General features: G+C 66.3%; 46 protein-coding genes and 2 pseudogenes. 27 read left to right on the top strand and 21 right to left on the bottom strand.

Going from position 1 to position 54,330, the window contains the following annotated elements:
- Positions 1-472 precede the first annotated feature (472 nt).
- The gene (locus AC0B44_RS20175; RefSeq protein WP_471904548.1) at positions 473-1,573 is read left to right on the top strand and encodes a hypothetical protein; all 1,101 of its coding nucleotides are present in this window, start codon (positions 473-475) and stop codon (positions 1,571-1,573) included.
- Positions 1,574-1,681: 108 nt separating this feature from the next.
- Here the strand turns inward: AC0B44_RS20175 and AC0B44_RS20170 are convergent, their stop codons facing one another.
- The gene (locus AC0B44_RS20170) at positions 1,682-2,290 is read right to left on the bottom strand and encodes a class F sortase (RefSeq protein ID WP_471904547.1); all 609 of its coding nucleotides are present in this window, start codon (positions 2,288-2,290) and stop codon (positions 1,682-1,684) included.
- A gap of 29 nt (positions 2,291-2,319) precedes the next feature.
- Between AC0B44_RS20170 and AC0B44_RS20165 the strand changes: the two genes are divergently transcribed.
- Positions 2,320-2,706: a hypothetical protein gene (locus AC0B44_RS20165; protein WP_471904546.1), complete on the top strand. Its 387-nt coding sequence runs from the start codon at positions 2,320-2,322 to the stop codon at positions 2,704-2,706.
- A gap of 415 nt (positions 2,707-3,121) precedes the next feature.
- The gene (locus tag AC0B44_RS20160) at positions 3,122-6,643 is read left to right on the top strand and encodes a trehalose-phosphatase (RefSeq protein WP_471904545.1); all 3,522 of its coding nucleotides are present in this window, start codon (positions 3,122-3,124) and stop codon (positions 6,641-6,643) included.
- Between the two features lie 27 nt (positions 6,644-6,670).
- Here the strand turns inward: AC0B44_RS20160 and AC0B44_RS20155 are convergent, their stop codons facing one another.
- The 4 genes and pseudogenes from AC0B44_RS20155 to AC0B44_RS20140 form a co-directional block, all read right to left on the bottom strand.
- A complete protein-coding gene (locus tag AC0B44_RS20155; RefSeq protein ID WP_471904544.1) occupies positions 6,671-8,149 on the bottom strand; it encodes a cation-translocating P-type ATPase in 1,479 nt (492 codons plus the stop codon).
- A 254-nt stretch (positions 8,150-8,403) separates the two neighbouring features.
- Positions 8,404-8,919: pseudogene (locus tag AC0B44_RS20150) on the bottom strand (P-type ATPase actuator domain-containing protein); the annotation flags it as partial.
- Positions 8,883-9,419 (bottom strand): cation-transporting P-type ATPase, encoded by a 537-nt coding sequence (locus AC0B44_RS20145; RefSeq protein WP_471904543.1) that lies wholly within the window; start codon positions 9,417-9,419, stop codon positions 8,883-8,885. The pseudogene AC0B44_RS20150 and the gene AC0B44_RS20145, both read right to left, overlap by 37 nt.
- A 153-nt stretch (positions 9,420-9,572) precedes the next feature.
- The gene (locus tag AC0B44_RS20140; protein WP_471904542.1) at positions 9,573-10,025 is read right to left on the bottom strand and encodes a hypothetical protein; all 453 of its coding nucleotides are present in this window, start codon (positions 10,023-10,025) and stop codon (positions 9,573-9,575) included.
- A 156-nt stretch (positions 10,026-10,181) separates the two neighbouring features.
- Here AC0B44_RS20140 and AC0B44_RS20135 point away from each other — a divergent pair, with 156 nt between their 5' ends.
- From AC0B44_RS20135 to AC0B44_RS20125, 3 genes are read left to right on the top strand one after another with little or no spacing between them, the layout of a single operon-like run.
- Positions 10,182-11,654 carry a TIGR02677 family protein gene (locus tag AC0B44_RS20135; RefSeq protein WP_471904551.1) on the top strand — a complete coding sequence of 491 codons (1,473 nt, stop codon included), beginning with the start codon at positions 10,182-10,184 and terminating at the stop codon, positions 11,652-11,654.
- Positions 11,651-13,033, top strand: a complete 1,383-nt coding sequence (locus tag AC0B44_RS20130; RefSeq protein WP_471904541.1) for a TIGR02678 family protein — start codon at positions 11,651-11,653, stop codon at positions 13,031-13,033. The genes AC0B44_RS20135 and AC0B44_RS20130 overlap by 4 nt, the downstream gene beginning before the upstream one ends.
- Positions 13,026-17,189, top strand: coding sequence for a TIGR02680 family protein (locus AC0B44_RS20125; RefSeq protein ID WP_471904540.1), 4,164 nt, complete (start codon positions 13,026-13,028; stop codon positions 17,187-17,189). Before AC0B44_RS20130 ends, AC0B44_RS20125 begins: the two co-directional genes overlap by 8 nt.
- A gap of 36 nt (positions 17,190-17,225) precedes the next feature.
- Here AC0B44_RS20125 and AC0B44_RS20120 read toward each other — a convergent pair whose 3' ends face one another.
- Together AC0B44_RS20120 and AC0B44_RS20115 are read right to left on the bottom strand one after the other, a co-directional pair.
- Positions 17,226-17,702 carry a nitroreductase/quinone reductase family protein gene (locus tag AC0B44_RS20120; RefSeq protein WP_471904539.1) on the bottom strand — a complete coding sequence of 159 codons (477 nt, stop codon included), beginning with the start codon at positions 17,700-17,702 and terminating at the stop codon, positions 17,226-17,228.
- Entirely contained in the window at positions 17,699-18,478 is a 780-nt protein-coding gene (locus tag AC0B44_RS20115; protein ID WP_471904538.1) for a glucose 1-dehydrogenase, read from the bottom strand. Before AC0B44_RS20115 ends, AC0B44_RS20120 begins: the two co-directional genes overlap by 4 nt.
- A gap of 141 nt (positions 18,479-18,619) precedes the next feature.
- On the opposite strand from AC0B44_RS20115, the gene AC0B44_RS20110 reads away from it, so the two are divergent.
- The 3 genes from AC0B44_RS20110 to AC0B44_RS20100 all read left to right on the top strand — a co-directional run bounded on the left by AC0B44_RS20110 (position 18,620) and on the right by AC0B44_RS20100 (position 23,445).
- Positions 18,620-19,267, top strand: a complete 648-nt coding sequence (locus AC0B44_RS20110) for a TetR/AcrR family transcriptional regulator (protein ID WP_471904537.1) — start codon at positions 18,620-18,622, stop codon at positions 19,265-19,267.
- A gap of 366 nt (positions 19,268-19,633) precedes the next feature.
- The gene (locus tag AC0B44_RS20105) at positions 19,634-20,167 is read left to right on the top strand and encodes a hypothetical protein (protein ID WP_471904536.1); all 534 of its coding nucleotides are present in this window, start codon (positions 19,634-19,636) and stop codon (positions 20,165-20,167) included.
- Positions 20,168-20,427: 260 nt separating this feature from the next.
- Entirely contained in the window at positions 20,428-23,445 is a 3,018-nt protein-coding gene (locus AC0B44_RS20100; RefSeq protein WP_471904535.1) for a Tn3 family transposase, read from the top strand.
- A gap of 512 nt (positions 23,446-23,957) precedes the next feature.
- Here AC0B44_RS20100 and AC0B44_RS20095 read toward each other — a convergent pair.
- The gene (locus AC0B44_RS20095; protein ID WP_229564910.1) at positions 23,958-24,602 is read right to left on the bottom strand and encodes a class I SAM-dependent methyltransferase; all 645 of its coding nucleotides are present in this window, start codon (positions 24,600-24,602) and stop codon (positions 23,958-23,960) included.
- A gap of 254 nt (positions 24,603-24,856) precedes the next feature.
- On the opposite strand from AC0B44_RS20095, the gene AC0B44_RS20090 reads away from it, so the two are divergent.
- The 3 genes from AC0B44_RS20090 (at position 24,857) to AC0B44_RS20080 (ending at position 30,271) form a co-directional block, all read left to right on the top strand.
- On the top strand, positions 24,857-25,864 hold the full coding sequence (locus AC0B44_RS20090) for a tyrosine-type recombinase/integrase (RefSeq protein WP_229564909.1): 1,008 nt from the start codon (positions 24,857-24,859) through the stop codon (positions 25,862-25,864).
- A 206-nt stretch (positions 25,865-26,070) separates the two neighbouring features.
- Positions 26,071-26,952, top strand: a complete 882-nt coding sequence (locus tag AC0B44_RS20085; protein ID WP_435278534.1) for a hypothetical protein — start codon at positions 26,071-26,073, stop codon at positions 26,950-26,952.
- Between the two features lie 304 nt (positions 26,953-27,256).
- Positions 27,257-30,271, top strand: coding sequence for a Tn3 family transposase (locus tag AC0B44_RS20080; RefSeq protein ID WP_471904534.1), 3,015 nt, complete (start codon positions 27,257-27,259; stop codon positions 30,269-30,271).
- Between the two features lie 427 nt (positions 30,272-30,698).
- Here the strand turns inward: AC0B44_RS20080 and AC0B44_RS20075 are convergent, their stop codons facing one another.
- The gene (locus tag AC0B44_RS20075; protein ID WP_219129087.1) at positions 30,699-31,070 is read right to left on the bottom strand and encodes a hypothetical protein; all 372 of its coding nucleotides are present in this window, start codon (positions 31,068-31,070) and stop codon (positions 30,699-30,701) included.
- On the opposite strand from AC0B44_RS20075, the gene AC0B44_RS20070 reads away from it, so the two are divergent.
- Complete coding sequence (locus tag AC0B44_RS20070; protein WP_471904533.1) at positions 31,063-32,787, top strand: LGFP repeat-containing protein; 1,725 nt, start codon at positions 31,063-31,065, stop codon at positions 32,785-32,787. The two genes, AC0B44_RS20075 and AC0B44_RS20070, sit on opposite strands and share 8 nt — an antisense overlap.
- 465 nt (positions 32,788-33,252) lie before the next feature.
- Complete coding sequence (locus tag AC0B44_RS20065; RefSeq protein ID WP_378527735.1) at positions 33,253-33,558, top strand: hypothetical protein; 306 nt, start codon at positions 33,253-33,255, stop codon at positions 33,556-33,558.
- A 725-nt stretch (positions 33,559-34,283) separates the two neighbouring features.
- Here the strand turns inward: AC0B44_RS20065 and AC0B44_RS20060 are convergent.
- Positions 34,284-34,925 carry a helix-turn-helix domain-containing protein gene (locus AC0B44_RS20060; protein WP_471904550.1) on the bottom strand — a complete coding sequence of 214 codons (642 nt, stop codon included), beginning with the start codon at positions 34,923-34,925 and terminating at the stop codon, positions 34,284-34,286.
- Positions 34,899-35,308, bottom strand: a pseudogene (locus AC0B44_RS20055) (recombinase family protein); the annotation flags it as partial. The gene AC0B44_RS20060 and the pseudogene AC0B44_RS20055, both read right to left, overlap by 27 nt.
- A gap of 236 nt (positions 35,309-35,544) precedes the next feature.
- Between AC0B44_RS20055 and AC0B44_RS20050 the strand changes: the two are divergent.
- Positions 35,545-36,048: a hypothetical protein gene (locus AC0B44_RS20050; protein ID WP_471904532.1), complete on the top strand. Its 504-nt coding sequence runs from the start codon at positions 35,545-35,547 to the stop codon at positions 36,046-36,048.
- Positions 36,049-36,209: 161 nt separating this feature from the next.
- Here AC0B44_RS20050 and AC0B44_RS20045 read toward each other — a convergent pair whose 3' ends face one another.
- On the bottom strand, positions 36,210-36,737 hold the full coding sequence (locus AC0B44_RS20045; protein ID WP_471904531.1) for a TetR/AcrR family transcriptional regulator: 528 nt from the start codon (positions 36,735-36,737) through the stop codon (positions 36,210-36,212).
- Here AC0B44_RS20045 and AC0B44_RS20040 point away from each other — a divergent pair, their 5' ends adjacent.
- The 4 genes from AC0B44_RS20040 (at position 36,738) to AC0B44_RS20025 (ending at position 39,438) form a co-directional block, all read left to right on the top strand.
- Positions 36,738-37,064: a hypothetical protein gene (locus AC0B44_RS20040; RefSeq protein WP_471904530.1), complete on the top strand. Its 327-nt coding sequence runs from the start codon at positions 36,738-36,740 to the stop codon at positions 37,062-37,064.
- Complete coding sequence (locus tag AC0B44_RS20035) at positions 37,065-37,814, top strand: flavin-containing monooxygenase (protein ID WP_471904529.1); 750 nt, start codon at positions 37,065-37,067, stop codon at positions 37,812-37,814.
- A gap of 58 nt (positions 37,815-37,872) precedes the next feature.
- Positions 37,873-38,736, top strand: a complete 864-nt coding sequence (locus tag AC0B44_RS20030; RefSeq protein ID WP_471904528.1) for a short-chain dehydrogenase/reductase — start codon at positions 37,873-37,875, stop codon at positions 38,734-38,736.
- Positions 38,737-39,114: 378 nt separating this feature from the next.
- Complete coding sequence (locus tag AC0B44_RS20025) at positions 39,115-39,438, top strand: hypothetical protein (protein ID WP_471904527.1); 324 nt, start codon at positions 39,115-39,117, stop codon at positions 39,436-39,438.
- 90 nt (positions 39,439-39,528) lie between these two features.
- On the opposite strand, the gene AC0B44_RS20020 is transcribed toward AC0B44_RS20025, so the two are convergent.
- Complete coding sequence (locus tag AC0B44_RS20020; RefSeq protein WP_471904526.1) at positions 39,529-39,855, bottom strand: AzlD domain-containing protein; 327 nt, start codon at positions 39,853-39,855, stop codon at positions 39,529-39,531.
- Positions 39,848-40,555, bottom strand: a complete 708-nt coding sequence (locus AC0B44_RS20015; protein WP_471904525.1) for an AzlC family ABC transporter permease — start codon at positions 40,553-40,555, stop codon at positions 39,848-39,850. The genes AC0B44_RS20020 and AC0B44_RS20015 overlap by 8 nt, the downstream gene beginning before the upstream one ends.
- Positions 40,556-40,947: 392 nt before the next feature.
- Between AC0B44_RS20015 and AC0B44_RS20010 the strand changes: the two genes are divergently transcribed.
- A complete protein-coding gene (locus tag AC0B44_RS20010; protein ID WP_471904524.1) occupies positions 40,948-41,286 on the top strand; it encodes a type II toxin-antitoxin system Phd/YefM family antitoxin in 339 nt (112 codons plus the stop codon).
- A gap of 371 nt (positions 41,287-41,657) precedes the next feature.
- Here the strand turns inward: AC0B44_RS20010 and AC0B44_RS20005 are convergent, their stop codons facing one another.
- Positions 41,658-41,891, bottom strand: a complete 234-nt coding sequence (locus tag AC0B44_RS20005) for a hypothetical protein (RefSeq protein ID WP_471904523.1) — start codon at positions 41,889-41,891, stop codon at positions 41,658-41,660.
- 101 nt (positions 41,892-41,992) lie between these two features.
- Entirely contained in the window at positions 41,993-42,553 is a 561-nt protein-coding gene (locus tag AC0B44_RS20000; protein WP_471904522.1) for a dihydrofolate reductase family protein, read from the bottom strand.
- A gap of 114 nt (positions 42,554-42,667) precedes the next feature.
- Here AC0B44_RS20000 and AC0B44_RS19995 point away from each other — a divergent pair, with 114 nt between their 5' ends.
- The 3 genes from AC0B44_RS19995 to AC0B44_RS19985 all read left to right on the top strand — a co-directional run bounded on the left by AC0B44_RS19995 (position 42,668) and on the right by AC0B44_RS19985 (position 44,563).
- Entirely contained in the window at positions 42,668-43,315 is a 648-nt protein-coding gene (locus AC0B44_RS19995; protein WP_471904521.1) for a dihydrofolate reductase family protein, read from the top strand.
- An 84-nt stretch (positions 43,316-43,399) separates the two neighbouring features.
- Positions 43,400-44,182 carry an SDR family NAD(P)-dependent oxidoreductase gene (locus AC0B44_RS19990; protein WP_471904520.1) on the top strand — a complete coding sequence of 261 codons (783 nt, stop codon included), beginning with the start codon at positions 43,400-43,402 and terminating at the stop codon, positions 44,180-44,182.
- A gap of 177 nt (positions 44,183-44,359) precedes the next feature.
- The gene (locus AC0B44_RS19985; protein ID WP_471904519.1) at positions 44,360-44,563 is read left to right on the top strand and encodes a zinc-ribbon domain-containing protein; all 204 of its coding nucleotides are present in this window, start codon (positions 44,360-44,362) and stop codon (positions 44,561-44,563) included.
- A gap of 16 nt (positions 44,564-44,579) precedes the next feature.
- Here the strand turns inward: AC0B44_RS19985 and AC0B44_RS19980 are convergent, their stop codons facing one another.
- The 4 genes from AC0B44_RS19980 to AC0B44_RS19965 all read right to left on the bottom strand — a co-directional run bounded on the left by AC0B44_RS19980 (position 44,580) and on the right by AC0B44_RS19965 (position 48,527).
- Positions 44,580-46,088, bottom strand: coding sequence for a protein adenylyltransferase SelO (locus tag AC0B44_RS19980; RefSeq protein ID WP_471904518.1), 1,509 nt, complete (start codon positions 46,086-46,088; stop codon positions 44,580-44,582).
- 69 nt (positions 46,089-46,157) lie between these two features.
- Entirely contained in the window at positions 46,158-46,598 is a 441-nt protein-coding gene (locus AC0B44_RS19975) for a nuclear transport factor 2 family protein (protein WP_471904517.1), read from the bottom strand.
- A gap of 549 nt (positions 46,599-47,147) precedes the next feature.
- Positions 47,148-48,329, bottom strand: a complete 1,182-nt coding sequence (locus AC0B44_RS19970; RefSeq protein ID WP_471904516.1) for an epoxide hydrolase family protein — start codon at positions 48,327-48,329, stop codon at positions 47,148-47,150.
- 36 nt (positions 48,330-48,365) lie between these two features.
- Positions 48,366-48,527 (bottom strand): hypothetical protein, encoded by a 162-nt coding sequence (locus AC0B44_RS19965; protein WP_471904515.1) that lies wholly within the window; start codon positions 48,525-48,527, stop codon positions 48,366-48,368.
- Between the two features lie 122 nt (positions 48,528-48,649).
- On the opposite strand from AC0B44_RS19965, the gene AC0B44_RS19960 reads away from it, so the two are divergent.
- Positions 48,650-49,699 carry a lipoyl protein ligase domain-containing protein gene (locus AC0B44_RS19960; RefSeq protein WP_471904514.1) on the top strand — a complete coding sequence of 350 codons (1,050 nt, stop codon included), beginning with the start codon at positions 48,650-48,652 and terminating at the stop codon, positions 49,697-49,699.
- Between the two features lie 984 nt (positions 49,700-50,683).
- Positions 50,684-51,529 (top strand): glycoside hydrolase family 19 protein, encoded by an 846-nt coding sequence (locus tag AC0B44_RS19955; RefSeq protein ID WP_471904513.1) that lies wholly within the window; start codon positions 50,684-50,686, stop codon positions 51,527-51,529.
- Positions 51,530-51,679: 150 nt separating this feature from the next.
- On the opposite strand, the gene AC0B44_RS19950 is transcribed toward AC0B44_RS19955, so the two are convergent.
- Positions 51,680-52,417, bottom strand: a complete 738-nt coding sequence (locus AC0B44_RS19950; RefSeq protein ID WP_471904549.1) for a VIT1/CCC1 transporter family protein — start codon at positions 52,415-52,417, stop codon at positions 51,680-51,682.
- A 181-nt stretch (positions 52,418-52,598) separates the two neighbouring features.
- On the opposite strand from AC0B44_RS19950, the gene AC0B44_RS19945 reads away from it, so the two are divergent.
- The gene (locus AC0B44_RS19945) at positions 52,599-53,453 is read left to right on the top strand and encodes an SDR family oxidoreductase (protein WP_471904512.1); all 855 of its coding nucleotides are present in this window, start codon (positions 52,599-52,601) and stop codon (positions 53,451-53,453) included.
- A gap of 9 nt (positions 53,454-53,462) precedes the next feature.
- A complete protein-coding gene (locus AC0B44_RS19940; RefSeq protein WP_471904511.1) occupies positions 53,463-54,017 on the top strand; it encodes a DUF488 domain-containing protein in 555 nt (184 codons plus the stop codon).
- The last annotated feature ends 313 nt before the right edge of the window (positions 54,018-54,330 follow it).

Below are 54,330 nucleotides of genomic sequence, written 5' to 3'. Positions count from 1 at the left end.
CACTACGCGATGGCCCACCCTCGGCGAGGGAGCGACACGCCGCGGACCTGGCCGGATGCGCTCAGCCGATTCCCACCACTCCCCGGGACTTACCCCGATCCAGACCGGGCGCCCTCCGTGCGGGGGCCCTGTTTTTCGTCCCCGTTTTTCGCCCCTCACCCCTCGGATTCGGGGGGCGCACAGTTTTTCGCACCCTCCGGCGACCAACTCACCATAAGAGGGAATTATGACGATCAGAGGAATCGGGACCGATCCTCGCTCAACGCGACTCCAGAGCCTCGAATCACGGAAACGTGTCGTAACGGTCGCTATTTCGTTGCACCGTCAACATGTCAAATGACCTGTTCACGTCATTCCGTTACGTTTCATTTCGTAATAAGTTTCGTATCTTGTACTGAAATGAAACATCCGATAGCGTTGTCTGCAACCCGAAACAAGGGCGTGGGACGCGATTTCGAGACGACGAGGACCCATGGACACCACCTCCCCTGATAGCACCCGACCCGACAGCGGCAGCGCTTCCGAATCTGCGGACTCGGCTTCCGACGGCGCGCCCGCCCGCGTCGGTCGACCGCGGAAGTACGCGTCGTCGGCCGACCGCGTACGCGCCCACCGCGCCCGCGAACGCGCAAAGAAAGCAGCGGCGCTCTCCCCCGACGCCGAGGCATCCACACCCGACGACGCGATTTCGACTCTGGCCACCACCACGACGGCACTACGGACCCTGACGGCCACGACCCTCGAGCAATACGCAACCCTCGCCACGCGCATCACCGATGCCGTCGACAAGCTCACCGACGCCGAGGCCGTCGAAGCGCAGATGACCCGGGCCGCGACCGAACTGGCCAAGGTGCGCGCCGACGCAGACGCGAAGATCGCGCGACTGCGGGAACAAATCGCGCAGGCCACCGAGGACCGCGACAACGCCGACGCAGCCGTCGCAGCCGTCGATGCCGAACTGTCCGACGCCCGGGCCGCCCACGCCGAACAGATCCGCCGGCTACAGCAGGCTCACGAAGAAGAGATCGCCCGCGTCGGCGACGACCACGCCGACACCCTGCAACACCTGCAGGGCCGCCTTGCCGACGCAGAGACCGAACACGAGCGCGTCGCCTCCGAACTCCGCGAGACCATCACCGAACTGAACAGCAGCCTCGCCACCTGGCGGCGGAATCTCGACGACGCCACCAACGAACGCGATCGTGTGGGAACGGAACTATCCGGAACCCGCGACGACCTCGCCCGAACACGCGCCGCACTCGAGCGAGAGTCCGCGACCGTTACTCGCCTCGAATCCGAACTCGGTACCGAACGCGACCGCAATGCCGAGCTTCGGGATCACCTCGAGCAGGCCCGGGTTGCGGCGGCTGCGTCCCGCGCTGCGGAAACCGCGTCCCGCGAACGCGGCGACGAATTGCGAGCGGAGATCGGTGAATTGCGGGCCGAGCTCAGCGGATGCCGGACCGAACTCGACGCCGTGCGCGCCGAACTCGGCCGTGCGCGAACGGCCGCAGAATCCGTACACGGCAGGGACGCCCGCGACGATGCAGCGCGTCCAGGTTCGGACGACTGACGGACGGTGCTCCGAACTCCGCACCGGCGGCACGGACAGTCATCCACACCGGCGGCACGGACAGTCATCCGTGCCGCCGGTGTGTGGAGAGTGTTCAGGGCCCGCCGACTATTCACCCGTGGGCACGGCGAACACGAATTCGTTGTCCGCGTAGCCCAGTGGTGGACCGACGAAGTCCCCTCCGCAGGTGACGAGCACCAGCGTCTCGGGACCGTCGAGCCGGTTGAGTTCGTCGAGCGGGAGTTGGCCGTCCTTGCCGGCACTGAGGAGACGGTCGACGCGATACTCCCGTGTGTTCCCGTCACCGGCCGACACGGCCAATTCGTCGCCCTCGCGCACGTCGGCGAAGCGCGCCGCGAACCCGTCCCCTTGATCTACGTCGTCGACGTGTCCGGTCACTACGATCGCACCGGTCCCCCCGCCGGGCATCGCAGAGTCCACCCACCATCCGAGGCGCGAAACATCTTGCGGCGGAAGCAATGTGCCGCCCTCGTCGGTGGCGATGGGGTCGGTCGGCGCGGTGGCGCCGTCGAGTGTCAGGGACACCGGTGCCGCCGGGTCGTCGGCGGTCGCCGCGACCGGTGGCGGCATGTCCTTCTTGCCCTCGGACACCGACCCCGGGAGGGAGCCGGTATCCGGATCGGAGGTGGTGGCGCAGCCGCCCAGAAACAGGAGGGCGGCTGCGCACACCACGGTGCTGGTCGTTCGTGCACGCATGTCAACGACCGACGATCGATCCGGCCGGGATGGAACTGACCGGCACCCGGGCTTCGGGATTGCGATGGACCGGCGGAGCTACCGGCGCATCCGGCACCGTGGCCTGCGGCGGCACGGGCACAGGGCTGTGCGGGTGCGTCGGCTGCGGTGTCGTCGACGGCGGTTTCGTGGGAGGTGGTGTGGACGACGGCGGTTTCGTGGGTGGTTTTGTTGTGGGAGGTGGCGTCGTCGATGGTGGTTTCGTTGTCGGTGGTTTGGTGGGCGGTGGCGGTGTGGTCGTCGGCGGTTTCGTTGTCGGCGGTGTCGTTGTCGGCGGTTTCGTGGGAGACGGCAGTGGTTTCGTCGGAGACGCCGGCGGCGTCGGCTGGGCCGTTGCCGTCATAGGTGCCGGCGCTGGAGAATTGTCCGGGGGCTGAGCGCCGGCGCCGCCGGCCACAGCCACGAGCAGCGTCGTTCCGAACAGCGCGGCGAGGATGGGAGATGCTTTTCGCATGTTGGGTGCCTCAATTCGATGACCGAAGAGATGAGTACCCCGACGTAGGTGATGTCGCGGCGGCACCGGCGTGCGTTAACACGTCCGGGCGCTGAGACCCATCCGACGCAACGCCGAAACCGCGCGGTGTCCTCTCTCGCCGCGCCGAACACTCCATTCCGCAGGACCGGTGGGTCTCGTCTTTTTCGAACTCGGGCCCGCGCCGCCGGGTTAGTGTCCGGGGTGGAGCTCGTCCACGCGGCCCGTCCGTCGGCCACACACGTGCACGCAGGCACCACCGGTTCTCCTGCACCGGCAGTGAACTGGGAAGGCTGTTCTCGTACCGTCCGGGAGGCGCTGTGCAGAACGACGAGGGTGACACCGCCGGCCGGCCGCTCATCGACCTGCGGCACCACACCGCGGTGGTGGTCGATCTTCGTGTAGTTCCGGGTTTCGCATCGGCCTCCGGTGCCGAGACTTCCGGAGCGTCCCGTCCCCACGAACCCGAGGGACGACCCGACTCGGTGATGACACTGCTGCACCGCCTGGACGGTGTCGATGTGGGCATGGCGGTCTTCTCACCCGGCGGAAACGCGAAGGACCCGCTGGCGAACGCAGGCCTCGGCGGGGCGCTCTCCGTCGCCGTGAACGAGAAGACACCCGAGGAGGCCGCGGCACGCCTTGGTGCGCGGTGTTCGTCGGCGGTGCTCGTCACGGCCGACGAAACCACGATGCAGGCGGCGCATCGCGCGGGATTCGCCCTGGTGATCGGCATCGACCGGGACGGACGCGGAGGAGATTCCATCGCTACCGACGCAGATGTGGTGGTCCGGGGCCTCGGCGAGATCGGACTGCGGGCAGATGATCGTCCGCTGTCGCAGATCCCCGACGCAGCAGAGTCCGAGGCGGAACTGGCGGCGTTCCTGCGGGTGCACGACCCGGTCCTGCTCCTCGACCTCGACAGCACCACTGCGGAGGCTGCGCCGACCGAGGGTATGCGGAACGCTCTGGCGAGGCTGGCAGGAACATGCACCGTCGTGGTGCTCAGCGCCCGTGAACTGCGAGACGTGCAGGACAGGGTCGGGATCCCCGGCCTGTGGTACGCCGCCCGACACGGATTCGAACTCGCCGGACCGGCGGGCGAGAAATACGAACCCCCCGCCGAACCCGCGGGTTCGGACCGAGCGCCCGGTAGTCCCGACGAAGGGGAAGCGCACCACGCTCCCGGACGGGACAAGGGCATGGCGTTGCGATGGGTGCTCGACCACATCGCCGGGGGGAAGTCCGTGCTGCCTGTGTACGTCGGAGGCGATCGCTCCGACGAGGACGCGTTCGATGCGCTGCCCCGCGGAGGTATCGGGGTCGTGGTCCGCCACCACGCGGGTGAGGATCGGCGGACAGCCGCCCGGCTCGCGGTGAACGGCACGGCCGGAGTGCAGGAGCTGTTGAGCCTGGTCGACGACATTCTCGGCCGCAACCCGTCGGATGCCTCCCGGGCCGGAGCCTGGACCCTGTTCTACGACCACTACGACCCCGACTCCGAAAAACTCCGGGAAGCGCTCTGCACCGTCGGGAACGGGCACTTTGCCACGCGCGGCTGTGCGCCCGAGGCGGTGGCGGGTCCGACCCACTATCCGGGCACATACATCGCCGGTCTGTTCAACCGGTTGCGGGACGACCGCCCGGACATGACGCTCGTGAACGAGAGTCTGGTGAACACCCCCAACTGGCTACCGTTGACGTTCCGGATCGACGACGGCCCGTGGTTCGACGTGGATGCGGTCGACCTCCTCGATTACCGCCAATACCTGGACCTGCGCCGCGCCGTTCTCACACGCCGGGTGACGTTCCGCGACGGTGCCGGGCGGACGACGACCGTGGTGCAGCGTCGATTCGTCGCGATGCATCTCGCGCATGTCGGTGCGCTCCAGACGACGGTGGTGGCGCACGACTGGTCGGGCGTCGTGGAGTTCAGGTCCTCAGTCGACGGTTCGGTCCGTAACTCGCTCGTCGATCGTTACCGGGACCTGGCCGATCAACATCTCGTGCCGGTGGGGGCGCGCGAGGTGGCACCCGGTTCGGTGGTGCTGAGGATGCGGACGAACCAGTCGCATGTCCCGTTGGCAACCGCAACGCGCACCACGGTCCGGTCGGACGGCGAGCAGCGCGACAGCACGTATCAGATGTTCGAGAGTGACGGCAGTATCGGCCATTTCATCACTGTCCACGTCGACGAGGGCCGAACCGTCACGGTGGAGAAGACGGCGACCGTGTTCACCGGCCGCGACCCTGCGGTCTCCGATCCTGCCGACTCGGCCACCCGGTTGTTGTCGGGCTTGGGAATGTTCGACGAGATCCTGGCCGGTCATGTGGCCGCGTGGGACAACTTGTGGGACCGGATGCACATCACTCTTGCCGATCGGCAGGATGCGTCGCGAATCCTGCGCCTGCACATGCTGCATCTCCTTCAGACCCTGTCGCGGAACACCGCCGATCTCGATGCGGGTGTCCCGGCCCGGGGTCTGCACGGCGAGGCCTATCGCGGGCACATCTTCTGGGACGAGTTGTTCGTCTTTCCGGTGCTCAATCTGAGAAACCCGTCGTTGACCCGCTCCCTGCTGCGGTACCGGTACCGCAGGCTTCCGGAGGCGCGCCGCGCGGCCGCTGCCGCCGGGTACGTCGGCGCGATGTTCCCGTGGCAGTCCGGGAGCGACGGCCGGGAGGAGAGCCAGCAATGGCATCTCAATCCGCGGTCTGGACGGTGGCTTCCGGACCCGAGCCATCGGCAGCACCACATCGGTATTGCGGTGGCGTTCAACGTGTGGCAGTACTACCAGGTCACCGGTGACCTCGCGTTCCTCGGTGAGTACGGCGCCGAGATGCTGGTCGAGATCGCCCGGTTCTTCGCGAGTCTCGCGTCGTACGACGGGGTTCGGTCCCGGTACGTCATCCGTGGAGTCGTGGGACCGGACGAGTTCCACTCCGGGTATCCCGACGCGCCGTACGACGGCGTCGACAACAACGCCTACACCAATGTCATGGCGATGTGGGTCATTCTTCGTGCGATGGAAGCGCTTACCGCTCTCTCCGATCCGGACCGGACCGGTCTGATGCACGGTCTCCACCTCGACGCGGACGAACTCGCCCGATGGACCGATGTCACCCGGCGGATGTTCGTTCCCTTCCACGACGGGGTGCTGAGCCAGTTCGAGGGATACGCCGACCTGGCCGAACTCGACTGGGACGGTTATCGCGAGCGGTACGGCAACATTCAGCGACTGGACCGGATCCTCGAGGCGGAGGGCGACGACGTCAACCGGTACCGGGCCTCGAAACAGGCCGACGTGGTGATGCTGTTCTACGTGCTCTCGGCGGACGAACTACGAGATCTCCTCGGACGCGCGGGATATCGGTTCGAACCGGCTGCGATCCCCCGCACCATCGATTACTACCTCGCGCGCACGTCCCACGGCTCGACCCTCAGCGCCGTGGTGCACTCGTGGGTCCTCGCGCGCGGCCATCGCGACGAGGCCGTGGAGTACTTCGAGAGAGTTCTCGTCTCGGATGTCACCGATATTCAGGGTGGCACCACCCGCGAGGGCATCCATCTTGCGGCGATGGCGGGAAGCATCGATCTGTTGCAGCGGTGCTTCACCGGACTCGAGACACGAGGTGACCACCTCATCTTGAACCCGCAGTGGCCGGAAAGCCTCGGTGCGCTGGAGTTCCCGATGCGCTACCGCGGACACAACCTCCAGGTGTCGGTCCAGGGCCGGAAGGTAGAGGTCACCGCCGGGCCCGGAGACCACCGCCCGATCGAGGTGATGTGCCGCGACCGGACAGCCACTTTGCAGCCCGGGTGCACCGTTGCGCTGAGCTAACGGGGCGCGAACCCTGCGCAGGGCCGCTCATCGGGCATGGCGGCGGGCTCTTCTGCGCAGGAGTTCGTCGCATCCCCACACCACGACCGGAAGCGGCAGCAACAGCAGCAGCTGCCACCACTCGGGCATCGCAGTACCGAACACTTCCCGGAGTACCGGCACCGTCACGATCACTGCCGCGAAGAGCACCTCGAATACGATGCCCCACAGCAACAACGGGTTGGTGAACAACCCGATGTCGGCGAGCGATGCACGCTGCGTGCGGGCCGCCGTGGCGGTGCCTATCTGGCACGCGACGATCGCAAGGAACGTCATGGTGGTCGCCTGCTGCCAGGTGTGATGCAGCGGACCGGAGCCGACGTCGGCTCCGAACGACCATCCTCCCGCCAGGAGCGTGCCGAGGAACAGTGCCACCACCAGAACGGTGGAGATACCGCCGAGCACCAGCCAGGCCCGGATCAGCATGGACCGATCGATCACCGAGTGCGTCCTCGCCCTGGGTGCGCGCTCCATGATTCCCGGTTCGGCGCGTTCGCGTCCCAGTGCCAAGGCGGGCAGGGTTTCGGTCCCGAGGTCGATCGCCAGGATCTGCATCACCGTCAACGGGAGGGGAATCGCGCCGCCGCTCAGCGCATACAGCAGGAACGGCACGATCTCCGGTGTCGTGTGCGCGAAGATGTAGACGATGAATTTGCGGACGTTGTCGTAGACCCGGCGGCCGGCTTCCACAGCCTTGACGATGGTCGCGAAGTTGTCGTCGGTGCGAACCATGGTGGCTGCTTCTCGCGCCACATCGGTGCCCGACTTGCCCATCGCTATCCCGATGTCGGCGCGGCGCAGCGCCGGCGCGTCATTTACGCCGTCACCCGTCATGGCCACGATGGCTCCGGCGCCCTGCAAGGTGTCGGTGACCCGCAACTTCGTCTCCGGCGAACTCCGCGCGAAGATCAGCTCGCCGGGAGTCTCGAGCACCGCGTCCAACTCGGAATCGGACATGCGGTCGACTTCCTCACCGCTCAGCACGGTCAGCCCGTTCCTCCCGATGCCGACACTCTCGGCGATCCCTCGGGCGGTGAGCGCGTGATCGCCGGTGACCACGATCAGGCGGATGCCCGCGGTGTGGCAGCGCGCGACCGCGTCGGGCACCTCGTCTCGGGGCGGATCGATCATGGCCGCGACGCCGAGCAACACGAGGTCTCGTTCGGCATCATCGCGCGTCGGCGGTTCGGCGGCGGCCGCGAGGGGCCGCTCTGCCAGAGCGAGGACGCGCCGTCCCTGCCGTGCCCACGAGTCGACGATTCCGTCCACTTCGCGACGATCGGCGTCCGTGAGTTCGCGGTCGCCGGCCGCTCCGACGGCGATCCGCGAACAACGCGCGAGCACCACTTCCGGTGCGCCTTTGGTGTGGACCCAGGTCCCGCTCGCCCCCGTATCCAGGGTGGACATGCGTCGCAGCAGCGAGTCGAACGGGAACAGGGCAAGGCGGCCCGCGTGCTCGGCCGGCACCTCGATTCCCATCGCGGCGGCGGCCCGGAGCAATGCCAGTTCGGTCTGATCGCCGGTGCCCCCGGCGGTCCGTCGTCCGATGTGTCCCCGCGGGGAAGCACCGCGTTGCTGCAGTACACCGCTGCCCGGGCGAGCCGAGCCGGTGGCGCGTCGCGGGCCGGAGCCCTGATCGACGCGTCGAAGTCGAGGACCCCGTCGGCGGTCCACATCTCCACCACGCTCATCTGGTTGAGCGTGAGGGTGCCGGTCTTGTCGGTGCAGATCACGCTGGTCGATCCGAGTGTTTCCACCGCGGAGATGCGTTTGACCAGCGCGCCGCGGCGCGCGAGAATCCGCACCCCGACTGCCAGCGCGAGGGTGATCGTGGGCAGCAATCCCTCTGGGACGTTCGCGACCAGCAACCCGATCGCGAAGTTGAGGGCGTCGGTGAGCGGCAGGCCCGCGAGCAGCATGCCGAGCGGAATGAAGGCCGCACCCATCCCGATTGCCACGAGTGCGATGAACTGAGCGACCCGCTTGACCTGCTTTTCGAGGGGACTCTCGTCGTGTCCGACGCGTTGCGACAGAGCGGCGATACGCCCGAGTTCGGTTCGCATGCCGGTCGCGAACACCACTGCGGTGGCTTCACCCGCGGTGCAGGAGGTTCCGCTGAACACCATGTCACGGGCGTGGGTGAGGGGTACATGGCTGCTGCCGGCATCGGCCCGCACCTCGACCGGCACGGATTCGCCGGTCAGGGTCGAGGTGTCGATGTCGACCGCTCCCGACAGCAGTCGGGCGTCGGCGCAGATGCGATCGCCCTCGGAGACGACGACGACGTCGCCGGCACGAGCAGGCGTGCTTCGATCTCCGTCTCCGCGCCGTCCCGCAGCACCCGGGCGTGTGGCGGCAGATACGCCGACAGCGCCTCCACGGCCTGTTCGGCATGGCGTTCCTGGATGAACGCGAATCCCGCGTTCAGGAAGACGACCACCACGATCGCGACGGCCAGTGGAACCGAACCGGAAATCCAGGCGAGGAGCGCCGCCAGCCACAGCAACAACGCCAGTGGATGGATGAGTTGGCGGAGCAACTCACGCCAGGCGGGCTCCCCCTTCTGCCGGACCAGGTCGTTCGTCCCCATCTGGGCGAGCCGGCGCTCGGCTTCCCGGCTCGACAAGCCCTCCGTGCGGGTGCGCAGGTCCCGCAGGAGACGGTCGAGTTCCTCCTGCGGATCCGTGACGGAAAAACTGCCGTCCGGGGCCGGTGGCGATGTCGATGAACGTGTCATATGGGCTCGTCTCCACGCCGGCGCAGTTGTCGGTGCTGGATGAACGTGGTGCTCGGTGCCGAGTCAACTGGGCGACAGCGTTCCGCGCGGAAGAATGAGGCACCACTTCGGTATCGATCCCTCGTACACCGACCGGGTCGCACGCCGGCGGGGTTACGGCATCGTGGTATCGGTGCGCGGCAGTTCGTCCGGGTAGCGGAAATTGCAGCCCAGTTCGTCGGCCGACGACATGTTTCCGCCGTCGCGGAACCAGGTGACGCAGGTGTCGGCGACGAGGCGAACATCGCGACTGAACAGATACCCGTCGGTGCAGTCTTCGAAGTGATCGTCGAAGTGCCACAGGTCCAGTGCCAGGCCCGCCGGTGAGTGGTCGGCCAGCATCAGGCGCGCAAGTTCCTTACGGGAGCGACGAATCATCAGCACGCCGTCTGCGAGCACATGGATCTGGGCGCACACCACATTGCCGGGTTCCTCGTCGGGGGACACATAGTCGCGCGGGCCGATCTCGAGGACGAATCCGGCGGGCCTGGCGGCGAGCGATCCGACCAGCCGTTCGGCCATTTCGTCCCACGTCGTGGCACCCGAACCGGTCCCGGGATCGGACATCACCCCTCCTACGGTTGCGCGTTGTGGCGGGACCCAGAGTAGAGAGGCGGGCCGACACGGACGACGGGTGATGCGGGTTCCGGTGGGCCGTCCGCCTACCCTGTCACGGTGAACGAAACAGGTCGGTCCGGCACCCGGACGGTCGAGGACCCGACGGTGCGGGACGACCGGTTCCGGTTGTTCGCCTTCGCGACCGCCGAGAAGCGCAGTGAGTATCTGTGGGTGCTGCGAGCGTTCGATCATGCCCGGGCCAACTACGTGGTGCTGCTGCACGCAGCCGACGTCGCCTCCGTGCTGGAACGGATCGGCGGCGACGATCCGGCGGCTGCTCTGACCTCGGCGCAGATCGCTCCTCTGCTCGAGCAGTTGCATTCCTGGGGGGTGCTCGAGCGCAGCTACGACGGCACCCGGGCGGCCACACTCGCGGAGTACCGCAACCGCCACTTCGTCTACCAGTTCGGGCAGGCCGGGTTTCAGGCGTTCCGCGCCGTCGAGGACGTGGTGACCGGGAGAGGTCAGGATGTCTCGCTCTCCCGGTTGGCCCTCGCGGACCTTCTCGCCGATCTCACCGAACTTGCCGAGGCCAACGAGTCCGGCGACGGCGAACTGGTCTACCGGAAACTGAATCGGCTCGACGCCACGCTGTCGGACATGGCCGAGCGCGCCGCCCGGTTCTATCTCGTGCTGGGCGAGATGGTGCGCACCACCGAGATCACTCCCGAGCTTTTTCTGACTCACAAGGACGCCCTGCTGTCCCACATGCGCGAGTTCAGTTCCGATCTCGCCCGGTATGCGCCGAAGCTCACCGCAGCGCTGGCCCGGGTCGAGGCGACCGGCGCCGAGCGGTTGCCCGCACTCGCGGCGGCGTACGACGAGCGGGTGCTGCTCTCCTTCGAGGAACGCGAAGCCGATTGGCGTCAACGCTGGCGCGGCGTCGAACACTGGTTCGCGGGGATGGGGTCGGCTCCCAGCGAATCGGAGCGGTTGCGCGAGGGCACGATGAACGCGATCGCGGCGGTGCTGGCGTTGCTGCGTCGGCTCACCGAGAACCGCCGAGGCGGAGTCAGCCGCGAATCACAGTTGCGGCACCTGGCGGGATGGTTCGCCGCCGCCCCCAGCGAGGAAGCCGCACACGCACTGTTCGGGGCCGTGTTCGATCTCGGCCGCCCCCGGCACTTCTCGATGCCCCACCCCGACGCCGACATCGTGCCGTCGAACCGGTCGTGGTGGGACGCACCGCCGGTGGAGATCTCGCGCACGCTCGCCGAGACCGGCCGGGCGCCGGCAGCGGGCGCACCGGGCCGGGTGCAGCGCAACGACTCCGCGGTCCGCCGGCTGCGGGAAGTGCAGCTCGACAACCAGCGTCGCCGTGCCGACGCGGCGCGGTCGCTCGCGTCGGGCGGGGTGCGGGAACGGGAACTTTCCGAGCCGGAAACCGAGGTGCTGCTCAGCCTGATCGACGCGGCGTTGTCGGCTCGCGTCCCGGTCGCCGGACGCGTACGCGGCGACGGATCGTCCGGCACACAGAACGGCGTGAAGCTGACGCTGCGGCCCAGTGCCGAATCGACGGTGGTGCGAACCGCACGCGGCCGGTTGTACCTCGACGGCCTCACGGTGGACGTGCAGTGAGAGCTCGCACCATCGCGCCGCTCGAACTCGATTCGTATCAACGCGCGGCGCGTCTGATCCTCACCCACCATCTGGTGACCTCGACGTTTCCGGACCCCAACGCCCTGCCGTTGCTGCGGCGCTGGGCCACCGAACTGCGCGACGACCTCCGCGAGATCCTCGGATACCGGCTCGAGGTCACCGAAACGACGGCCCGGTTGTTCACCGTCGCGGACCGGCTCGACCCGGGTGCCGGCACAGCCACCCACACCGACCGCCCCTTCGATCGGCGACGGTATGCCTACCTTGCGCTCGCCCTCGCCGCCCTCGGCCGGGCCGGCGGACAGATCAGCCTGTCGGAACTGGCCGACCACGTCGCCTCGGATGCGTCGCAGGTCGACGGGGTGGACCTCGTCACCGACCGCGCGGTGGACCGCGACGCCTTCGTCGACGCGGTGGCCTGGCTCGCGACACGCGGGGCCATCACCCTCGCCGACGGTGATGCGGGAGCGTGGGCGAGCGATCCCGAAAGCGGTGAAGCCCTGTACGACATCGACCGTTCGGTCGTCGCGGCGCTGTTCCGGCCTCCGCAGGCGCTCCAGCACCTGTACTCGGTGCGCGGCCTGCTCGCGGGACAGGACGGCGGCCCGGGTGCGTCCGACGGGCAGCGTGCCGAGTCGGCGCGACGGGTCCGCCGTGCGTTGATCCAGCGTCCCGTGGTGTACGCGGAAGCCCTCGACGACAGCGACGCACTGCAACTGGCGTTGCCGCGCACCACCGCCGACCTCGAAGTGCTCACCGGGCTGGTTGCCGAGCGGCGCGCCGAGGGAGTGGCTCTGGTGGACACCTCCGGCCGCTTGTCGGACCTGCGGTTCCCCGGCACCGGCACCGTCGCGCAGGTCGCGCTGTTGCTCGCCGGAGAGATCTGCGACCGGGTGCTCGACCCCGACCTGCCGCCCCCGGCCCGCCATCCGCTCCCCCGCGACGACCACGACACGCTCGTCGCGGCGGTGGATTCCGCTATTCCCCGGTCCGGAGTGTTCGCGACCTTGGCGAACACCGAACCGTCGGAGGGCCACCGGCCCGAGGTTCCGTCCGACGTGCGTGACCGGCCGGGGCATCCGATGGTCGAGGACGCGTGGCTGGCGAGCACCGTCGGCGGGCTCGTCGACACCTACGGGCGCACGTTCGCCGCCCAATGGCAGGCCGATCCACCGGGTCTCACGGATGCGGCGGTGGATCTGCTGGCCAAGCTCGGACTTCTCGCGCGGATTCCCGGCGGGGTGCTGGCATTACCCGCACTGGCACGGTTCCGGGGCGCCACGGTCAGTGTGCGCAAACGCGATCCGCAGATCGACCTGTTCCCGGACGAGACGAGTGAGACGGAGAGTCATGAGTAGCGCCCGTTTCCGGCCCACACGCGCCGGAATCATCAACCTGTGGGACTACCGGGATCAGGAGTTCTCGTTCGCGGACGGCCGTCTCGTGCTGCGGGGCCCCAACGGGTCGGGAAAGACCAAGGCTCTCGAGGTGCTGTTCCCGTTCGTGTTCGACGGACGCATCGAGCCGCGGCGGCTGAACCCGTTCGCCGGTGAGGAACGCACGATGCGATCGAACCTGCTGTATCAGGGGCAGGACAGCGCGTATTCGTATGTGTGGATGGAGTTCTGCCGCGGCCGGGCAGACGAACCGGAGGCGGTGACGGTCGGGGTCGGGATGCGCGCCACCCGGGGAACCGACAAGGTCACCCGCTGGTACTTCGTGGTCGACGGACGGGTGGGCGTCGACTTTTCGTTGCTCGACGCCGAGGATCGTCCGCTCACCCGCAAACTGCTGACCGAGCAGATCGGGGCCGAATCCGTCACCGACCGCGCCGTGGACTACCGGGCTGCGATCGATTCGCGCATGTTCGGGCTCGGTGCCCAGCGGTACGACCAGTTGATCAACCTGATCCTCACGCTGCGACGCCCCCAACTGGCGAAGAATCTCGATCCGAAGGGACTGTCCCAGGCCCTGACCGACGGGTTGCGCCCGCTCGACGATCAGCTACTGGTCGAGGCCGCCCGTTCGTTCTCCGACATGGAGGAGGTCGCACGGACCCTCGAGTCGCTGGCCGCGGCAGATGACGCTGCGCAGAGTTTCGTCGCGGTGTATTCGACGTACCTCCGGCAACAGGCACGCGCTGAAGTCGACCAAGTGGGGGCACGTCTGGCGACCGTGGAGGCCGCGGTGGAATCGCTGCGCTCGGCCACCGCCGACCGGGAAGGCTCTGCCGCCGAACGGACCCGCGCCGAGGAGATCCTCGCCGCGACCGAGCGAGAACTCGAGCAGGCTCGCGCGAATCTCGAAGCCCTCCAGCGGTCGAGCGCATACGAAGGCAAGCAGCAACTCGACGACCTCGCTCAGGCCGTGGCGAATCTCGAACGCACCACCGCGGTGCAGGCTGAACAGGCAGCGCGCGCCCACAGCACCGTCGCGCAGCGCGCCGACGACCTCGAGCATGCCGAGACCGCTCTCGCCGCGGCGGTGTCCGCGCGAACCCGATGCGAGAACGCACTGCAGGACGCCGCCGCAGACGCGGGCATCACCTGGCACGCAGCGGAGTACTCGGATCGCAGCGACCGACTCGTCGCCGCGCTCGAGGCGCACGCGGAAGAACGTGACGACGATGTGCGTGCGGTGCGCGCGGCCTTGGGCGGCCTGGACGGCGCAGCCGCCAACCGAACGCGAGCCGAAGCGGCGGCCACACGAAGTCGAGCCCAGCGCGAAGCGGCTGCCGCAGCAGTGCAAGCGGCGGAAACCGTGGTCGAACTGACCAGAGCGCAGACCACTGACGAGCTACGAAGCTGGTGGACCGGACACGCCGAACACTATGCCGAAGAGGGCCTTTCGTCGGATCTGCTCGACACGCTGGACACCGCGATCGCCACCGCCGGGCAGGACGACGCACCGACACCGGCCTCCGCTCTCGCACTGCACACTGCGCCGGCGGTCGAGGAACTCCGCTTCCGGCGACGCGCACTCACAGCCGAGATCGACGCGCTCGGCGCGCGGGTCGCCGAGTTCGAAGCCGAACGGGCGGAAGTGATTGCCGAACACGACGACGCTCCCCCGCCATTCCCCGCCCGGACAGGAAGCCGGGAATCGCTGCCGGGTGCGCCGCTGTGGCGGCTGGTGCGGTTCCGCGACGACGTCTCCGCCCAGGACGCAGCCGGCATCGAGGCGGCGCTCCAGGCAGCGAACCTGCTCGACGGCTGGGTCTGCGCCGGGGACGGCGAGTTACCGGCCGTCGACTCCGAACAGTTCCTCGTCGCGGTGCCCGTACAACACCGGCCGACGGGTCCGACACTGGCCGATGTGCTGGTGCCCGAACCCGACACCGAAGTCCCCGAGCGCGAGGTCGCCGAGGTACTCGAATCCATCGCTCTGACATCCGCACCGTCCGTCGACGTCGCGGTGTCCGTGGACACCTCAGGCGGCTTCCGTCAGGGCACGCAGGTGGGCAGACACACCAAGAGCCATGCCGAATTCATCGGCGCCACCGCCCGGGCACGTCGACGACGACTGCGGGTGGCTGAACTCGAACGTGCCGTCGAAGAAGCATATTCGACGGTGCAGTCACTGCGCGAGCAACATCGCAGCCTCGGCGACCGGTTGGACGGGCTCGAACGTGCAGCCGCCGCGCTGCCCCGCACCGGGGCGGTGCTCGCCGCGTTGCGGAAGGTCACCGAGTGCGCGGGCGCGCTACGCACGTCGACGGAGTCGGCGGCAGCCGCCGACCGAGACCTCGACCAGGCACTCGCCGAATTCGCCACCGGCCAGCAACACCTGAGGTCGACCGCCTCCCGGCACCGTGCGCCGTCCGAGGCGCGCGAACTCGACAGTCTCGACGCTGCAGTGCGGCATTTCCGCGCGCAGGGACAGGCCCTGCTGCGGGCCTTGCGGGAACACTCCACCACCGCCGAACGGGTCCGGGAGGCGCAGGCGCGGCTCGAGGAGGCACGCCGCACCGCTGAGGAAGCCGCCGAGCAATCCGCCATTTCCGAAGAATCGTTTGCCAATCAGCAGCAGAAGCTGGAAACCCTGCGGGACGCGCTCGGGGCCGGCGCGAACCAGATCGATGCGCAGCTCGAACAGGCTCGCGCCCGGATCGACGCGGCCAGGTCTGCTCACCGCACCGCCCGCAAGGCGTACGAGGCGGCGCTCGGGCGCATCGGCAAGTCGGAAGCCGCGCAGACCGCCGCCGAGGAGACATTGCGGTCGGCGCTGGTCGAATCCCGCGCCGACGCCGAGAAACTGGCACCCTTCGCGCGCCCCGACCTGCTGGCGTTGCTCGGGATCGAGCAACCGCACGCGTGGCCGGCAAGCCCCGCCGCGTGGTTGGAACCCGATCAGTTGCTGTACCTGATCCGGCAAGCGGAACCGGATTCCGTCATTCCCGTGTTGCCGACGGAGGTGGATGCGCTGTTCCGGTCGTTGACGACCGCCACGGCGAAGGTCTCCGCGAGCGAATCGGCGCGCAAATCGGCACGGACAGCACTCACCGTGGCGGTGCAGGAGTTCGACACCGAACTCGCGAGGACGCAGGAGTACCGGCTGCGGTGGGATGCACCCGACGGGCTGACCGTCGTTCAGGTGCAGGACGAACAAGGATTCTCGTCGGTCGGGCAGTTCGCGGTGCGCATTGCGCAGGCGCGGCGCGATCAGGAGTTGCTGCTCACCGACTCCGAACGGCGCATTCTCGAGGATGCGCTGCTGACGGGGCTCGCTCAGCAGATCCACGAACGCACCGTCGACGCCCGGGATCTGATCGCGCGGATGGGTGCCGAGATGCGGCAGCGGCACATGTCGTCGGGCAACACCATCGGAGTGCACTGGGTGCTCGCCGACCACCTGGACGATCAGGCGCGGGCGGTGTGCAAGTTGCTCGACCGCGATACTTCGGCATTGTCCGCGGAGGATCTTGCCGCGGTGCGGGCGCATTTCGCGTCCCGGATTCGCGCGGAGCGGGCGGCCCATCCGGAGCGTTCGTACCCGGAGATTCTTGCTGCCACCTTGGATTACCGGCGGTGGCGGGTCTTTTCGTTCAGCCTGATCGGGGCGGACGGCAGCGACGACAAGCTGACACCGGCGCGGCATTCGGCGTTGTCGGGTGGTGAGCAGTCGGTGTCGCTGCACCTGCCGTTGTTCGCGGCGGCGCACGTGATGCTGGATTCGGCCGATCCTCATGCGCCGCGCCTGCTCGCGCTCGACGAAGCGTTCGCCGGTGTCGACGACACGGGTCGCAGCGAATTGCTCGGTCTGTGTGTGCAGTTCGATCTGGATCTGTTCATGACGGGTTTCGACCTGTGGATCACGTATGCCGGCGTTCCCGGCTGCGCGCATTACGACCTGTCGCACTCGGTGGCCGAGCACACCGTTGCCGCGACATTGCTGGTGTGGTCCGGCGGCGAGTTGCTGGCCGAGCACGACGGCTCGGACCTTGCCACCGCCCTGGGGTCTCCGGGTACTCGGAAGGTGGCGCAAGAGGTGGAGGGCGCGCTCGAATTCGTCTAGGTGTGCCGGGCACGGACTATGCAGTGGGGCCCGCGCTCACGGCCGAGGGCGGAAACTGATCCGCATCAGCCGGCTGTCGGCCCAGTCTTCGAGCCGAGTCGGACGGATGGTGCCGGGGTCGTGGGGTTGATTGAGATCCGCGACGATCTCGACCAGCACTGCCTGACGTTCGGCTGAGTCGGTGACCGGCGTGGCCCGTGCGGGCAGATCTGCACGGATCCCGTTCTTCAGGTGGAACGTGAAGGCGGGATCGGCAAGAAGATTCGCATGCCAGTCGGTGGCAGCCCCACCGGCGCCAGTGCACAGGTACGTGTTGCCTGCGGCTCGGTAGAAGAAGATCTCGATGCGGCGTGGTCGGCCTGTGCGGCGCCCCAGGGTCGTGATGTCGATGGTCCGTTCGCTGGTGCCTGCGGCGGGCGTGATCTCGACGGCTCGGCGGATGTGGTCGGGCAGGTGCGACAAGGGCGAGTCCCGTACGGAGTCGTTCCATCCGCTGGAGTCCGGACTGTTCATGCGGCCTCGGCTCGAAGGGCGGGTCCGAGGAGAAGTCCACCGTCGATGACGTACTCGGACCCGGTGATGAACGACGCTTCTGCTGACGTGAGGAACAGGAGAAGCCGTGTGACGTCCGTCGGCTCCCCGAGTCGGGGGATGGCGAACGGTTCGGGTGAGTAGAAGTCGGCGATCGCCGCGGTGGCACCGGCTGCCGGTTCTCGGATGAAGGCGGTCGCGATAACGCCGGGGTGAATGGTGTTGACGCGGATGTGGTCTCGTCCGAGCTCGAGCGCTGCCGTTCGGGTGAGACCTCGTACGGCCCACTTGCTGACGACGTACGGCGCGTAGTGCGCCGTGCCGCCCAGGCTCATTGTCGAAGCGATGTTGACGATGGCTCCCCCTCCTGCGCGGCGCAGAGCGGGCGCGGCGACCTTGATGCCGAGGAAGGTCCCGGTGAGATTGATGTCGAGGATGCGTGACCATGTGGCCTGGTCCGTCTTCTCGATCGGCGCAGGCGGGTTCTGGACGCCCGCGTTGTTGACGAGCACGTTCAGGGCGCCGAAGGCGCTCTCGGCGGCCAGCACGGCCGCGGACCACGAGCTCTCGTCGGTGACGTCGAGGTGGGTGAAGAGAGCGCGGGTGCCGAGCTCGTCGGCGAGCGCGGCACCACGCTCGGCGTCGATCCCGCCGATCACCACGTTTGCTCCCTCCGCGTGAAAGGCGCGTACGTGGCTCGAGCCCTGGCCACCGGACCCACCGGTCACGAGCACAGTCTGGTTGTCGAAGCGGCGCATCGGATGTCCTTCGGTTCGTGGGCGATCGACCGGGATCTTCAGTGATGAAGGACGGCCAATAGTGAGTGGAGCGACTCACCACTGCCGACACTAGGTCGGGAGTAATGGTGAGTCAAGCGACTCACCTCGTAAGCTTCATCCATGAGTAGGGCTGCCACGACGACGTATCACCAGCGCATCGCCCAGGAGAAGCGCGAACTGATCCTGACGGCCGCGACTGCCCTGTTCCTGGAGTTGGGCTACGACCGGACGTCGTTGGCACGGATCGCAGAGCGCGCGGGCGTCTCGCGGGCGACCTTGTTCAAGCAGTTTCCGAGCAAGGCTGCCCTCTTCGACGCCATCGTCACCGAGTCCTGGTCCACCGCTGACAAAGAGGCAACTCCGCCGCCGGGCAACATCGTCGACGGACTGCGCACCATCGGGCGTCGCTACGCCGAGTTGTTGAGCCGCGCCCAGATGACCGACCTGTTCCGAATCGTCATTGCTGAGCTACCACGATTCCCCGAACTCGCCGATGCGCAGTTCTCGCAGGGCAAAATGCCCTACTTCGAGTCCGTGCGCGACTACCTGCAGACCGAGCACGAGGCGGGAACGGTGCGGGTCGAAGACGTGGACCTCGCAGCCACCCAGTTCCTGGGCATGATCTCCAACTACATATTCTGGCCGGCACTCCTGGTGCCCGACTGGAAGGTGAGCGACGAACGCGTCGCTCAGGTGGTTGACGAGGCCGTCCGCACCCTCGCCGCGCGGTATGCCGTGACCGAACCGGGGCCATCGACCAACGATTGAACCCCACCGACCGGTTACAGCGTCATCCGTGAACACCCGAGAGCAGTTGTGTCGCAATGCCTCCTTGCGTCGCGGGCCGGTCTGCCCACTTCGGTCCCGCGTCAGCAGCGTTCGTACCCACAGCATCTGGGCGCCTGCTGGTGACAGTGAGCGACGTCAGGGCGCCTAGCGCCGCGCAGTGATCGGAAAACTCGGCAACGGAATCGGCACGAAATTAGTTTTGCGAACAATAGAGAACCCGTGCGGAATTCCCCACTTCGAATACCGAAGCTAGCTAAGTACCTTAAGCGCTCTCCTCTCCAACGAAATCCCCGGCTATTTCCGTAATCGTGTAATGAACATCGAATACCCCACGATGATCGAGGTATGAAACCCGAACACGGATTCGTCTCCGCGGCAGTCACCGGACTTGTCGCGGTCGCCTTGTTCGTCGTCGCACCGGGTAGCGCCGGCGCCGCCGATGCCTGTCGACTCGGGGCCTCGAACACCGGACCACGGTCGTGCGCCACGACCGAATTCCGTTCTCCCCCAATGTTGACGGTCGGTGACGGAATCTGCGTCGGAATCCTCAACTCTGCCGGGGTAGCGTTCGACGGACCGCTCTACCAGTACAGCAGCTTTCCGGGTGCCACCCATTCCGTCGAACTCCGCGTGACGCAGGGTTTCTCACCACTGGGCGACTACGCACCGACCTTCCTTGCCTGTGACGTCACCGCGATCGTCGACTGGCACAACCTCGACACCGGGCAGCGAGGCACCCTCACCCGGTACATTCCTGCCGGCAGCGTAAGTTCCAGACCGGTGTTCATGCAGGTCGGGACGGGGCCTGGGCGAGTACAGCTCACCCTACGGACCGACCGCCCCAGCATTCCTGTGACGACAGAAGTATTCGTGCCCTGACGACGACGTCCCGCTGTCCGACTGCGCCGCCGGACGACTCCTCGACGGGCGCAGGCCGTCGCCGGGCGGTGTCCCCCCAATCGTGGCGGCATGAAGCACCGCGCCGCCCATTCCGGGGTTCCGGTAGTAACCGCCGAAAAATCAACGGATATGGCGTAGCCGCGGCTGATTGCTGGTGAGGGCCCGGTTCGGCCTGCGGTGGAGGCGGACTACTGGTTGGCTTGGCTCCCAACGTGGTTGGTTGATGGGAGGTCGGTTTCGTGGCGACGCGGGTGTTCGCGGATGAGGAGTTGGCGCGTCTGCGGGAGTTCCCGGAGATCGGCCGGGAGCAGCTGTTCCGGTTCTTCACGCTCTCGCCGGCGGATCTGGCGTTCGTCGATCCCGGCCGCGGTCGTGGTCCGGCTGATCGGCTCGGGATCGCGATCGCGTTGTGCACGTTGCCGTGGCTGGGATTCGTGCCCGATCGTGTGGTGACCGCCCCGCCGGTCGCGGTAGCGCGGCTGGCCGAGCAGCTGCGGCTCGACGGCACTGAGATCCGTTCCTACGGCCGCCGCGCCCAGACCCGCACCGACCATCTACGCCTGGTCGCTCAGTATCTGGGCTGGCGGGCGGCGGGTGCGCTCGAACTCAAGGAGCTCGACGAGTTCCTGCTCGCGCGGGCGATGGAACACGATTCCCCGACTCTGCTGTTCCGGTTGGGGTGTGAGTATCTGATCTCGGCGCGGGTGATCCGCCCAGGCCCGGTGAGCATGGTCGAACGCGTCGCCCACGCCCGCGAGCAGGCCCAGCGCGAGACCTACGACCGTCTGGCCCACGAGTTCACCCCGGCCCGCTGCGCCGAGTTGGACGCACTGCTGACCACCGATGCCTCGCTGGGGGTTTCGCGGTTGCGGTGGCTGTCGACCGGGCCGGTGGAGGCGTCCGCGGCTGCGGTGCGCGCCGAGGTCGACAAACTGGCGTTCCTGCGCGACCTGGGTGCCGACCGGCTCGATATGTCGGTGCTGCCCGCCGAACGACGCCGGTTCCTGGCCACGATGGGGCGCCGGTTGACCCCGCAGGCGTTGGAACGCCGGGATCCGCAGCGGCGGTATCCGATCCTGCTCACCGTGCTGGCGCAGTCCGGAACCGACGTGCTCGACGAGGTCGTGGCCTTGTTCGATCAGGCGATCTCGGCGAAGTTCGGTGCCGCCGAACGCCGGATGCAGCAGGAATTGGCCGAACGCGGCAAATCCGGAGAGGACCGCCAGGCCCTGCTGGACGACCTCCTGGCGATCGTGACCGATCCTGCGGTGGCCGATGAGGAGATCGGTGCGTTGATCCGCGGCGATGCGATCGGGTGGGAACGTCTGCGGGCGGCGATCGCGCAGGCCAAACCCCGGTTGCCGCGTGATCACGGGCACCTGGCCGCGCTGGACTCCTCCTACAATTACCTGCGTCAGTTCACCCCCGCGGTGCTGTCGACGGTGGAGTTCGCGGGCGGGACCGCGGCGACGGAGTTGTTGATCGCGGTCGCGATGCTGCGTGAACTCAACGCGACCGCGCGGCGGAAGGTGTTCGACGAGGCCCCGATCGGGTTCGTGCCCGCGAAGTGGCGCGGCTACCTCGACGCGGCGCGCAAGTCCGGCAGCGCTACCGCCTACCGGCACTACTGGGAGCTGTGCGTGCTGCTCGGGCTGCGCGACGGGCTGCGCAGCGGGGACGTGTACGTGCCCGGCTCACGCCGCTACGCCGACCCGGCCGCCTACCTGCTCACACCGCAGCGGTGGGAACCGCAGCGCGGCGAGTTCTGCCGTTTGGTCGGGCGGTCGGCCGATCCCGGCGTCGCCCTGGCCGCCGTCGTCGAAGAACTGCACACCGCGGTCGATGAACTCGAGACCGTGCTCGCCGAAGGTGAGGGGCCGGTACGCCTGGACGGCGAGTCCGGGGATCTGATCATCTCCCCGCTGACCGCCGAGGACGTTCCGGCCGAGGCGATCGCGCTCAAGGCCGAGCTGACCGAGATGCTGCCGTTCGCACCGATCGTGTCGTTGCTGATCGAGCTGGACAAACGCACCGGCTACCTGGACTGCTTCACCCACGCCGGCGGACAGGCCACCCGCACGCCGGAGTTGAAGCGCAACCTGATCGCGGTGCTGCTCGCGCACTCGACCAACCTCGGGTTGACCCGGATGGCCGAGGCCTGCGGCATCTCCTACGACATCTTGTCCTGGACCGACGAATGGTATGTGCGCGAGGAAACCCTGCGCGCGGCCAGCCTAGTACTCATCGACTACCACCAGCGGCTCCCGCTGACTCCGGTGTTCGGCACCGGGACCTTGTCGTCGAGCGACGGGCAGCGGTTCCCCACGCGCGGGAAATCCACCACCGCGCGGCCGATGAGCCGCTACTTCGCCGGTGAGGGCCTGTCGACCTACACCCATGTCACCGACACCCACGCCACCTACGGCACCAAGGTGATCGTGGCGACCAAACGCGAAGCCCACTACGTGCTCGACGAGATCCTGGGCAACGCCACCGATCTGCCGATCACCGAACACGCCACCGACACCCACGGGGTCACCCTGGTCAACTTCGGGTTGTTCGACCTGCTCGGGATGCAGCTGTCCCCACGCATCCGGGACCTGGGCCGCATCACCCTCTACCGGCCGGGCCCCCGCGCCGACGCCGAGGCCCGGTTCCCGCACGCGGGCCCGCTGATGACCCGCAAGGCCAACATCGATCTGATCGCCGAGCACTGGGACGACCTGCTCCGGTTGGCTGGCTCGCTGAAGTTCGGGCACGCCACCGCCTCCCTGCTCGTCGGCAAGCTCTCCGCCTCGGGCCGTCAGAACACCCTGGCCGCCGCGCTCAAGGAGTACGGGGCGCTGCGGCGCACCATCTACGCCGCGAAATACCTCTCCGATCCGGACTACCGGCGCAAGATCACCCGCCAGCTCAACAAGGGCGAATCCCTGCACGCACTACGCCGCGACCTGCTCTACGCACACGAGGGCACGATCCGCGCCCGCCAGCTCGCCGACCAGACCGAGCAAGCGTGGTGCCTGACCCTGGCCACCAACGCCGTGATCGCCTGGACCACCGAGTACTACGGCCTCGCGGTCGAGCAGATGCGCCGGGCCGGGCACCGCATCGACGACGAGGTCCTGGCCCACGTCAGCCCCGCGCACAGCGCCAACATCAACTTCTTCGGCGCGATCGAAGTCGACATCGAGGGCGAACTCGCCGCGCTCGGCCCGACGGGCTACCGGCCGCTGCGGGTGCGCGACACCCTGTTCTGACCGGTCCCGGCGTTACCCCAGGGCCCGGTTCGTGTGCTCGTGGTCGAGCCATTCGGTGGTCCTCATGTCCGGGATCAGGTCCGCGCAGGATCGTCCGTCCTGGGTCCAGTCGTGGTCCCAGGCCCGTGAGTGGTGCGGTCCGGCGATGTAGCCGAAGGAGTAGGGGCGCCCTCGACTCCGATCCGCAGCTTGTCGGCGGTGATGCCCGCCCACTGGCGTCCGGTGTGCCGGCTGATCACCCGCCGTGCCCGGCCGGTCCAGACGTGCAGGGCGTATTTCGGGCTCGCTGTGGGTGACGCCGGGATTCCATGCCGGCTCCTGGGTCGACTGCGCGGGCGGGGCGTCTGGTCGGCAGGTGACCGCGGCGCCGAAGGCGCGGCGCGTCAGTGGGGGCGATGCGGTTCGGCGTCGCGTTGGTCGGTGACATGCGTACTCCAGGTCCACGCTTCCCGCCGGGCGGTGTACGTCGGGGACCTCGCGGTTCCGAATGGCGAGCCCGACATATGCAGAAGTTAGGACTTACTGCGTGCGAAGAGAATCGCTTGCTGAGCTTTCGCATCCGGGTCGAGCAGCATCTGGGCCTCGACCACGAATCCGGCATCGTGCAGCCACGATGCCACCTGGTTCGGCTGCCGGCGGTGGACATGGACCTTCATCGGGTGACCGCCGTAGCCCTCTGTCTTCAACAGCGACTCGCCGCCGACGTGAAACAGGAGTTGCAACGGTCCGCCGGGACGCAGTGCTTGGTGGAAGCGCCCGAATACAGTCGGCACCTCGTCGTCTGGGATGTGGATCAAAGACTGCCAGGCGAGCAGGCCGGCCACCGAAGCGACGGGCAGGTTCAGTTCCGTCATCGAGCCCACCTCGAACCGCAGGTCGGGGTGGTCGCGTCGGGCCACGTCGATCATCGCCGGGGAGAGGTCGATACCGAAGGCGTCGACACCGAGCTCATGCAGGTGGGCGGTGACTTCACCGGGGCCGCAGCCGACGTCCGCGACCGGTCCGCCGCCAGCGGTCCGCACGCTGTCGGCGAACAATGCCAGAGCCGCGCGAAGGTACTGGTGTCCGGCGAGGGCGCCGCGCACTTGGTCGGCATAGCTGACCGCAACCGTGTCATAAGAGGTTCGGGTGTCGGCCAACCAATCATCCGTGGTCATGACCGGCACGATATTCCATGATCGCGGCGGACTCGGCGCTACCCGGGAACGGCGAAGGTGCCTCCACCCGGTCGGGTGGAGGCACCGGAACGGCGGTACGCGTCTGGCCGTGACCGCTCAACGATAGCAGTGATACCCCGGATAATGGTCTGTTATCCGGGGTAACTTGAGAGGCGACCTGCGGCGGACCCGCTCCGGGGTGCACACGAAGCGACCCCGTTATCCGGGGCTATAGTACTGAAGAGGGGAATCCGATGGCCGCGAGAGTGACCCGGCTGCGTACCGCCCCGCCGGCGCGCACCCTGCGCACCGCCGCCGAGGCGTTCCTCGACACGATCGGCTCGGCGAACACCCGCCGCGCCTACGGCATCGCCGTCGTCAAGACCGTCGACCAGCTCGACGCCCGCCACGACGGACTCACCGCCGCCAGCCGCGCCCTGGACTCGGTCACCGACACCGAAGTCGGCGCCGCACTGGAAACCCTCTGGGGCACCGCCGCGGTGAACACCTGGAACGCGCGCCGCGCCGCAGTCGCCAGATGGCTGTCCTGGTGCGCCGAGCAGGGCTGGACCGCGCCGAGCGTCCCGGCCTCGGCCGCGCGGTCCACTCCGCCGGACTCCGACACCCCCGTCCGCTCGCGTACCGCGATCGACCGGCTCATCGCCCGCCGCGAGATCCACCTGCGGGAGAAGACGCTGTGGCGGATGCTGTACGAAACCTGTGCCCGTGCCGAGGAACTGCTCCAGCTCAACGTCGAAGACCTCGACCTCGCAGGGCGGTGCGCGGCGGTGAAGTCCAAGGGCGCCAAACCCCGTACCCGCCGCCGCGGCGCCGCCCACCACGAACACGTCCTCGAGAACGTGTACTGGGACGCGGGCACCGCCCGCCTGCTGCCCCGGCTCATCCGCGACCGCACCCGCGGACCTGTTTTCGTGACCCACCGCCGGCCGGGGCCCGGCAAGTACCTCGCCGACCGCGACGTTTGTCCCAACACCGGCCTGGCCCGGCTGTCCTACGACCAGGCCCGCGACCTGCTCGACGCCGCCACCGCCGTCGATGGACCCCGGACCGGCTGGGACCTGCACGAACTGCGCCACTCCGGCCTGACCCACCTCGGGGAATCCGGGGCCAGCCTGCTGGAACTGATGGCCAAGTCCCGCCACCGCAAAGCCGAGAACCTGCGCCGATACTTCAAACCGTCCCCACAGGCGATGCGCGAGCTGACCTCGATCTTGGGCCCGGGAGCCGAACGCCGACGCTGACCAGCAGCTACGTCATATCCGTTGATTTTTCGGCGGTTACTACCGGAACCCCCACCTACGTGGGTGTCGATTCAGCAGGCAACGCGATATCTGCGGGAGGTAAGATCCATCTCTTCGCCTGATGCGGAGTCCCCAGGAGCAAATGCTCGTGACGAATTATCACCCGTGGGTCTCGTCATTCGGTCGACGCTGTCGGAACCGAAGCCATGTCTGAGCGTGATCCGATTCCCGTCGGTGATGACGGAATCGACGTGCATGCGATCCTCGACGGCCGTCTCAGTCCCCCCACACACGGGTATGCGGTCGAGGTCGCGGGCCGGCCGGTGACCGTGTGGGTGGACTACCGGTTCGTCGACGACGACGGAACCTTCATCCCCGCACACAGAAACCGCATGGTGCGGTTCCACATCTTCGGCACCGCACTGCGGCCCCTCGAGGCCGTTCATGTGGTTCGGTCCACGGCACCGGTGAGTCTCGGACCGCTCTACCTCTATGCCCCCGATCGCGACCGTGCTGATCGGCGTTTCGAGGTGGCAGTGTTCTTCTCGGCCGAAAACACGCAGATCGACGCTCCACCGGACTTCGACTGGCAGAAGCGGGCCAGCCACCACCCGGGCAGTTACATCGTGTACCGGAGCACGGTCGAGTCGGACCGTCTCGTCGAGGAGTACCGCTCGCTCAACAACCGGTTCTATCAGCCGCACATGGATCACCGCGGCACCTACTGGGATCTTCGCCTCCAGCCGCCACCGGAGGATTCCGGGCTCGGGGCCTCGTTCGCCGCAGCCCAGGCCGCATTGTCCAGGAAAGGGGTGATCCGCGATGATCTCCGTCCACTTGCGCTCGAATGGGTCCGCGAGACCACCGTCGCGTTCACCTTCCTCCGGACCCGGTTCCGTCGCTGCTACCGTCTCGAGATGCAGTTCCCCACCGACGAGCAGATGCGCGTCGGCCGGTTCTTTCTTCCGGGCGGCATGATGGATATTCGGGAGCCGAACCAGTTCGCTGCCGGGCTGGTGTCGATGCTGTTCGAACGTGCTGCCGCATCGCCGGCCCTGGGTGGGAGCGAGTGCGTCTGCCCCCTCTGACCGACATCGGAGCGTATCTACGGGTGGCTCACCACGGAGCATTCTGAGGCGTGCAGCATCCAGTCAGTCGCGGGCCAAGCCGGCTACCTTCTTACGCAAAGCACCCGCATCACGGTCATCAACAGATCAAACAGCGTCACTCGAAGCGACGGTCCTGCGGCATCGCGAGACGCCGACCCGAACGATATGAACCATCACGCGCCCCGACCGGCTCGGGGTAGCCGTAGTACTCGGGAAAAATCGGGCGGATATGGCCAGGTAACCTGCTGACCTGGGAGTCTTCGTACTCAGGTGGGAGATGCGGGTGGCAGGCCAGGTGTTCACCGAAGAAGAGTTGATGTCCCTGCGGAGGTTCCCGGAGATCGGGCGGGAGGAGCTGTTCCGCTTCTTCACATTAACCCCGGCCGATGCGGCGTTCGTCGACCCAGGTCGAGGTCGCGGTCCAGCCGACCGGCTGGGTCTTGCTGTTGCCCTGTGCACGCTGCCGTGGCTGGGTTTCGTACCCGATGACGTGACCTCCGCACCACGGTCAGCGGTTCTGCGGCTGGCCGAGCAGCTTCGAGTCGATCCGGATGCGATCGGCTCCTACGGGCGGCGAGCAAAGACCCGCACAGATCATTTACTACTGGCGGCAAGGTATCTCGGGTGGCGGACGCCGACGACGTTGGAGCTCAAGGAACTCGACGAGTTCCTGTTGGCGCGGGCGATGGAGCACGATTCGCCGACCCTGCTGTTTCGGCTGGCCTGTGAATACCTGACCTCGGCGAAGGTGATCCGGCCGGGTCCGCTGACGGTGGTCAAGCGGATTGCCCATGCACGAGAGGTGGCGCAGGGAGAGACATTCACCCGGCTGGCGCACGAATTCACCGCCGAACGCCGGACCGGACTCGATGGCCTGCTGGTGACCGATCCGATGATCGGAATGACCCGGCTGCGGTGGCTGGGTACCGGACCGGTGGAGGCCTCACCCGCCGCGGTGAAGGCCGAGATCGCGAAGTTGGAGTTCCTGCGCTCCCTCGGCGCGGACACCCTGGATTTGTCGGCACTGCCCGCGGAGCGGCGCCGGTTCCTGGCCACGATGGGTCGCCGCCTGACCGCGCAGGCGTTGACACGACGTGAGCCGCAACGGCGGTACCCGATCCTGCTGACGCTGGTGGCGCAGTCGGCCACCGAGGTACTCGACGAGGTGATCCAGTTGTTCGACCAGGCCATCTCGGCGCGGGAGAGCAAGGCCGGACACAAGATGCGCGAAGCGCTGGCCGAACGCGCCAAGTCCGGGGAGGACCGGCAGTCGCTGTTAGACGCGATCCTAGCCATCGTCGCCGACCCGGCGGTGCCGGACGAGCAGGTCGGCGCACTGATCCGCGGCGAGAAGATCGGATGGCAACGGTTGCGGTCGGCGCAGTCGACCGCGCTGCCACCATTGCCGCGCGATCACGGCCACCTCGCCTCGCTGGACGGCTCCTACGGGTACCTGCGGCAGTTCACCCCACAGGTGCTGGCAGCAGTGACCTTCGCCGGCGGCACCGCCGCCACCGAGCTGCTGGGGGCGGTGGCGATCCTGCGGCACTTGAATGCCACCGGTGCCCGCAAGGTCCCCGACGATGCTCCGAACGGGTTCGTACCCGCCCGCTGGCGCGGCTACCTGGACACGGCGACCGAAAGCGGCAACACCAGCGCGTACCGCCACTACTGGGAGCTGTGCGTGCTGCTCGCCTTGCGCGACGGGCTGCGGTCGGGGGATGTGTGGGTGCCGGGCTCGCGCCGCTACTGCGATCCGGCCGCCTACCTGCTCACCCGCGAAAAGTGGGCCGACCAGCGTGCAGAGTTCTGTCGACTGGTCGGCAAACCCGCCGACGCCACCACCGCGCTGGCCCAGCTGCAGGACGAGCTGCACACGGCGCTGGGCGAACTGGAACAGACTCTCAGCGAAGGCGATGGCCCGGTCCGCCTCGATGAGCGGGGCGATCTGGTGATCTCTCCATTGCCTGCGGAGGACGTGCCAGCCGAGTCGGTGGCACTCAAGGCGGAGCTGACCGAGATGCTGCCGTTCGCGCCGATCGTGTCGCTGTTGATCGAGATGGACCAGCGCACCGGGTTGCTGGACTGCTTCACCCACGCTGGCGGCAAGGCGACCCGCAGCCCGGAGCTGAAACGGAATCTGATCGCGGTGCTTCTGGCGCACGCGACCAACCTCGGGTTGACCCGCATGGCGGATGCCTGCGGCATCTCCTACGACACGCTGGCTTGGACCGCAGAGTGGTACGTGCGGGAGGAGACACTGCGGGCGGCGAACCTCGCGCTGATCGGCTACCACGGCGTGTTGCCGCTGACCCCGATTCTCGGCTCCGGCACGCTGTCGTCCTCGGATGGGCAGCGGTTCCCCACCCGCGGAAAATCGATCACGTCCAGGGCATTGAGCAGGTACTTCGCGCACGAGGGGCTCTCGACGTACACGCACGTGACCGACCAGCACACCACCTACGGGACCAAGATCATCGTCGCGACGAAACGCGAGGCGCACTATGTGCTCGACGAGATTCTCGGTAATGCCACCGATATCCCGATCACCGAACACGCCACCGACACGCACGGGGTGACGCTGGTCAACTTCGGCCTGTTCGACCTGCTGGGGTTGCAGCTCTCCCCGCGGATCCGGGATCTGGGCAAGATCACCCTGTACCGGACCGGCCCGAAATCACAGGCAGAGGCAAAGTCCCCGCTCGCGGGGCCGCTGCTGACCCGGCGGGCCAACCTCGAGCTGATTGCCGCGCACTGGGACGATCTGTTGCGCCTGTCCGGATCGCTCAAGTTCGGGCATGCCACCGCGTCGCTGCTGGTCGGCAAACTCTCCGCGTCGACCCGGCAGAACGCGCTCGCCGCAGCCCTCAAGGAGTACGGTGCGGTGCGGCGCACCATCTACGCTGCTCGCTATCTGTCCGATCCCGCGTACCGACGCAGGATTTCCCGTCAGCTCAACAAGGGCGAGTCGCTGCACGCCCTCAAACGTGACTTGCTGTATGCCCACGAGGGCACGATCCGTGCCCGCCACCTCGAGCAGCAGACCGAGCAGGCTTGGTGCCTGACGCTGGTCACCAACGCTGTGGTGACCTGGACAACCGAGTACTACGGGCTGGCGGTCGAGTCGATGCGCAGGTCCGGACGGGCTATCGACGACGAGGTCCTGACCCATATCTCCCCGGCGCACAGCGAGAACATCAACTTCTTCGGCTCTATCGACGTCGACATCGAGGGTGAGCTGGCTCAGCTCGGCCCCACCGGTTACCGGCCGCTACGGATTGCCGACACCCTGTTCTGAGCGCCGCCTGACAGAGACCAACCGCGCCCGATGGCAGGTTCCCGGGCAGGAGCGGTTTACGGATTCGGCGCTCGACGGTGTCGGTCGGTGCGCGATGACAGCGGTGGTGGACGCCCTCGACCAGAACCCGTCATGGCGCTATTCCAGTACGTCCAGGGGGCGAGCCCGTCGGCGTGCTCGTCGCGCAGCACGCCAGCAGGCAGAGCCGTACAGCCCCGTTTCGAGATCGTGGGCGCGGCACATTGCACGCCGAACGCGACCCGGGATCGGACTTCCTCAACATACTGAACATTTGTTTTCTGTTACCAAAGTGATGCCTGATGCGTTTGCGCTTCATAGGAAAGCGTTTACGTTTTGAGGCAGCGATGGCGCCGCCGCTGACCCTGTACCACTCGAAAGACAGTAGGTGTCAGATGGATTTGCACACTCAGCGTGGTTCCTTCATGTCTCGACACAGATGGCTGGGCCGGTGTGTGGTCGCCGGCACGGCTGTGGTGATGATTGCCGCCGGGGAGTCGGCAGCGCTCGCACAGCCGACCACCACCAGCCCGGCCGCTCCCACGACCACCACACTCTCGACCGCCCCAGACCTCGCACCGACGGACAGGCCAGTCGAGACCTCGGCTGATCCCTGCCTGGCACCCACGACCACACCGTCGTCCACCGCGACCGCGACGACGCCGCCATCCGTGCCGTGCGCGACGACTCCACCGGCGCCCGAGCCCGTGCCGACAATCTCGGCGACCGCTGCGGCGCCGCAGCCTGCGCAGGCCCCGGCGGTTCCCACGGAAGTGAGCACCCAGACCCCGGAATCGGGGCCGACAGAAGTACCACCGATCAGCAAGGTTCCCTACGCGGCGGGCCCCACGGAGAATCCGAACGCGACGATCGTGCCCGGACAGATGCGGTCCGACCGGCAGGAGATCCCGGAGCCGTTCACCAAGGCCGACGCCGACCTGGCCGAGACATTGGAGGCTCAGGCCCAGGCCTCCCGGTCTGCGTTCGCGCCGATGGCGTGTCAGTACTTCTGGCCGTCACCGCATATCGTGTGCGGGGCGATCCTCGACAAGTATCTATCCCTCGGTGCGGAGAACAGCTTCCTCAAGCACCCGATCAACGTCGAGCTGTCCAACCCCGACGGCATCGGATCCCGCCAGGAGTTTCTTGTCGGGCCTATCTACGCACATCCCACCGCCGGCGCTCACCCGGTCGTCAACAGCTTCATGACCAAATGGGGCTCGTTCGGCTGGGAGGCCAGCTTTCTGGGCTATCCCACCACCGATGAGATCGTCAATTCCGACGGGATCGGTCGCCGCCAGCACTTCCAGAACGCGGACATCTACTGGCACCCTGTCGCTTCACCTGGAGCAAATGTCATCGGTGGTGCGATCCGGGACAAATGGGCACTGACCGGTGGGGAGGGACCCGGCGGCCTGCTCGGGTACCCCATCACCGACGAGATCTGGGTCGGAGCCAGCAGCGAAGGCCGCATGAACCGCTTCGAACGCGGCGTCCTTTACTGGCACCCCAACCACGGAGCATGGCCCGTGACCAGTCCGGTCCTCGACGAATGGTCTACAGCAGGCTACGAGCAGAGCGTCTATGGATATCCTGTATCCGATGCGAGCCCGAACGACATCGGAGGAACGTTTCAGGCCTTTGAACATCGGGACATTGAAACGCCTCGTTCACCCGTCAGGTCAGCGTACTCCTGCATCGACGTTGCGCTTAGCACGGCCCAGGACTCCGGATTGACCTCCGGCTTCCAATTTGGTTGCACACCGTTCGGCGTAACGGTCACAGGCGCAGGCGGGCAGAATGTCTTCGTGGTACCGGATTCCGAGGAATTCAACCAGGCCCCGTCAATACCACGCCTCAACAACTCCACAATAGAGTGCGACACGATGGAGCCGACCAACATTTCCGCGCCGAGCTTGAACGGACCGCGTGTATCCAAGCATGTTGATTTGTGTATCGGTGCCGCATCCAGCTCGGGGCAGGTCGAGTGGAGCAAAGAGTTCGCCTTCCAAGTTGCAAACATTCTCGACAATAGGACTAACCAACGGGTCGAGACCAGAGTGACTACCCTCGGCTTCCCGTCACGGACTTTCGCTCTGACCTACCTAGTGCGACAGGATATTTCTAGAGCCGGGGATCGGACTGTAACGGAGAAGACCCTCGTTAATTCTGGGACGGACACCAATCCGGCATACAGCACCTATAATACTCCGCTTTCTGAGGGAAAATATTTCGTCGAGGTAATCAATCTCGGACTGGAGATTCCGTCGCTCGGATACGACCAAACATTTGGCGGGCTTCGGTTCGCGATCGGTCGGTACACTTGTTCGGAATATTCAGGAAGCGGGCTGGCGACCTCTGCCAGTGGACAAACCCCATCGACGACCACACATAAACTGCGGCTCACGCGCAGCGAGCCAAGTGGGACATGGCCGAGCGGGAGTTTCACGGACGGGAAACCAACCAATTCTCGAAACTCCCGCTCCTTGTCGACCTGACGGTGCGCCTGATGCCATGGAGGTCCCGAGCATCACCGAAGCGAGGTCGGGAAGGCAGACGATAGGCGGTAGCAAGGAAGCTCGCCCTAAAACACCTTTTCTTCTTATAACCTCAGTACGAGAGGTATCATGAGCTATTGGGACAACCTCTGCGAAACACGCTCCGTTTCCAGAATTCAGCAATTCGACCACATTGAAGAATCCGGGATCTCCAGTATCCTTATAAGGCCGTCGGGATACTTCTTGATAGAAATCGAAGGCCAAACGTCAAGAGACGGAATTCTACGGTTATTTCTTGCAACTGTCGCACCTATGGAATCGGCGTGGGAGGTGTTAGTCGACGGAGTCGAATACAGTCGCAATGTGGGACGAGTTGGGATGAGCTGGTTGAGGGCAGATGGAGAATCCTATACGACGTCTGCTCCCTACGTTCCGCGGCCACACTATCTCTGCCCATCTAACCTTGTGTTCTACGACAACCTGCCGATCTGGGGATCCACCATCGAGCGCTATGCTCGCGACTTCATTCCCGATCGCGTGTCTATGGGCAACGAGCGCTACAGTCGAATTTTGTTCCGTCCGGACGAACGTCGACAGGGCGAGGGTAGTCGAGCGGAGATAATTATCGATTTGCTTCACCGGATAGCGGTCTACTACAAGATCGACCATCCCGATGGGGCAGGCATCGAAATGGCAGCCTCCAAGGCCCGAATCATATCCGAACCCGGGAATAGAGAGACCGAAGAGGTCTACGCGATCGATTTCCTTTAACGATCGGTCCCGTCGACTACCTTCTCCAGGTTCTCATCTGGAGAACAAACAGGTCCGCCGCTGGCCTGTACGCGCTCAGAGCCAGTTGCTACCGCTCGCACCGCATAAGAGACGCCCGGACCTAGGCCCGAGATATGATCTCTTTGCCCATCGTGGACGACGATCATACGCCTCCAGGAGTGTGCAGCAGTGGACCACTACCATCGAGGTCGTGGCGTGGTTGATATTCTGTGCTTTCGGCGTTGTGGCATTGGTGGCGTGTGTGGTTCTGCCAAAGGGCTCCCGACATGAGCGGACCCCTGAATCCCCTTGGTTCTGGATGGTATTCCCTGTCACGTGCCTCATGATCGCAACCTCGGTAGGGGTCTTCATGGCCTGGCCACAGGCCATGAGCAGTTCCGGGAGTCTCTGGTGGGACTTGTCCGGTCCGAGAACACCGACAGGGCAATTCCTGTCGAGCGAGCAGTACCACGAGATCACCATGTGGAATCGGATGAGATGGCTGCTACCGGTGGCGTCTGTCGTAGGAATCGGGCTGTCCGTGTGGGCGTGGCGTCGAGGTCGCGTATAGGTGCACCTGCCCAACGTCGACGCAGAGTGTCGGCGGCATGTGAATACTGACCCCGGCATGGCAGGCGGGCGAGTTCTGTTGCACCTGCGTGGGGTTTTGATTATGTGGACAACTCGGCGCGGGCAAGAGGCGGACCCAGGACCCGACTGGCCATTCAGGCATGTTCGGGGCACAGCAGCGTTGGGTCCGTTTGCCATCCGGCGTCGGTGAGCCACTGTTTTACCGGATCGGGCAGGACGTCGTTGGTGTCGATTTCGGCGGCGAATTCTCCGGCGAGGATGGGGCCGTCTCCACAGACGGTGCAGGCAACATCGACAGCAGGTTCTTCAGGTTGGCAATTGCGGCAATGGTTTCGAGCGACGATTTCGCCAGGGACGTCGAGGTCTCGGTGTAGCCAGGTGACGGCCACGTCGGCGCGTTGGTGAGCGGCCTCGGATCGGGTGCTGGGCTCGTGCCCGCAACTCGGGCAGGCACCCCGTGTCTTCCGCACCGGGACGGGGTGCTCGAGTATGTCCAGGCCAAGGTCAGTAGAGGTCGTTGTCTCGGAACCTGCCGATACATCGTCGGACTTGCTCAGGTGCCCATAAAGAGTGGTGCGGCGCACGCCGAGCAGTCCGGCGATCTGGGCGACAGTGTGCGTGTTGGCGTCGTAGAGACGTTGAGCGTGCTCGACCTGCTCGGCAGTGAGTTTCGGTGGGCGCCCGCCCTTGCGGCCGCGAGCCCTGGCTGCGGCAAGCCCATCGCGGGTGTTGGCCACGATCAACTCGCGTTGGAGCTCGGCGAGCACCGAGAGCATCCCGAACATGGCGCGGCCCTCTGCGGTGGCGGTGTCGATGCCCTGTTCGAGCACCTTCAGGCCGACGCCCTTTTCCCGGAGTTCGGCGCCGAGGCCGATCAGGTGCAGTACCGAGCGGCTTAGCCGGTCGAGGCGTGGGATCGCGAGTTGGTCTCCCTGTCTCAGCAACCTGAGCACCAGATCCAGTTGGGGCGGGATGCCTTCGCGCCGGAGGCGTGGTCCACGTGGATGTTCTCGTCGGCAACGCCGGCCCGGCGCAGTGCGTCGATCTGGTGATTCGGGTTCTGGTCGCCGGTCGAGACGCGGGCGTAGCCGATCAGCACGTGTCGAATATCCGACGGTGGGGTTATCCGACGTAGATTCTCGACACGGGTATTCAACATCCTTGACCTGGATAAACGGTTTCACGCTAAAGCTTGTCGAGAGACGAAGGTTTTTCGACACGACCAACGGGGACGGTCGCCATCTCGGCCGCATCCCCCGCCACCTCCCGGCCGCCGGCCACTCCCTCGCGGTTCCACAGACCATAGGCGTGCACTCAGCCATATCCGCCCGATTTTTCCCGAGTACTACGGCTACCCCATTCCGGATCGAATTTCGTCAACCGAAAGGAAACACCATGCATGTCTCCAAGAGGCTTTCGATTCTTGCCGGTGCGGTGCTCGCTGCCGCCGGTGTGGCCACAGCGGGAGCCCCAGTTGCCGCAGCCGAGCCCCTCGGCCCCACGCTGACCTCCACGCCGATATCCGTCTACCAGATACCGGCACTCGGCATCCACCTCAACGGCCTTGCGGTGCCAGGGCCCTTGATCATGTCGGTCGACGCATCGTCTCCGGAAGCGGGGAAGACGACCTTCACCCTTGCCGTCGATTCCGAAGAGATGTGCTTCACCACCGCCGCCTACACGCGCGTCCGGATCGACTATGCGAATCTGGCCAACGGCACCCGCGGGTCCACGAGCGTCGAACCGTGTGCCGGACTCGGTTTGCCGCTGCCCGACGAATCCACGGTCACGACCGGGTCGGGGCCCGTGGTCCTCACCATCGCCATCGTCGGGCAGGAAGGCTATCCCGGCGCCGGGCAGCCGTCCCTCCCCGGCATCGGCGGTTTCATCGCTCCCTGACCTCCGTCCGCCTCCCGCACATCACCAGGTCGGGACCGGGCGGTCGACGATCGCCATCGCTACGCGTGACCCGCCACCCGCGATGTCGAGGGTCCGGCCGTCCGGTCCTGCCGCTCGACGGACGGTCTGCATCCGGTCGGACCCACACCCGACCCAGCACGCTAGCGTGTGATCCGCTCGGCCAGGACGACCAGTGTCTCGCTGAGAATCTCCCGCACCTGGTCCTGGGTGAGGGTCTCGTGGTCCACCCATTCACGGACGGCCGCCTTCATCCCGCCGTACGCGCGGACCGTCGCCAGCGCGGTAACCCGCGCGTTTCCGGTGCTCGCGAACCCGATCGCTTCGAGAACCCGTTCGGCCGCCTGATTGTCGGCCTGGTCGAGGATCGCCCGCAGTTCCGGATCGTTGCCTCCCGCGTCCACCCCCACCGCGAGCCAGGTCCGGCCGTGGGCGGCAAGAACCGTCATGAGCCAATCGACCGACGCGGTAACCCGTTCGCGCAGTGTCCCGTCGGGTAGGTCCACCTCGTCGAGCACGGGGACGAACATCATTGCTCGCACGACGTCGAGGTACAGGTCTCGCTTGGTCCCGAAGTAGTGGTGGAGCAACCCTTGGGCAACGCCGGCTTCCTTGGCGATCGCTGCCATCTGCACGGATCCATAGGGCTGCTCACCGAACACCCCACCCATGTGCTGATCACCGCCGCGGGTGTGTACGGCGAGGTGCGCTACCCGGCCATCCCCGGCCGAGACACCTTCGCAGGAACCGCATTCCACTCCCTCCACTGGGATCACGACTACGACCCCACCGATGACCGGGTCGCGGTGATCGGCACGGGGGCATCGGCCGTCCAGATCGTCCCCGAATTGCAACCGGTGGCGAGCCGACTGCTCGTCTTCCAGCGCTCGGCACCATGGATCATCCCCCGCATGGACCGGACGACCAGCGCACTCGAGCGCCGTATCATCCGCCGGATGCCGCTCGTCGGCAGAGCGATGCGCGCCGCCTACTACTAGATGATCGAGAGCTTCGGACTGGTCGGCTTCGTGAGCACCCGGTTCCGGCATCCATTCGAACTCATGGGGCGCTACCAGCTTCGCCGACAGGTACGTGACCCGGCGCTGCGCCGGAAACTCACACCCGACTACACGATCGGCTGCAAGCGCGCGATCTTCTCCGACGACTACCTGCCGGCCCTGACCGAACCCAACGTGGACGTCGTCACCGCACCCATCGCCGCGGTCCGGCCACACTCGGTGGTGACCGCCGACGGCGTCGAGCATCCCGTGGACACCATCGTCTACGCCACGGGATTCGCCGTGCCGCCGGCCGTCTACGAACGCATCCGGGGAGTCGACGGTCTCAGCTACGCCGACCTGTACCGCAAGAGCCCGTCGAGCTATCTCGGGGTGACCCTCACCGGTTTCCCGAACTTCTTCCATACCCTCGGTGCCTTCGGTGCGGTGGGGAACCAGTCCGCGATCTACATGATCGAGGCTCAGGTTCGCTACATCGTCGAAGCAGTCGTTGCGATCCGACGGAACCGGTTGTCTCGCATCGAAGTACGGCAAACCGTGCAGGACACCTTCGTCGACGAGATGAATGCGCGCAGCGTCGGGACCGTGTGGCTCACCGGAGGCTGCGACACGAGTTACTACCGCACGGTTGACGGCAGGAACACCGGTCTCTACCCCGGGTGGAGTTTCGAATACGCACGCCGCGTCAAAAAGTTCGACCCCACCCACTTCGACACCGAGGTCCACTGATGTCCTTCACCATCACTCGCCTCGGCGACGTCCAACGCCCTCCGTGCAGGACCGCTCGATGAACACAGCGTTCGTCGGTCGCCGTTCACGAATCAACCTCGCGGGCAAGGTCGCCCTCGTCACCGGAGCGGCACAGGGCATCGGACGGGCGGTCGCCGAGGATCTCGTTGCGCAGCAGGTGAAGGTCGCGATCGTCGACGTGGACCGCGGCGCGAACGAAGCACTCGCCGCCGCCCTCGGCGACAGGACTCTCGCGATCACCGCCGACGTCCTGGATCGCCAGGCCATGACCACTGCGGTTGCGAGCACCGTCTCCCGGTTCGGGGGTCTCGACGTGGTGGTCGCCAACGCCGGCGTCACCCCCACTCCGGCCACCCTCCGCACCATGAGTGACGACGAATTCGACCGAACCATCGGCATCAACCTCACCGGCGTCTACAACACGGTCCGGCCCGCGCTGGATCACATCGTCGCCACCGGCGGTCACGTGGTCGTCGTCTCGTCCTGTGCTGCCTTCGCGCCGGGAGCGGGCGGCTCCCCGTACATGATCAGCAAATCCGCGGTCGAACAACTCGGCCGGGCGCTCCGTGTGGAACTGGCCGCACACGGCGCCACCGCGGGAGTCGCCTACTTCGGTCTCGTCGACACCGCGATGACGCACGACATGCTCGATGCCGACGACCTGGGGCGCGAGGTCGAAAAAATGCTTCCGTGGCCGTTGAACCGCCGCATCACCACCCGTCAGGCCGCGGAGACGATCGTGGGCGGCATCCGCCGCCGCGCACCGATGACCATTGCGCCCGCCGGGTGGCGGCAGTACTCCTGGCTGCGTGGCCTGGTCAACCCCGTCGTCGACCGTCGCATGGCATCCGACTCCCATCTGCATCGGCTACTCCGGGAACTCGAGGCACGCGCGCGGTGAGATGCGCCCGGCCGACGTGTGCCCGCTTTGCCCCAATCGGGGAATCAGGACCGGGCTGTTGCTCTCGAGAGCGCGCAGAAATCTTTTGTGCCGACTACGAACCGGCGTAACGGTTGACGCCGAACTGTCGAAAAACCCGGTATGACACACGTACTGCGCTTGGCTGGAATCGCTTGCCTCTGCATCGTGTTCGCAAGCTGCAGTTCCGACAACGAGTCCACTTTGTCCCCTTCGGTGACTTCTGAAACCTCAACCACCACAACGACCGCGCCTGAGACCGGACTCGCGCCGGATACCACAGCGGAGTCGGTGGAACCTCCGGTGATTTCGCCGGACACGACTGCTCCGGTATCCGAAACAGTTGCAGGGGAAGCGCCTGTGACCGCAGAGCCCTACATCGTCGATTGCCAGATGGGCCTCGGGCCGATCGAGACGTACTGGTCGGACGGCTCCGTCACCGGATACTCCGACTACTGTCAATCCGTTCACGATCAAGTTCTTCAAAGCGAAGTCGACGCGAATACGCCCGTGTGCGACGGCACGGTGTGCCGGTACCCGTCCGGGGCAACGATTCCGGATCCGAACGCAGCACCCGACGACCGGTGCACCAATCAGATCAACTACGCAGGTGATCCGCGATCCAATGCGGAAATCAACTCCATCGGCGAAGCAACCGGCCAATGTCCCGCACCGATCTCCTGATTGTGGTCGCCTCGCGCCGCTCGATCTCTCATGGTTCGGTCCCGTCTCGATCGAGGCCACTGCAGCCCGGAGCGAAAGAGCGTTGTCGGGTCACGCAAACCCGAACACCGCTCGCGCCAGCGCAGTCACCACCGCCGCGGCGATGATCACCACCAGCAGAGGAGCCCGAAACCACGCCAGCACCCCAGCGGCCGCCACCCCGAGCACCCGAGCCCAGCCCGCGAACCCCTGATCTTGCAACAGTGTGGTCGTCGCCATCACACCCGTCAGCAGAAGAATCGCCGAATCATCGACGACGCGTTTGGCGCGCGGCGACTCCGTCCAGCGGGCCGGCAACGCAGGACCCACCCAACGCAGAACGTACGTTCCCACCGCGAGGAAAGCAGCGGCAGCGCAGATCACCCATAGATCAGGCATCCTCGACCTCGGATTTCTCCGCGCCTACAGCGGGATCGGCGGGGCGGGGACGCATCAAAGGGAGGGCGAGAAGCGCCAGGACCGGGGCGAGACCTTCAGGAAGGACGAAGGCCGAACCGACCGCGACCACCGCGGCGGCGAGACAGCCGTAACGAGTACGTGGGTCGCGAATCCCCGACATGATCAGGGCGAGAATCACTGCGGGAAACATGGCGTCGAGACCGATGACGGCGACGTCGAACATGCGACCGATCAGGGACCCGAGCAGGGCGCCCACCGGCCAAGTAAGCAGGATGCCGAGTCCCGACCGGGTGTATGCGAAGCGACGCTCCGCGTGTGTTTGCTGCGCCGCGGCAAACGCTACGGTTTCGTCGTTGATCAGATGAATTCGCGCGAACCGCTTCCACCCGGTGCCGAGGACATCGTTCGCGGCCAGGCCGTAGGGCAGATGACGGGAATTCACGGCCAAGGCAGCCGCAGCAGCGACCCAGGAATTCCCGCCGCCGGCGAGCAGACCCACGAACAGCATTTCCGAGGACGCAGCCAGAACGAAAAATCCCACCACAGGAGCAAACCAGACCGGCAGTCCGGCGTTCACCGACATCGCTCCGTACGCGACACCGACGACGAAGACTGCGCCGGCGACCACTGCTGCTTCGTACAGCAGGCGACGCCGCGAATCAGCGACCGATTCCGGCACCAAAGTTCCTTTCCGGGAGTGTCATCCGGCGTGCGGTCGTCCTGTTGCTGGGCTGCGAACGAATGACAAGGGGGCTGGATCGCCCGCAAGGTTAGCGGTTTTGCGGGTGGGAAGCCGCCCGACCACTGACCGTCATGGCGATGTCGGTGCCCGGATCGAGTGCCGAATCTGCCCAGTCTGAAAACCGCGTCCCGACCCGTACCGTCGGACATACGTGCACAGTTCTCGATTTGTACTGTCTCGCGCGTCTCCTGCCCGGTCCTGTCGCTCGCCCTCCGATCTATACAGTGGCTCTGGAACTGTGATGCGCCGCGTCGTGTCCCCGGCCTGTTTCCGGCCGGGGGTGCGAAGATGCCGGGGGTCGGTCGAGCAGGGGAATGGAGTCGACGGGAGTGCGAGCAACCACGGTCAAGTTCGCTCGCGAGCAATTGGGTGCGCTGGTGCGGGAAGTCAACGACGATACCGTCGCGGTGGAGATCACCGGCAAAAACCATGAGGCTGTGCTGATCTCGAAAAAGAGGTACATCGCGCTCCAGGAAGCGACCTTTCTCCTCCGTTCACCCGAACTGATGGACAGTCTTCGGAAGGAAATGGCGCGCGCACTTCTCGAAGCGCAATCGGACACCTCGTCGGACGTGCCCGCCGACAAATCCGAGAAGCCGGAAAAAACAGCGCGACGCCCAGCGAAACGATCCCGGAAGCAACGAAAGAAGAAGCAGAAAAAGGCTTGATCGTTCGCGGACCGGCGTCGGATACACCTACCGCGCCTGCACCCCACAGGTCCTCGACGCACGGCCGCAACGATCCGTCTATCCCGCGAGAGTGGCGAATCAAATTCGGGGACAAGCTCACTGCGCCCGGCGCGAGTTCACCGCGCAGCCCAGCCACCGCCGCGTCGTGAGAGGCCGCGTGCTCGGCGGCCGAACAAAAGGTCGACCGATACGGCAGCACCCTCGATTCCGCGATCCGAAGCAACCGACAATGCCGTGGTGAAGGACAAACACGTCGACGACGACCGAGATCGTCGATCCGCCGAGGGTGATCGCCCCGGCCGGGCCCCACTCGAACCGGGCGGAGGCACCCAACTGCCGGTGAGCCGGGTTCATGCGCCAGGGTGTGCTTCCGGGTTGTTCGTTCGCGCCCGATAACCGAACACGACACTGCAGATCAGTCCTGACACGACCATCGACCCGGACACCATCCCGGGAACCGTGTGCTGAAATGCGAGCACGACGCCCCATATCGCCAGCACTCCTCCGAAGGTGACCAGCCAGATGGCGGTCACGGCGGTACGTGCGCGCGCGGCGCGCGGCGTTGCGTTGTCTCGGTTCGCCATATGCCCTCCGCGGTCCGGGTGGTTCATCGACGACCCGAACCACACGAACGGGTCACGGACAGCATCGCAGGCCGCATCGGGAGGTGTGCCGACCCGCGGAACTACCGTCGCGGCTCGTACCGCAGCGCCACCGTTCCCGCACCGAACTCGTGCCGGCCGACGAGCCTCAAGTCGATCGGATTCGACAAGCCTGCCAACAGCGTCGGGCGGCGGCCTGCGATTCTGGGCTGCACTACGAACTCGTACTCGTCGATCAGCCCCAAGTCGGCCAGCGCCCGCGGGAGTGTCACCCCTCCGACGAACACCCCGTTCGGTGATTGGCGTTTGATTTCTCGAACCGCTTCGGCGAGATCGCCCTGTACGAGTTCCGCGTTCCAGTCGACGCTCGGGAGTGTGCTCGACACGACGAACTTCTTCGCCGCATCCATCGTGCGAACGAACGGTTCTGTCCATTCCGGATTCGATGCCGTCGCCGCAGACGGCCGCCACGCCGATTCCATCATTTCGTACGTCACCCGGCCGAACAGGAGCGCATCCGCCTGCTCGAGATTCGCGGTGTGGTGGCGGTGCAGTTCGAGCAGTTCTTTCTCGTCCGGGGCGCCCGCAAGATGGTCGCAGCAGCCGTCCAGCGTGATGTTGATGGAGTACCGGAGCAGTCCCATCGGGTCAGCGTAAACGAGAGGCAGGTTCTGTTACGGGGCTTCGGCGGCGACGATTTTGCCGACGCGGCGGGGTCTATCTCTGCGACAGTGGAACCACAGTGTGTGGAGGTGGGCATGGGCCTGATCGAAATCGAACTGTTCGCGACCCTCGACCTCGTCGGGCAGGCTCCCGGCGGACCAGACGAGGATCCCGACGACGGCTTCCCGTTCGGCGGCTGGCAGGCGCCACTGCTCGACAAAGTCACCGAAGCGCAGATCGGCGCGGCGTACGAAGGAACGGACGCGCTCCTCCTCGGCAGGCGTACCTACGACATCTTTGCCGCGTACTGGCCCCATCAGACCGGTGGTGAGGACGACGAGATCGCGACACTGTTCAACAGGGTTCCGAAGTATGTGACCTCCCGCGGCACCCCCGACCTGTCGTGGGCCGGGAGCACGAAACTCGGTCCGAATCTGGCAAGCTCCGTGCGCGAGATCCGCGAGCGGCACGAGCACATAAAGGTGGTCGGGAGTCTGAACTTCGTGCAGACCCTGCTGCGTGAGCAACTCTTCGATCGCTTGGATCTCTGGATACATCCGGTCGTGCTGGGTGTCGGGAAGAAGGTGTTCGACGGTGGCGAGGTGCCCACCAACGTCACGCTGCTCGCACCGCCGGTCTCCGATCCCAAGGGGACCGTGTACCTGCGTTACGGACCCGGCGAAGGCGCCCCCGGGACGGGTGACATGAGCGCGCCCGATCGTGGTGCCGGGGGCGAGGTCTGAGCCTCGTACGCCGTTGTTGGATGCCGTCCGTCACGGGTACCCGGCGTGCATGGCACATACAACGTCACGATTCGAGGAGTGATCATGACCGGGACTCGTCCTTTGGTGCTGGTGACCGGTGCCTCCCGGGGCATCGGATCCGAACTGGCGAAGTTGTTTGCCTCGGACGGATACGACCTGGTCGTCGCCGCGTCGTCGGAGGCGATCCACGATGCGGCCGGTGAACTGAGCCGACTGGGCGCGACCGTGCAGGCAGTTCAGGTCGATCTGCGCACCGAGGACGGCGTGCGCACTCTCTACGACGCGGTGGTCTCCGACGGACGGCCTCTGTCCGCAGCGGCGCTCAACGCGGGAGCCGGCGTCGGCGGCGCATTCGTGGACACCCCGCTCGAAGAGCTGCTGGCCGTGGTGGACCTGGACGTGCGCTCGACGGTTCATCTCGCACGACTGGTTCTCGCCGACATGGTGCGAGCCGGTGAGGGCCGTGTTCTGATCACCTCGTCGTTGGTGTCGAAGATGCCCGGTCCGTACCAGGCCGTCTACAACGCGTCGAAGGCGTTCGTGCAGTCCTTCACCGAAGGGGTCCGCGACGAACTGCGTGACAGCGGCGTGAGCGTCACGGCGATGTTGCCCGGAGCTACGGACACCGATTTCTTCGCCCGCGCCGGGCTGCTCGACACCGTGATGGGCAAGGCGCCCAAGGATGATCCCGCAGATGTCGCCAAAGACGGGTACGAGGCGCTCATGAACGGCAAACGGACGGTGGTCGCGGGCTCGCTGCTGACGAAGTCGCTGGCAGCACTCACATCGGTGACCCCGAATTCGGTGACCACCGCCCTGCACCGCGTCATCGCGAAACCCCGCTGACACGCTCTTCTCGGGCGCCGCGGTGCAGGATCGGCCTGCGCGCCGAGATTCGTCGCAGTGCAACCGCGTTCGTCTCCTCGACCGCACCGGCTGTGCTGCTTCGGGCGTTCCACCGCCTGCCCACCGCGTCGGTGCCCGGCCCACTCTCAGTGGAACGCATCGGCCTATGCTGGCGCGATGTTCTTTCTGTTCGGCTACGGCACCAAACGGCAATACCTCGGCGCAGGACACACCCGAACGTGCCCGCGCTGCCACAACACGACCGAGTGGAGAAGGCTGCGCGAATTCAAGCAGGTGACCGTATTCTTCGTCCCCGTCGCACGCTGGAATCGCCGCGAGCTCGAGGAATGCGGCATCTGCGGCACCGCCGTCGAAAGCTGAGCTTTATTCGAGCGACTCAGGTTCCGCAGAACGTCTGGAACGACTCGGTGAACGGCCGCGGAGCAGGCTCCGCGTAGGCCGACCATTCGTCACGCCGCTCGAACGGCTGTGTGACGACTTCGAGCAACTTGCCGAAGAGTGAAAGGTCTCCTCCGGTGGCTGCCCGCAACGCAGCGTCGAGATGGTGATTCCGGGGAATATAGAGCGGATTGACGCGGTCCATCGCGTCCGCGGTCTCCGCTGGACCTCTCCCCTGGTGCGACAAGAGCTCGTTCCATCGTTCCAGCCACGGACCGATGTTCGCGCGCGGCACGAGGCGATCCAGAGGTGTAGAGACTCCGCGAAGCTCGTCCGCCAACGCGCGGAAGGTGCCCGTCCAGTCGGCACCGGATTCTTCCATCAGGGACAGCAGGTCGTCGACCAGCGATCGGTCGATGCGTGTGCCGGCGATCCCCAGCTTGGCGGCGATACCCGCCGTGTAACAGCTGTCGTAACGGTCGTCGAACCTGTCGAGCACAGCCGACGCCGCAGTGATCGCGTCGTCAGGCGTGGAACCGATCAAAGGCAACAGCGTTTCGGCGAAACGGGCCAGGTTCCACTTCAGGACGGCGGGCTGATTCCCGAAGGCGTAGCGGCCCCCGTGGTCGATCGAACTGAACACGGCGGCCGGATCGAAGGCGTCCACGAAAGCACACGGGCCGTAGTCGATCGTCTCCCCGGAGATCGTCGTGTTGTCGGTGTTCATCACGCCGTGAACAAAGCCGGTGAGCATCCACTTCGCCACCAGCGCCGCCTGCGCGTCGATCACTGACTCGAAGAACCGCAGATAGCGGTTGTCCTCGCCCGTCGCGGGCAGTTCGGCGAGCTCCGGGTAATGACGGGCAATCGCGTAGTCCGCGAGCCTGGGCAGCACCTCTCCCTGCCGTGCCGCGTACTCGAAGGTGCCCACGCGGATGTGGCTGGATGCCACCCGCGCCAGCACTGCACCCGGCTCGACACCGTTACGACGAACGCCCCGACCCGTGGCGGCCACGGAAAGCGCGCGCGTCGTCGGAATACCGAGAGCCGACATGGCCTCGCTGACCAGATACTCCCGCAGCATCGGCCCGACCACTGCGAAGCCGTCACCACCGCGGGAGAACGGAGTCGGCCCGGAGCCCTTGAGATGCAGATCGACTCGCCCGCCGCGGGCATCGACCAGTTCGCCGAGCAGCAACGCCCGCCCGTCCCCGAGAAGCGGCGCATAGCCGCCGAACTGATGGCCCGCGTATGCCATCGCCGCCGGCGCAGATCCGGCCGGAACTGCGGAGCCGGACAGAACCGCGACTCCGTCTTCGCTCCGCAGCGCGTCGGTGCTAAACCCGAGATCAGCCACCAACTGTTCATTGAGAACAAGGAGTGCGGGGTCGGGAGCGGGAACGCCCTTCCACGGCACTGTGAGCTCGCCCAACTCCTCGGCGAAGGTGTTTTCGAGACCGGCCACCGCGGTATTCGTGTCCCTGGTGGAATCGGGAACTGCAGTCATGATTCGAGAGTAACCACTCGCAACCTTTCCAACCGTGCGGCCCGCCAGCCCCTTCTCATCCGTTGCGCCCTACGGTTCGGCGACCGGAGTTCCCTGGTGGTAGAGGATCGTCCAGCCGCTCGCCCGATGCTGCCAAATGGTCGCCCGGCGAGTGAGCCTGCTTCGGTGCAGCAGGGTGTAGGTCAGCAGGTAGGTCGAGGGCGCGAGCTCACGCAACTGGAAGTCGCTCGTCTGCCAGCCGAGGTCACCGGGAGAATCGGTTCCCCTTCGCTCCTCGAGGATCGACCAGACGTACTCCCGGCTGTAGCGACGCCCGGACGCTCCCGCTTCCCAGAAAGACGGATCGACGAGTCTGTCGAACTCCTCCCGCGTGAAGCCTGTCGGAGGACGGTGAAAAATGGGTTCTCGGACTTCCAGTTCTTCGAGAATCCCGAGAAGTTCCGGCGCGGTCCTGCGGTCCGGCTCGTGTGCGGCATGGTCCACGACGCCGACGATATCCGTCTTTCGCATCGCGCCCGGTCGGTATCGATCCGGCTCACTTCTCCCCCAACATCTTCCGTTCCCGAGCCCCCTCGATGCCACCTGTCGAGCGCCACGGGCGCTACCAAACTCCCGTGGCGGCATGCCGGCACATCCGGCCGGCGAGGCCGCTTCGCTCCAGAGGGACCGCGGTTTCTGTGATCGGCCATCGGATGCGAGTGCTGAGTTCAGAACGACGGCACCCGGTCTGGTCGTTGGGGTGGTTTGGGTGGGATGTTCGGTAATTCTGGGTGTTCCGTACGGTCCAGAATACTTTTCAAGCCTCGGCAGGCTGTTTCGCCGGCATCCGTAAGACTCGTGTCGAACAAGCCCGCACCTTGTAGTGGATGCCCTCCCGCGACGACCCGGCGCGCGGCGCTCAGGCACCGCTAGGCATGATGCGACGTTTCAGGTGCACCACTCCCCCACACGCCGCAGTCGAGCGACAGAAGGACGCGACACGCACGCGACCGAAGAGTGCCCGGTGATCAACCGGCGGCCGTCTGCATTTCCAGGGGGGGACGAGCCCCCCTGCGCCGCCTATGTTCGAGGGGCCTGCCCCTCTCCCCCGCCGAACAACCGTGCCGCCTGCAGCAGATCTCGAGCAACGGCCTCCGGTCGCTCGGTCGCCGCGAAGTGCCCGCCCCTGTCGTGCGTGATCCACTGCACGACGTCGTAGAACCGGCTCGCCAGCGACTCCGGCGGCACGCCGATATCCCGACGGAAGATCGAGAACGCGGCTTGGATCCGACTTTCAGGGGCAGAGCCCCATCCGTCGCCTTGGCCGGCACCCACTGCGTCCTGTGAGATGTCCGCGGCGTCGTCCGACCCCCAGTCGGAATCGTCCCCGTCGGCCTCGTCGGCGTACAGCCGGAATCCCGACCACGCGGTTCCTGTCAGCCAGGTCAGCGCCGTGACGCCCACGACGTCCTCCGGGTCGACGTCATCACCGACCGTGTCGAACTTGTCGGCGATCCAGGCCAGAAGCCCCACGGGCGAGTCGGTGAGGCCATAGGCCAGGGTGAGCGGTTCGGCGGACTGAACCATGAAGTAGACGGCGTTTTCCATCCACGCATCCATCGCCTCGAAGAAGGACCGTTCTGCAGCGTCGAGCGAGGCCCGGTCGACCACGAACAGTTTCGGAAACGGGATGTCGGTCAAATGGAGACCGGCCACCTCGTCGGGGTGCGAGCTTGCGATCTGGTCCGCGATGAGACTACCGAAATCACCGCCGTGCAGCACATACCTGGTGAGACCCAACTCGGCCAGCGCAGAGTGCACGCGTTCCGCAGCAGTCGCCGAACTCAACGGTTCGTCCGGTTGACCCGAGAACGCGAAACCGGGGAGCGACGGCACGATGACGTCATGACCCGCCTCCGTGAGCAGCGGAATCAGCTTCCGGTAGCGCAGGAACGTGTCCGGCCAGCCGTGCACCAGAACGATAGGCAGCCCGGTCGTCCGCTCGGCGCGAGCACGAACCAGATGCAGCGGGAAGTTGCCGTCCTCGTGGATCAGGTGCTCGAACCGATCGAGCGACTCGGCAAAGTCACCCCACCGGAACGTCTCGGTCCAGTAGTCGACCAGTTCACGTACGCGGTCGACGGCGATGCCGTGGCCATCGATCCCGGCCGGGACGTTGGGCCAGATCGTGGTCGACAGGCGCTCGTCGAGCAGGGCCAGGCGGGTGGGTTCGATAGGAATACGGAACGGGGTGAACGACAAAGCGGACTCCTTCGGTGTGATCCCGGCCTCTCGAAACTATCCGAACCATCCGACCTGAGTCTGTGGCCGGCGAATCCTCGTATGGCGGGTGCCCGCATCGGGAGAAGGGTCGATGCCCGGTCGGCCGAGATGACTCGAGCCGCTCACGGCGTCGAGGTCCGAGACCGGTAGATCGGTGGTGATCCCCGTTACGTTCATCGGCGCTCCTGTCCCCGCGGCGGAGCGAAATCGAGGCTCCCGCAACGATCACCGCGTGTCGGCCCGGTGCGCGGTCACCGCACGTGGTCCAGGAACCGACGCCGGGTCGATAGGCTGCTGGAATGCGTGGTGAGTACAAAGTCCCCGACGGCAAACTCGTGGCGGTCGACGTCGAAGTCGAGGACGGACAGCTGGCAAAGGTGTCCCTCTTCGGAGACTTCTTCCTCGAACCCGACGAGGCACTCGAGGACATCGTCGCGGCGGTGACCGGCATGCCGACCACCGCGAGCGCCGACACGCTCGGCAAAGCTATCGCCGACGCGCTCGACGACGACGTGTCGATGATCGGCTTCACCCCCGAATCCGTCGGCATCGCGATCCGCCGCGCCCTGGGCCACGCCACCACCTGGCACGACCACACCTTCGACGTGATCGAACCGGTGAGCCTCGACCCGGCGCTACACGTCGCCCTCGACGAGGTGATCACCCGCGAAGTCGCCTCCGGCAACCGCCCCCCGACCCTACGGTTCTGGGACTGGAACGCACCGCTCGTCGTCCTCGGCTCCTTCCAATCCGTGCGCAACGAAGTCGACGAGGAAGCCGCGGCGCGCCACGGCATCGGCGTCGTCCGCCGCATCTCCGGTGGCGGCGCGATGTTCATGGAACCCGGCAACTGCATCACCTACTCGCTGTCGGTACCCACCTCCCTGGTCGACGGACTGAGCTTCGAACGCTCCTACGCCTTCCTCGACCAGTGGGTAATGGGCGCACTCGCCGACGTCGGCATCAAGGCTCGGTACGTACCACTCAACGACATCGCCTCCGAACACGGCAAGATCGCCGGCGCCGCGCAGAAGCGTTTCGCCGCCGGCGCAGTGCTCCACCACGTCACGATGGCCTACGACATCGACGCCGACAAGATGACCGAGGTACTCCGCATCGGACGCGAGAAAATCTCCGACAAAGGCATCACCAGCTCCGGCAAGCGAGTCGACCCCATGCGCTCACAAACCGGTATGACACGCGACGACATCATCGCCGCCTTCCTCACCCACTTCCGAACCCACTACAACACCCACACCGGCGCCTACACCGACACCGAACTCACCGCGGCACGAGACCTCGTCGATACCAAATTCACCAACCCCGAGTGGACCTACCGCGTGCCCTGAAACACACTCCACACCCGCCCCACGGCGACACCTAGCCGTACACCCTGACCTGCCACGGCGGTGGGCTCGTCTGCGACGCCTTCGAGGCTCGAATGCGGCCCGACTTTGCTGCCGATAGCTCGGGTGGCATCGAGCAGGCTGCGGTCCGACGCCTTCTCTCTTTCGCCGCTCGTCAAGGCCGACGAGCAGAACTCGCACCCCTGGCACCGACGATGACGATCGACACGCGGTCACCACATCGGGAGTGGAGCATCGACACCTCCTGAGCCCGGCCGCTTCCAGCGTGATCACCGAGACCGCGCGGGCGCGATCGGGTGCGGGCAGGGCCACAGGGGTTCAAGCACGGATCAGGCGCGCATCCCGTGTACTCGCACAACATCTTTCACATCGCGCACCCGATACCTATCGCTGCCTCTTCGTCCCCACCGGTCACAGGCTCTGTAACGCCCTCCGAAGATCAACCAACGGTCACGAAAAGGTATCGCCGATGTGTCCTCCAGCACGATGCGGTCCGACATCCGGTAACGACGGGGAGCTTTCCTCGGCGAGTAAGGGTAGGCATTGTCCGCTCGCGGCGCACCCGGACATCCCTCCGGAAGCGCGCCGATCCGACATCCATGACCGACTCGCGACGGTTTCGCAATTACGTTGCGGCACAACATATTCGATGCACAGAGCACTCTGGATCGCGATGTCGATCCGAAGGTTTCCACTTCTGGCGCCCCGGCGGTCGAGCAAGATCGAAGCGCGCTCGGAACGACGGTAACGAGGCCGGATGCGTCGGCCGTCACGAGAAGGACACGGGAATGGCCTTCGCCACGATGCCTTGAAAAGGTCCCGAGCTGCGACGTTACCTGGTTGTGACCTTAAAACCGCTCGATGGGCATCGATGACGGGAGAAATGATCTCCGTTCGATAACGCCCGCGGTTCCCCGTCAGAGGCCGAACGAACTCTCGGCCGAATCTTGGAGCAAGCAAGAACCCATGTCCGTTTCATCTTCGCGCCGTCTGCGCGCTGCCATCGCCGCTGCTGCGGTCATCACCACCGCTGTCGGAGTCGGTACCGCTACTGCCGACGCCTCTCCGGCCACCTCCGTATCGACTCGATACGAGGAACCGACCCGACTGCTGAAGTCGTTGGACTTCGAGGCTCTCGCCACCGCCGGATGGTCCAAAGCGGACGCTACCGCATCCGTCGATTCCGAGGAGTCCACGGGGTCCGCCGAAGGGTCCACGGAGGCCACCGAGCCTACGGAGGCGACCCCCGAAGTGGTCGAGCCGGCCCCGGCCCCCGCACCCCCCGTCGTGACCCCGGACGAGCTGGCACGCATCGTTCCGGGAATCGCGCCGGAAAGGATCGCAGAGGTGATCAACCCTCTGAACGACGCGATGATCCGCCACGGTATCGACACACCTGTTCGTCAGGCGGCGTTCATCGCACAGCTCGCCGTCGAATCCGACTCGTTCCGGACCTTCGAGGAATACGCGTCGGGACGCGCCTATGAGGGCCGTGCCGACCTCGGCAACGTCCACCCGGGCGACGGCGAACGTTACAAGGGGCGTGGCGCCATCCAGATCACCGGCCGCCACAACTACGAGAAGGTGAGCGAGCACACCGGAGTGGACTTCGTGTCGCACCCCGAGATGCTCGCAGCACCGGAGAACGCGTTCACCACCGCGGCCTGGTACTGGACCTCCCGCAATCTCAACGATGTTGCCGAGAATGCAGGAATCGTCCGGGTCTCGGAGCTCGTCAACGGCGGCCATCACGCTCTGCAACGGCGGATCGCCGACTTCGAGCGTGGCCTGGACGTGCTGCTGCAGCCGTAGCTGCAGGCAGCGCACGGTCGTGCCGCGGGGAGTGACGTCCACGGACGCTCCACCGCACGTCACTCCCCCGGCGCCTCGTGGCCGAGCCTGCCCAGAGCCTTCCGTGCAACCTCCGATGTGCCCTGTCGCGCGCGGATCCGATCACTGGAGCTAGACGGCTACGTCGAAGATCTGCCCGATCCCGTACGTCACCACCATCGCCAGGGCACCTCCCAGCACGACACGCACGACAGCCCGGCCACGTCGGGCTCCCCCGAGCCACGCGCTGATCGACCCCGTGATTGCCAGCGCGACGAGCACGGACCCGAACGTCACCGGAATCCGTATCCCGTCCGGAGCCAGAATGATCACGAGCAGCGGCACCAGAGCCCCCAGCGTGAACGACACCGCCGAGGACAGGGCCGCGAGCCAGGGGTTGGCCAGATCCTTGGGGTCGATCCGCAGTTCGACCTGCGCATGCGCGGCGAGCGGGTCCCGGGCTGTCATTTCCTCCGCCGCAGTCCGGGCTGTGCTCTCCGACAATCCCCAGCTCGCGAGTAAGTCCTCGAGCTCGGACAGTTCGGCGTCCGGCATCGTGTCGAGCTCGCGTCGTTCCGCAGACAGCGCGGCCTGTTCGGTGTCGCGCTGAGTGCTCACCGACACGTACTCGCCGAGGGCCATCGAGACGGCACCGGCCGCGAGACCGGCGACCCCGGCAGTGAGAATCGCCTGTTCCGTCGCCGTAGCGGCTGCGACACCCACCACCAGGCCCGCGGTCGAGACGATGCCGTCGTTTGCGCCGAGCACGCCGGCGCGCAGCCAGTTGAGCTTGCCCGCCAGCGAACCACCGTGTGGTTCGGCTCCCTTGTGGCCTCCGGGCTCGGCGCCCTGCGACCGTGGTTCCGGCATCGACATGGCGTCAAGCTAGCACCGTTCCCTCGGCACCATCGGATATTGGCGCTTCGGAACCACGCTCCTTCCCACCGGCATTGTGTGACGGTTGTGCGGAGGAGACATACGCAGACCGGCGGCCGCCGGCTTTCGGTGCGGCCACGGTCCGGCTACGCCCCGCCGATGGGAGGGCCACACGATGGACAGCGCTCCCCTGATAGCGGTCACCGGCGCGACCGGCAACGTCGGGCGTGCGGTCGCGGACCTTCTCACACGGGACGGTGCCCGCATTCGGCTGGTGGTGCGCGACCCTGCTCGTGCACCGACCGATGCCGGCGACGTCGTGCAGGCCTCCTACGGCGACCTCGACGCGTCCACCGCCGCATTGAGCGGCGCGAACACCCTCTTCATGGTTTCGGCAGCCGAGAGCGCAGAGCGACTCGCCCAGCACCGCACCTTCGTCGATGCCGCGGCTGCGGCCGGGGTGCGCCACGTCGTCTATACGTCGTTTCTCGGGGCGGCTCCGGATGCGACCTTCACCCTCGCCCGCGACCACTGGGCCACCGAGCGGCACCTACGGGCATCCGGCATGGCCTGGACGTTTCTGCGCGACTCGTTCTACCTCGACTTCCTGCCTGCGCTCGCGGACGACGACGGAGTCATCCGCGGACCGGCCGACGACGGCCGTGTCGGCGCGGTGGCGCGAGCGGACGTCGCACGCAGCGCCGCAGCCGCGCTCGCGAACGTCGACGCCCATGCCGGCCGAACCTACGATCTGACCGGTCCGGATGCGATCACCCTCACCGAGGCCGCTCGCACGATCACCGAGGTCACGGGACGGCCCACCAGATACGAGGAAGAGACGGTCGAACAGGCATACACCTCCCGCCGCAAGTACGACGTTCCGGATTGGCAACTCGACGCCTGGGTGTCGACGTACACGGCGATCGCCGCCGGTGAGCTTGCGCCGGTGACCGACGCGGTCGAGCAATTGACCGGCGCTGCCCCACTGAGTCTCACCGACCTGCTGCAGCAGCGCCCGCCGGAGGGCTAGGACGGCGTCATGACCGACGAGCGCGGCACGATGTGGACGATCGGGCACTGGACGTGCCCGCCGTCCGTCGTGCTCGACGCTCTCGCGTCGGCCGATATCGAGTTGCTGGCCGACGTGCGCAAGATGCCCGGCTCCCGCCGCAGCCCGCAGTTCGACGCCGACGAGATGCCGTCGTGGCTCGGCGACGCCGGGATCGGGTACCTGCACCTGACCGAACTCGGTGGCCGGCGACCGAAGCAGAAGGACATAGACCCGGCTGTCAACGCCGGGTGGCGGAACACGAGTTTCAAGAACTACGCCGACTACACACTCACCCCCGAGTTCGAGAAGGGGCTGGCGCGGCTGACCGATCTCGCCCGCGGCACACGGGTTGTGATCATGTGCGCCGAGCCGATGCCGTGGCGCTGCCACCGCCTGCTGATCGGCGACACACTCACCGCGCGCGGGTGGACGGTGCTCCATCTGATGGTCGGCGCCGAGCCGCGACAACACCGATTGGGCCAGTGGGGCGCGACGCCCGAGGTCGGTGCCGACGGCGTGGTGACCTACCCCGGCGCGGCGTGAGATCGACAGACTCGAACTGCCACCGATCCTCGAAGGGAGATCTGATGAGCACAGTGAATATGGGCAAGCAGGGGCCTTGACCCCCGTCCGTGGACACGGGTGGTGGATTACGCCGCGGATGCCAGCGTAGCGATGTAGAGGCTCTCGTAGGTGTTCGGGGACCGGTGTCCGCACCAGGAGTGCCTTCTTCTGGTGTTGTAGCGGGTGACCCAGCGGAACGATAGTGCCCCGTGGAGTGGTGGACTTCGGATCGGCTCTGCAGTAGACGTAGTGATCAACGAGTCGTGCTGGATACTATGCTGTTTCGCTCGAG

Source organism: Rhodococcus sp. NPDC019050 (assembly GCF_055664235.1).
Note: the sequence above shows the minus strand (reverse complement) of the source record. Positions and strands in the feature narration are given on the sequence as shown.

Bases quoted from the DNA above. Each gene is read 5' to 3' on its own strand.
- AC0B44_RS20175 (WP_471904548.1), top strand. From the start codon at position 473: ATGGACACCACCTCCCCTGATAGCACCCGACCCGACAGCGGCAGCGCT.
- AC0B44_RS20170 (WP_471904547.1), bottom strand. From the start codon at position 2,290: ATGCGTGCACGAACGACCAGCACCGTGGTGTGCGCAGCCGCCCTCCTG.
- AC0B44_RS20165 (WP_471904546.1), top strand. From the start codon at position 2,320: ATGGAACTGACCGGCACCCGGGCTTCGGGATTGCGATGGACCGGCGGA.
- AC0B44_RS20145 (WP_471904543.1), bottom strand. From the start codon at position 9,419: ATGACACGTTCATCGACATCGCCACCGGCCCCGGACGGCAGTTTTTCC.
- AC0B44_RS20140 (WP_471904542.1), bottom strand. From the start codon at position 10,025: ATGTCCGATCCCGGGACCGGTTCGGGTGCCACGACGTGGGACGAAATG.
- AC0B44_RS20125 (WP_471904540.1), top strand. From the start codon at position 13,026: ATGAGTAGCGCCCGTTTCCGGCCCACACGCGCCGGAATCATCAACCTG.
- AC0B44_RS20120 (WP_471904539.1), bottom strand. From the start codon at position 17,702: ATGAACAGTCCGGACTCCAGCGGATGGAACGACTCCGTACGGGACTCG.
- AC0B44_RS20115 (WP_471904538.1), bottom strand. From the start codon at position 18,478: ATGCGCCGCTTCGACAACCAGACTGTGCTCGTGACCGGTGGGTCCGGT.
- AC0B44_RS20110 (WP_471904537.1), top strand. From the start codon at position 18,620: ATGAGTAGGGCTGCCACGACGACGTATCACCAGCGCATCGCCCAGGAG.
- AC0B44_RS20105 (WP_471904536.1), top strand. From the start codon at position 19,634: ATGAAACCCGAACACGGATTCGTCTCCGCGGCAGTCACCGGACTTGTC.
- AC0B44_RS20095 (WP_229564910.1), bottom strand. From the start codon at position 24,602: ATGACCACGGATGATTGGTTGGCCGACACCCGAACCTCTTATGACACG.
- AC0B44_RS20090 (WP_229564909.1), top strand. From the start codon at position 24,857: ATGGCCGCGAGAGTGACCCGGCTGCGTACCGCCCCGCCGGCGCGCACC.
- AC0B44_RS20085 (WP_435278534.1), top strand. From the start codon at position 26,071: ATGTCTGAGCGTGATCCGATTCCCGTCGGTGATGACGGAATCGACGTG.
- AC0B44_RS20060 (WP_471904550.1), bottom strand. From the start codon at position 34,925: ATGCTCTCGGTGCTCGCCGAGCTCCAACGCGAGTTGATCGTGGCCAAC.
- AC0B44_RS20050 (WP_471904532.1), top strand. From the start codon at position 35,545: ATGCATGTCTCCAAGAGGCTTTCGATTCTTGCCGGTGCGGTGCTCGCT.
- AC0B44_RS20045 (WP_471904531.1), bottom strand. From the start codon at position 36,737: ATGGGTGGGGTGTTCGGTGAGCAGCCCTATGGATCCGTGCAGATGGCA.
- AC0B44_RS20035 (WP_471904529.1), top strand. From the start codon at position 37,065: ATGATCGAGAGCTTCGGACTGGTCGGCTTCGTGAGCACCCGGTTCCGG.
- AC0B44_RS20030 (WP_471904528.1), top strand. From the start codon at position 37,873: ATGAACACAGCGTTCGTCGGTCGCCGTTCACGAATCAACCTCGCGGGC.
- AC0B44_RS20020 (WP_471904526.1), bottom strand. From the start codon at position 39,855: ATGCCTGATCTATGGGTGATCTGCGCTGCCGCTGCTTTCCTCGCGGTG.
- AC0B44_RS20005 (WP_471904523.1), bottom strand. From the start codon at position 41,891: ATGGCGAACCGAGACAACGCAACGCCGCGCGCCGCGCGCGCACGTACC.
- AC0B44_RS20000 (WP_471904522.1), bottom strand. From the start codon at position 42,553: ATGGGACTGCTCCGGTACTCCATCAACATCACGCTGGACGGCTGCTGC.
- AC0B44_RS19995 (WP_471904521.1), top strand. From the start codon at position 42,668: ATGGGCCTGATCGAAATCGAACTGTTCGCGACCCTCGACCTCGTCGGG.
- AC0B44_RS19990 (WP_471904520.1), top strand. From the start codon at position 43,400: ATGACCGGGACTCGTCCTTTGGTGCTGGTGACCGGTGCCTCCCGGGGC.
- AC0B44_RS19985 (WP_471904519.1), top strand. From the start codon at position 44,360: ATGTTCTTTCTGTTCGGCTACGGCACCAAACGGCAATACCTCGGCGCA.
- AC0B44_RS19980 (WP_471904518.1), bottom strand. From the start codon at position 46,088: ATGACTGCAGTTCCCGATTCCACCAGGGACACGAATACCGCGGTGGCC.
- AC0B44_RS19975 (WP_471904517.1), bottom strand. From the start codon at position 46,598: ATGCGAAAGACGGATATCGTCGGCGTCGTGGACCATGCCGCACACGAG.
- AC0B44_RS19965 (WP_471904515.1), bottom strand. From the start codon at position 48,527: ATGAACGTAACGGGGATCACCACCGATCTACCGGTCTCGGACCTCGAC.
- AC0B44_RS19960 (WP_471904514.1), top strand. From the start codon at position 48,650: ATGCGTGGTGAGTACAAAGTCCCCGACGGCAAACTCGTGGCGGTCGAC.
- AC0B44_RS19955 (WP_471904513.1), top strand. From the start codon at position 50,684: ATGTCCGTTTCATCTTCGCGCCGTCTGCGCGCTGCCATCGCCGCTGCT.
- AC0B44_RS19950 (WP_471904549.1), bottom strand. From the start codon at position 52,417: ATGCCGGAACCACGGTCGCAGGGCGCCGAGCCCGGAGGCCACAAGGGA.
- AC0B44_RS19945 (WP_471904512.1), top strand. From the start codon at position 52,599: ATGGACAGCGCTCCCCTGATAGCGGTCACCGGCGCGACCGGCAACGTC.
- AC0B44_RS19940 (WP_471904511.1), top strand. From the start codon at position 53,463: ATGACCGACGAGCGCGGCACGATGTGGACGATCGGGCACTGGACGTGC.